A 57077-nucleotide genomic window follows, 5' to 3' on the forward strand; every position below is an offset into this window, starting at 1 on the left:
TGAGCTGCCCATGGTTAAGCCAATGCTGGTATTGATCATGATGTCTTGATCGTTTATCAAGGCGGGTTGATTTAAAGCGTCGACAATATTACTTGCGCGTTTATAAGCGGTAATTTCATTACTGACTCGCGTTAAAATAATGACGAACTCATCACCGCCGAGTCTTGCTACGATATCGCTGTCGCGGGTTGCACTTTCTAACCTGCGTGCCACTATTTTTAAAACCTCATCGCCTACGCTATGGCCGTAATGATCATTAATGTATTTAAATTTATCTAAATCAATGAAGAGTAAGGCGCTGTCTTCGACTTTGTCTTTTTCGTGAAGAGCTTCCATTGCATCGAGTAATGAAGAGCGGTTTTTAAGTTGCGTGAGCGTATCGTGATGCGCAAGGTATTTTAAATAAGCGCTCTCGTTGTATTCGCTGGTGATGTCTTGGATCAGAATGTAGTAGCTAATTTGATGGCCACGTAAATCTAATTGCTCGTCAACGGCTAATGACAATGTGCGTTTGCGCCCAAGCGGCGTTACAATTTCGACGATAAGCCTAAAGTTATCATGGGTTTCATGTGGTGCCTTTTTTTGAGAAAAGTGCTCAAATATTTTATGTAAGCTTTGTTGGTCAAAGGCACTCAGCCATTGTTTGCCATGTAATTCGTCTTCACCTAGCCCAAGTAGATTAGGGCAATGCACGTTACAGTATTTTAGGTTCCATTCGTAATCGACTTTGAGTACCCCAACCGGAAAAGCATTGTAAAGCTCATTGACGCGTTTTTCTTCTGGAAAGCCGATTAAAAGTAAATGCATTTCATCTTTAAAATAGACTTCATTAAGCGAAATATTGTAACCATGCGCTTCGGAAGATAAGTGACGATGAGCGGGGGAATTAAAGGTGCGCTCAGATTTACTGCGTGCAAATAGTTTTTTTATATCGGTCGTGACTTCGGTGGGTAAATTAATGCTGTGCAGAAGGGCTTCGCCTTTTGCATCGTAGAGCACGTAAAAACCGCCTTGCTGATCTATGGTCGTCAGCAAAAAACTGGTTAAGTCTCCCCTTATTCTACTTTGTGTGCTGCTTAAATTAGCTGAAATTATGTGTTCCGTCATTTATCCTGACTCCAAACACTACAATCTGTATTTTAAATAGAGGTTTAAGTTTATTTAAAGCAAGGTGTTAATCTAACTAATTATAGATGAAATTTAAAAAATCACCTTAATCGATTACGGTTACGGTTTTTTTAAACACATGAAAAATAAGAACATAAAACAAGATAAACGCATCTTGAATTTATATAAACACAATAAATATAAGGGTATTACGCTATTCATCGCCATATTAGATGCGCTTAGATACGCAATGTATGTGAGATGATCAGAAAATAGCATTGACACAATTAGCCAGAAGACTACAATGCTCGGCGGAAAGTTGGCCGTGCAATCGCTGCTTTATCGTTGTGTTTGACCATTTCGGTGGTTAAGCAGACGGGTGAAGGGGAGGAAAGTCCGGGCTTCGATGGGTAGGGTGCCAGATAACGTCTGGGCGGCGTGAGCCGACGACAAGTGCAGCAGAGAGGAGACCGCCTATCGCGTTTACGTGATAGGTAAGGGTGAAAGGGTGCGGTAAGAGCGCACCGCACAGCTGGTAACAGTTTGTGGCAGGTAAACTCCACCCGAAGCAAGACCAAATAGGGTTCCATATGGCGTGACCCGCGTTGGAACCGGGTAGGTTGCTCGAGCCTTATAGCAATGTAAGGCCTAGACGAATGATTGCAGCTCGCAAGAGATACAGAACCCGGCTTATAGGCCAACTTTCCACCTTCTTTTTTACCCTTCTTACCCAAGTGACTTAGGGGGATTTAAACTGCTTGTTTTATTCACTCATCCATTTATTTATCTATCTATCCATTTATCTATCTAGTTCGTAATTTCGATAAAGGTTGTCGATAATGTCACGGGCTTCGTAGCTGTCTATTTGCTCTGGACGTACGCCGCGCCCCATTTTTATTTCTAAAATACTCTCTATTTCACGGTTACTATCACCAAAACTTAAACCGATCCCCATCTGTGTGCTGGGCTTCGATTGGGTTGTGCAGCCGAGTAAACCACAAGAGCGTGTTGTTGTATGGCCTGAACGAGCCGAAATAGAACTGCGTGGGCTGGCATTTTCTCGATCAATTAACGTATCGCGCGAAACCACAATAAACCAATCAAACCCTTGGCGGTGAGTGAGTTCTGCTGCGCGCAATAAAGCAAAGTCCATTGCTTTAATGCGATTATCGCCACGTGCTTTAAAGTGTACGCGGTAGCGTTCATCACTAATGGTCGTTTCTTGGTAACCATAACCTGAATGTGAAGCGGGTCTATACATAGATTGATTGGTACAACCGGTTAACATTAAAAAGAAAATGGCGCATATTGATGCCGCCATTGATGTTTTTATAGATGAAGTAATAGATAACGTAATAGATGACACATTGCATGGTTGGGTGGCTGCTAATCGAATATTCATATTACACCTCGATGCTAAATTGATTTTAGCGTTTAGATTAATGGTTATTTTACCGCTACCTTTTTATGTCTGCAGAGGTCTTTTTACGCTTGTTTTTCGGGCTTACTTTTCAGTCGCTCTTTTTTTGCCATTGTTGGCTAATGGCTTGGGCTTCTGCTTTTTGGTTATATAATTGACCCGCGGTCATTTATTCAATTGCATTACGCATTAAGCCGGAAGCCGAGGCGGTTTGATATTCACCTTGGTTATTGGCTTTGTCTTGATAAACCGTCGCACTTAATTGCCAGGCATTATTAACGCGACAGGCAATACTTTGTTGAATGTTTTGCGAGGTTTTAATATCAAATTGACGGCAATATTGGCCTTGCTGATTAGTAAATGTCAGCTTGGGGTTAATAATATCGCCATTGCTTAAGACTTGACCTGAACCACTGGTTTTATGATTAAGCACGTTGGCTATTTGTGACCATTGATTAGTCTCGGCTTGAGGTAAAACATTCGCCACGGTAAATCCGACGAGTAACGCGACACTGGCGGCTAAAGCGACATGTTCTTTGGCTGCGTGTTGTGTGCGCTGCCACCAATTGAGTGACACGACATTTACCGACGTATTAGTTGTATTGCCTGTGCTGTTGGCCGTATTCATGTTTATCACGTTGGATTCATCGGGTATCGATGCCAATAAATCGGTTATACCTTGTGGTAACGGTTGGGTATTTATTTTTTCATATTGTGCGGCGATCACTTCATCAACCATGGCTAATTCAGCTAAGCGATTGGCCAGTGCCTCATTTTCAATTAGCTGTGCGCGAATAGCTTCCATTTGTGGTTCGAGTAATTCAGCATCTAAAAAAGCGGATAGCATTTCATCATTTATGTTCATGCTGACGTTCCTCCCAAATCATGGTTTAAAAACTGACTTAAACTGGCTCTAGCGCGCTAATCTACTCATAACCGTACCGATGGGTACGCTCATCGTTTCGGCTACTTCTTTATAAGACATGCCTTGTATCGCTACAAGAGACAGTATTGAGCGTTGGTCGTCGGGTAAAATGTCCATCGCGGTGTTTATTTCGGCCAACCTCGCTTGGCTTGCGTGTTCTTTTTCAGTGCTTTCAATTGTTTCTTCAGCGAGTTCAGGAGCTGTTGTTGCCGTTTGACGCACTTTGCGTGAACGGTATTCATCAATCCATAAATTACGACAAATTTTAAAAAACCATTTGTTTAAATCAACATCTGCAGGTACGCCTTTGCTGAGCACTCGCTCGATGGTATTTTGTAATAAATCATCGGCATCATGTTGATTACCCGTTAACGAAAAGGCAAAACGCCTGATCATGGGAATTAATGTGGTTAGTTGTTTTTTCATGTATTTATCTCCTCTACACTAAGAAGACGAGCCAGCTTTTATTTTATTCCCTATTTTTTTAAAAAAAGGGAATTTAATATGAGTTGATACGTTTTATAGTTATATCTGTTTAATATGTGAGAGTGTTGGATGCGTTATTGTAGATTATTTTGTTTACTTTTGAGTTGCGCGACGTTTTTTTTGCAAGCGAATGTATTGGATGCTCCGGTATTAAATGATGGCTTGCCGTCGTTAACTGAGCCCTTAACCGATAAAATTAATAATATAAGCCAAACCATACAAAGTGCCGAGCGTGCAATGGTGCTTGAGCGCATTGCAGAGCAAAGTAAGCAGTTTTCGGCTGCTAGTTTAGGTTCGTTAGCTGATTTACCGAGGCGTGTTAATATTCCGAGTGTGCAAGGCGAGCCGCTTGTTGAAGTTGAGGTAGAGCACGGTTGGCGAGCGATTGAACAAGAATGGTTGGTGATGGTAACCGATCAAGAGCTAAATCAGATCACGTTATTAACCCAAGAAAATATGATTAGCTTGGTGACTCTGTCGCGTTTTGAGCAACTTGCGTTAACGTTAATTAAATTTAAAGCCGCAAAAGATTATGATTCATTTAACCAATTAAGTTTGGTGTTGCCGGTGAGTGTGCTTGAAAAATTGGGGCGTAATCATGTGTACAGTGCTCAAGCTAATCATCATGAAACTAAAAAAAGCACGGCACAAATAAAGGATCATACGGCTCGTTTGCGGGTTAATGCGGTATTCCAAGCGCCTATATCAATTGGTATGATTGATACCGCAATTGATTTAACTCACCCCGCTTTTAAAAAAGGCCAAGTTACGAGTCAGCACTTTTTAGCCGACGAGCATGTGGCCCCTAAGGCGCATGGCACGGCAGTTGCTGCTTTATTGATCGGTCACAACACCGAACAGCCAGCGTTATTGCCGAATGCAAAATTGTTTGCCGCTTCGGTATTTCATTCACAAACTGCTTATGCGCAGGGCGCGACCTTGTTTAATTTATTAAATGGTTTGGAATGGTTATTAGCCAATCAAGTGAGTGTTATTAACATGAGCTTGGCAGGCCCACCTAATCCGATACTTGCCCAAGTGGTTACTCAAGTTCAAAACAAAAATATCACTATTATTGCGGCCGCTGGTAATGAAGGCCCCGCTGCGCCGCCGTTATACCCTGCGGTTTATCAAAAAGTGATAACAGCTACCGCGGTTGACGAGCTGCGACAAAGCTATCGTTGGTCTAATCGCGGAGAGCACATTGATTACGCCGCTTTTGGTGTCTCAGTGTTAACCGCGAGAGTGGGCAACAAATGGGGACGTGAAAGCGGCACCTCTATCGCAACGCCAATTGTGAGTGCGTTTGTTGCTTGTGCTAAACATCAATCGCCTCATGATTTTTTGCCTGTATTGCACAGCTAGGTGGTTGATCTGCGGAGTGCAGGGCATGACCCTATTTTTGGCTTTGGTTTGCTCTCGCCTTAATTTTTATGCGGCTTTACTGTTTTAATGCCTTGACCGGTTGCTGCCCAATATATACCGCCATATATATGATTTAAAAAGTCAGGGTTTTCGTAAACGGCGGGTAAATGCCCAAGTGCTGTGTAAAAGCTGCGGCCACCCGCAAAATATTGATACCACGCAATAGGATGAAATTCGCCCATACCCTTACCTTTTTTATCACCCCAATCGGCCTGTGTGTTGTAACTGTTTTCATCGACGGTGAGTAAATAATATAAATTTTGACTCTTGGGCTGACTAAATTCATACCATTCATCGGTGAACAATGATGATGTCGGAAAATGCATACCCGGAAATGTCGGATCAATCACATTCAATTGTGCCGTTTGAATAGTGGGGTGAATAATAAAAGAATGCCCAATTAATTGCTGATACCAGGGCCAATCGGCTTCGGTGTCGGATGCGCTATGAATACCAACAAAGCCTTTACCCATTTGCATATAAGCTTGCAAGGCCTGTTGCTGCTTGTTGTTTAAAATATCGCCCGACGTTGACAAAAAAACAATGACATCAACATTCGCTAAAAAATCTGCGTTAAAGTAGCGACTTTCTTCGTGCCAAATTAAGTTGAAGTGATGTTTGTCACTTAATGTTTGTAGGGCTTTTACTCCAGTTGGTATTGCTTTGTGATGCCAACCTTGCGTTTTAGTAAAGAGTAAAACGTTAAATTGTTTGCTTGGCAATTGCGTAAAATCAGTTGCGGCATGTGCATGTAAATTAAGCAAAAAGATGATTGAGAAAAATACACGATAGCTGATACTTTTTAATGATAGTAAATATTGATAAAACATATTTTAAATTACCCTTTTCTCTTTTTGTAGTCTATATGACTATTATGGGCGTAGCCGTGAGTTTTGACCATCAATTTATGTGATTATTATTTGCTGTTTAAAAGCTAAAACTTGAATCTCTATCTGAAATGACTGATTTATCGTGGATGGTTTTATACTGATATTCGTTAATAAGTGATCACCTTTGTTGCTTAAAAAGTGCGATAACGGCGTTTAACATTAACGAATATAGTCAAAGCGATCGGGTTTTAGGGGCAGGCTTCTCGTTCCAGACGAAACCGAAGTACTTACATCCATGTAAGCAAAGCCGTCAAAGCTACCGCGTTCTGCTCTCGCCCCTTACCTGCATCCATGCAGGCAAGCTTCGAGACGCCATGAGCATATGCTCGGGCGAGTAAGCGCTGACAATGAACCCTAAAACCTGAGCGAGAAGACTATAGAATCATGATTGGTTTTTTTGCCAATAAAAACAGCCCGTTATTTACATAGGGCTGTATTTCGAATTTTTACTGAATTATTTATGTTGCTCTAAAACTGCGCTTTTAAGCCAATAGACGACACCGTTTCGTTGTAGTTAGCGGCAGCTAGGTTTGAATCATGTTGACCTACATCGATTTTACTCACAACGCTGATCATGTCGTTAAAATGTAATGTCCATTCGGCCGTTGTATTGCGGCGAGTATCGTTACGCTCGGTGTTAAGGCTTGGATCAAGGTTGTCGTATTGGCGATCTAGCCAGCGCCAACCAACTTGCACTTGATGATCTAAATTTAACCAGGCAAATTTATGTGATACGCCTGTTTTTAAACCTATCGCCCCATAATCATAAAAAGCGGTATCGGCACTTTCTGCTTCTGTACTTATACCAAACGTAATAAATGTGTTTGCGCTATTATAAAACACATAACTATCGGCACTTAAGCCGATATTATTGGCATTACGATCGGCTAAATTTTCAAATTTTTTATCTTTGTATAACGTCGCGACTCTAAAATAGTATTGATGTTTGATCAACGTGGCGTAGTGCAAGCTAGTTTGTTGTAAGGTTAAAAAGTCATTGCTCGCTAATTCGGCGTCGGCAAAGTGGTAGCTTGCCCCTAAACTAAAGCGGTTAAAATCATACTCGGCGTCAACAGATACTTGTTGAATGAGTAGGTCAAAAGCGTCGTATCGGTTATATTTTTTTGAGTTGTAGTTGTAGCTACTTTTTAAGGTTAATGCATCGGTTGCTTGCCAGTTTATGTTGGCTTTTGCGTTTAAGGTTAATGCGGTGTCGGCTACTTCGCTTGTTTGGTCTAATTCAACAATATTAAGCTTAGAGTCATGCTCGATCCCTGTTTTGAACTCTGCATTGGCTTGTGGTGCTTTGGCAAGCGCAACTGGATTAAAGCTTAATAAGCTCAGTAGGCTTAATGTGCCAAGTGTATTAGTCAGTTTAGTGTTCATTATAAGGTACTCCGCAGGTGTTGAGGATTCGTTGTGCGTGACGAGGGCTATGTATAAAATTAACCGTTTGAAAAGCGACGCCTTATGAGGCATAAGGCGTCTGATAACCTTAGAAGTCTAGCGCGCTGCTTTCTTCAATTGAGTTATCTACTGAGTTGGCAAGCGTTAATTCAATTGCGCTTTCAACTTCGCTGGTAACCGATGATTGCACTTGTTCACTTACGCTTTCGTTAGTGTTTTGCTCGGTAGTCATTGTGATACTTTGCTCAACCGCTTGTTGTGTATTAGCACTAATGCTATCCAGTATTTGCGTGTTGGCAGCGCCTTCAATCGCGCCTTCTACTGCACCATTTACGACACCATTCACGACACTTTCAACCGTTGCATTAACGGATGTTTGCACTGTGTCATTTAACTCAAGGCTAGTGCTCATCGCGCTATCGACTTGCGTTTGTAGTTCAGTTTGCACCGTGTTTGTTATATCAGTGGCCGCATCTGTGCTGAGTGCGATGGCATGTGTTGTTGCTGTTTGCATTTGTTCTGATGTGGCTTGTACTACATTTCGCCCCTGTGCTTGTTGCGATTGGGTATCCATTTGGGCCGCCAAGTTGAGTGTTCCCGACGCTGACTCTTTGGTTGTTTCTTGTTGTGGCTTGTCGTTAGTCGTTGGTGATTCACTTGATTCATATTTGGGTTGGTCTTCCGTTTCTGGTTTACCTAAGGCGAACCAATTGCTGAGCATTGAGCGGCCTTTGGTCTCTGTGGTGTTTTCGTTACGACTTAATAAACCGTTTGATGTGGTTTCATCGCTGGGTTTGTCTTGCTCTTCCGTTGGCGTTGTTTCGTCTGTTGGTGTTTCTTTTTTATCTTCTGGTTTTTTGTTTAAGCTAAACCAGTTACTAAACATTGAGCGGCCTTGGGTATTCGTTTCTGTATTTGAGTCTGTGTTTGTTTCAGTATTCGCCCCGTCATTATTCGCTGTGCTATCGTTACTGTCATTGGAGTTGTCATCGTTTTCATTTGATGTTTCATCTAGCGTTTCTGCGTCGGCTAATGCATTTTCAGTTTGAGGGTCTTCTACATTGCCTGAATTTTCAGGCGCGGTTTCAGTTGTCTCTGCAGGTGTATTCATCATTAACTGGTTGTTATTTGATGATGCCGTATGGGCATCAGAGCGGGTATTTAGATTGTTGTCTATTTGGCTTGTTGACTGAGTTGATGATGTTTGTTCACCTTCAATTGTCACGTTTGCCGTTGCTGCATTAGCGGTTAATGTGCACGTTACAAATAAAGCAATTTTAGTTAAGTTCATCATGGTCGTTACCTTTTAGTTTTATTTAAATGTCACTTAGATAACGAAGCAGCAGACTTATTTATTCCCTATTTTTTTACAAAAATTGTCATTTAAAAAAATAATGTGATGCAGTTCTCACTTACTTTTGGGGGGTTATTAAAGAAAAACATCCTTGAACGCAAGTGTTTATACGCCATGGCCTGTTTTTTGGGGTGAGTTGAATAATGTTGTGATTTTTAAATATTGATTTTGCATAACCATGATACAGCTTGTAAAATCGACGCTCTCTTTATTATTAACTTATTAAACTCATGCCTGTAAATTTACCCGCAATCGAAACACAAACATTACATCCTATTAAAGGTATTCGTCTTGGTTGGACAGAAGCCAACATTAAAAAACCTAATCGCAAAGATTTGTTGGTTATAGAAATCGCTAATGGGAGTTCGGTTTCTGGTGTGTTTACGCAAAATCGGTTTTGTGCCGCGCCTGTTACTCTGTGTAAGCAGCGTTTAGCGACGGGCTTACCGATTAAAGCTTTGGTTATTAATACGGGTAATGCGAATGCGGGTACTGGTGAGGTAGGTATGCAAGATGCAGTGGCTACTTGTGAGCAGGTGGCAGACGTCATGTCTATTTTACCCGAACAAGTCTTACCGTTTTCAACCGGTGTTATTTTAGAGCATTTACCGATGCCTAAGTTGCTAGCCGGTATTCCCCACGCGGTAGCCAACTTAAAAGCGGATCACTGGGCTGATTCTGCTGCCGCGATCATGACTACCGATGTGGCGCCTAAAGCTTATAGTAAAATAGTGGAATATGGCGATAACAAAGTCACCATTACAGGGATCTCTAAAGGCGCCGGTATGATCCACCCTAATATGGCGACAATGTTAGGTTACTTGGCAACGGATGCGAATATTAGTCAGTCTTTTTTGAATGAAATCACGAAAGAAATTACGGACGTATCCTTTAACTGTATTTCGGTAGATGGTGATACATCAACTAATGATTCGTTTATTATTGTCGCGACTGGTCAAGGCGAAAGTAAGCCGATTACGAGTCGAGATGATGAGGGTTTTGCTGACGTTTATGCCGCGTTGGTTGAAACGGCGCAATACTTAGCTCAAGCGATTGTACGTGACGGTGAAGGCGCGACTAAATTTATGACGGTATCAGTAAAAGGTGCGCGCAATGTGGAAGAAGCCAAAACGATTGGTTTTTCCATCGGTAAAAGCCCACTGGTTAAAACCGCCATGTTTGCATCTGATCCTAATTTAGGTCGTGTATTGGCCGCTATTGGTTATGCATCACGTGAATGCGCTTCACTTAATGATTTAGATACATCGGCTTTATCTCTTTATTTTGGTGACGTTTTAGTGGCAGAGAAGGGCGGACGAGCAGCCAGCTATAAAGAAGAAATGGGCCAAGCCATTATGAACGAACAAGAAATTGATATTACCGTTGAATTAAATCGCGGTGATGAGCAAGCAACCATTTGGACTTGTGATTTTAGTTATGATTATGTGCGCATTAATGCGGAATACCGAACTTAATTTAACCTGTTGAATTAAATTAATAAAAAAGCGACGTTAACGTCGCTTTTTTGATCTTATATCAAAATATATCCAAGTGACTTCAAGATGCTGAACTCGCATCTTGAGGTGACTTGGGTATAAGTTGTTAATGACGATGGGTCTTCTTTTTTCAACGTTAACGCTTAATGGCGCTACCCACTTCAAGTTGCTCAAACCAATCTAAAAACTTTCCGACGTTTTCACCGGTAAATATTCGACCGTGCTGTGGCGCTAAATAATCAATGTCTAATTGTCTAACACGACGAACCCAATCATTTTTGGCGGCGTTTGACGGCATCCAACGTCGATGAAAACCTTCCATTTTTGGGATGTGTGATTCAAAATCATCAACATAAAGGGGGGCATTGGGATCCTCTAATGCGGCACCAATATCACCGCTCATCAAAAATTTAGTTTGCGGGTCATATATATTAAAGTTGCCTGATGAATGTAAATAGTGAGCGGGGATGATTTGCACGCTATAACCGTCTAAATCTATCGTGCCACCCTCATCTTTAATGGGTTGAAAACTAATATTTTGCATCCCAAAATGTCGAATAAAACCTTCCCATAACCATGAGCAATGTAACTTTGCATGAGGTAAAGCCTGATCCCATAAGCCGAGTGATGAGATGATGTCTGGATCTTGATGAGATGCAAACACATCCGTTAACTGTTCAATGGAGGTATGACGCAAAACAGAAGCGAGCATGGGGGCAAAAAGCTCAATACCACCTGGATCAAGCAATAAAGCGCGTTTGTTGGTCACGAGCATATATTGGTTGGTGTCGATTATTTTTTCGGGTTTGTCAGCATCTCGGCCAAACATGAGCCATTTTGCATTGTTATTACTGACGACTTCTATGTTTTTCATTCTGGGTATTTATCCTTATATACGCGCATTGCGAAGTAAAACTTCAGCACATTTTAATTCATGCCTGATGGCATGTGCGGCCTGAAAAATATTATCGGAGATGACTTCTAATTGAGGTTTATATAACCCTGAATTAGAGGATTCGACTTTTGACATCGTTGAAATAACGGCGGCAGAGCGTATCTGCCGATGCGTGTCTTCAACGAGTTGGTTTAGTTTATGAAGTAATTCAGAAAACTCGGCTTGCAGTTCGGCTATCGTTTGTTGTGTTTGCTGCATGTAAGGTTTTATATCACCGATGTAGCGTGCATCTTCGCCCAAAATACAGGCTTTTTTAAACCGTGAATCGGCCAGCCTAACGCGTTCTAACCGGGTTGCACGCATGGATATTTTAATCGCAATTTTATTTACGGCTTGCGCTAATGAAATCGTATTGCTGGCGAGCTCTTGAATGAAGTCAGTGAGTGCAGAAAAACCAGCCGCTTGTTCACCTGCTCTTACGGTGACTGCTTTTGCATTTTTTGCCGTCAGCGATAGGTTTTCAGCCACTTTAGTCGCGTTATATAAATGCGACGCAATGCAAGCTGCAATAACAAACATGGGTTGACTCATTTCCTTTTAGCCTTGTGTGATATAAACCCAAGTCACTTGAGTTAGATGTATTAATATATTGAGATATAACTATAGTGTAGGGTTTTGGCATGTTCCATGTAATTTACAATTTGCTACGCACAACCGCTTGTTTTATTGATACAGGATATGATTTAGGTCAAAATAGAGGCGTGCAGAGAGATCACTTATTAATATGAATTGGTATTACTTTATTGTGGAATCGAGGGCGTATAAAAGATAAAGAATTAATAATGCCGAATACCCGCCAATCAAATTAAATTTAATTGGCGGGTATTCGGCATTATTTTATTGATGTGGGCTTTGCGCTGACGGCATTTTTATTTTTAGCGTTTATTTAGCTTATTTAATAAAGGCAAAAGCGTCGCCAAATATATTGTCACGGTTTAAGCCTTGAGCGGTAAATACCTCACGGGCTTTGCCAACCATTTCGAAACGACCTGCGCAATAAACATCGTAATCAGCCAGAGAAGCAAAGTCATTTAAGACCGCATCGAGTAAATTTCCATTCGTGCCTTGCCAAGCGTCGTCGTTATTTTCAACCACTGGCACAAAGGTAAAGTGAGTCAATTCGCTGGCTTTTTGCTGCCAATATTCAAGATCATATAAAGCGTCTTGTGAACGTACACCCCAATAAAAATAAACAGGCTGGGTTGTGTTAGTTGCAAATAATTGTTCTGCAATCGATTTAGTATACGTATAGCCTGTACCGCCTGCGACCAAAATAATTGGGCGATCGTTTTGTGTTTGTAAATAAGCATTACCGGCGGGGGCTTCTATTGTTACGCTGGTGTTGTTAGCTAAAGCCTCTTGAAAGTGGGTAACGGCACCCATGGCATAGGCATCTTCAGCGCCTGCACCAATATGCAATTCGATAAAGGCGTTATCACTTGGGCTATTTGCTATCGAAAATGCGCGTTTGTCTTTTTCTGCTAGCACTAACATGAGATATTGACCCGCTTTAAAATCAAGCGGTTGTGGTATATTAAGGCGGATTTGATAAATGTAAGGTGTTAAATTATTGATAGATTCAACAGTACATTGAATAGCTTGCATTTGATAACTCGAATTAGTTTTTTTTCGTAAATTGCTGACATCATATCATTCTAATGTCACTCTTTATATAGTCTTCTCGCTCAGGTTTTATGGTTCATTGTCAGCGCTTACTCGCCCCAATCACATAGTAGAACATATGCTCATGGGGTCTCGAAGCTTGACGGCTTCCCCTAAAACCCGATCGCTTTGACTATAGCTAAGTGACTTCAAGACGTATAATTCTGTGATTTCAATGCGTATCTTGCTGCCGCTTGCGAATAATAATCAACCCCTTTTAAACAAACGAGACGGCGGATTAGCCTATTTGTTTTAGATTGTTGTTTTCAATTGTTGTATTTAATATTTATTAAGGTGCTGTTTTTCATGCAACTCATTAAGATCGATAAAGCGCGTTACCGCAAACATTTAAACCACGTGATCATCGCTTGTATTGTCACATTGGCGAGTTTATCTTTAGGGATTTCTACCGTACTCATTCATTTTTTATCGACTGGTGAAGGTTCTAATTTTTGGTTGAATTTTTCAGGTGTCGCTATTGCGTGCGTGATAATAGGTTGGGTACTTAATAACGTTAAAAATCATCCCTATTTACTTGAAGTTAAGTATGTGTGGGATCTTAAGCAGGTTTTAAATTTAATCTCGCGTTATAACGGTAAAATCGATCAAGGCGTAAGCAACAATGAACCCGATGCACTCTATATTCGTCGCTTTAGTTTAGCGGCTTCAAAGCAAGTGTATTTATTAGATGATAATACAATTACTATTGTTGAATTAAACGCTAAGTTGGCGACGGTTGAACGCCAAATAGAAGAATTGAATTTGAGCATTGATTTTGACGATTTTGATATCAAGTTGCTTAATGCTTATAAATAAGTTTACTGTATCATCTGCGTGGTCTTGTAGTGATATTTTCATCATAACGACAATTTGATTATCAATAATGCTTTATGTAATTGATTTAGTTGATTTTAAAAGCCGATTTTAGTTTTCTGGACGACCTCAAATGAACTATCAGGCGTGAGCATGAAACTATACCCAAGTGACTTGGGTGTATGTATTAGACCAATTCATATAAATAAGTGATCTCTCAGAATGCATCCAGCGGTTTTTGAACAAGGCGTCGGTGTACAGGAATGGTTGTTCCCTTTCAAATACCGATAACGCAGGTCAAAAGCCGCTGGGGCACTCCTTTCAGGCGAGTTTTAAACGCTCGCTGAGTGGGCACTTATTATTACGGATTGGTATTAGGTGGCATTTAAAAATGCACCACCCATTGCGCCACTAATACTGAAGCAGACGATAAAAAGCAGTAAACTTGTTATGGCTTTTATGGCTATTTTCCACTGTTTTGTTATCAGCCAATATACGTTGCTTAACAAAACACCTGCACTCAAGAATAACCCCAATATCGCAATCGGTATTTCACGCCAAAGCATACTTTGCACATCAATCATTTCATGGTGAAATTGATATAAATCGATTTTAGTTGTTATTAATAAAATCAGGCCTAAAATGGCGGGTGATCCTATTATTAGGTTTAATTTTTTCATCATTTATCATGTTTTATACGATAATTATTATTAATTAAAACCGGTTTAAAAAGCAGATAAAAGATAATGTAACGTAAATTCCCATTTTTTTGTATTTATGTGAATTGTTTTTAGCTGCTGTCATATTTTTAGCCTAAACTTTTATTCATAACTCTCCCTAAATAAGTCGATTATGCTTTATAAAAAATTAAGTGCAGCGTGTCTGCTATTTTCGCTGCCGTTTTCATTGATGGCGCAATCTGCGTCAGATACCAATACAGAATGGCAATGGTTTGAAACCGCGGCTCGAGGTCAGCAATCGATTCTACATGTACGGGACGAACTGCTTAATCCTGATTACTTTAAAACCGATTTAACGGTTATTACTGAACAATTAACGGAATTAGCACAAAGCGAAAGCGATGCTACGTTAACGGTGAAATTACCCTATGGTGATGATCAATTTGTCGATTATGTTCTGCGTTTTGATCCTATTTATGCGCCTGATTTTCAACATCATAATCCAACGTTATTTACTTTTTCGGGGCATATGCTCGATGATGAATACAGTGTCGGTCGTTTTGATATAGGGCCTTTAGGCTTTAATGGCGTTTATGTGGTTAATGGCGAAAGTTACTATCTTGATGCATTACTCGGTGCGACTAACCAATATGCGTTATATCAAACCGCGATTAAAAAACCACATTTTGCGGACAATATTTTAAGTTTACCGCCAACGGCAGAAGCCTTACCCGTTGCTCACCGAGGATCGTTTGGAACCGCAAACGGCGAGACATTAACCACTTATCGTATTGCTATTGCGACCACAGGTGAATATACCGATTTCTTTGGTGGCAAAGCCGCTGCTGCCAATGCGATCACAACGACAATTAACCGAGTCAATCAGGTTTATCAGCGTGACTTTTCGATTATGTTACAAATTGTAGGTAACAATAATGATTTGATTAGCGAAAATGCGGCAACTGATGCGTTTTCAAATAGTCCTGACGAAGATGATTTAAGTGCCAATCAAACCTTTATTGACGACACGATAGGCAGTGCCAGTTACGACCTGGGGCATGTATTTATGACCGGCGATGGTGGTTTAGCGACCATTGGTAGTGTGTGTAATAATTCTGGGTTTAAAGCACAGGGTGGCACGGGCTTATCTAATCCGGTTGGTGATTTATTTGCGGTTGAATATGTTGCGCATGAAGTGGGTCATCAGTTCAGTGCTGAGCACACTTATAATGGGCTAGAAGAAGGTTGTGAGGGGCAGCGCAGTGACTTAGTTCCTTATGAGCCAGGGAGTGGGTCGACTATTATGTCTTATGCGGGAATTTGTGCTTCGCAGAATTTACAAAACACGTCAGATGCTTATTTTCATATTGCATCGATTGAACAAGTTAATGCGTTTGTAACGCAAGGTGCGGGTAGCACGTGTGGTACCGAAACGAGTTTAAGTAATAATGTGCCCATTGTTTCAGCTGGTAATGATAAAAGTATTCCGGCTAATACGCCTTTTGTTTTAACTGGTACCTCTAATGATGCAAATAGTGATGCTTTAACGTTTGTTTGGGAGCAGTTTGATAAAGGTGCCGCAACAGATAGTGCGGCGGCGATGGTTGATGATGGTTCGCGTCCGTTATTTAGGTCATTAGCCCCAACATCTTCATCAACGCGATATTTTCCGCGTTTGGCAGATGTGATCAGCGGAACTTTAACTTTAGGCGAGACCTATGCGACGACAACGCGAGCGCTTAATTTTAAATTTACGGCACGTGATGGACAAGGTGGTGTTGATACTGACGACGTTAAGCTTTCTGTGATTGATACTGGGGCTGCTTTTAAAGTAACAAGCCCGGCGACAACACAAACGGTTAATGGTAATGAGCCGCTTGATGTGAATTGGGATTTAGCGAGTACACATTTAAGTCCGATTAATTGTAGCCTCGTCGATATTTGGTTTTCAAATAATAATGGCCTTTCGTTTGATTCTGTTATTTTGAGTAACACCGAAAACGATGGTTTTGCTACGGTTCCCTTTATGCCAAACGAAGCCGTAACAGCCGGGCGTTTAATGGTTAAATGCGCAGACAATGTGTTTTTTAATATTGCGCCTGCGGTTATTCGCATCAATCAAGTCGCTAATTCCGTTACCCCACAAATAACGAATACGACGAGTAAAACGATTAATCAAAATAATACGATTGATTTAAGCTTATCTGATTTAACGATTGTTGATAGCGACAGTGATGTATTTGTTTTGACTCTATTACCCGGAACAAATTACACCGTGCAAGGTTTAACTGTCACCCCGACAACAGATTTTAGTGGTGAATTATCGGTTAATTTAAGAGTCTCTGACGGTGAAAATACCAGTGCTAACGCCATTTTAAACATAACCGTGAATCGAATTAATCAAGCGCCTATTGGTGTTAATGATACTGCAAGTGCTGATACCAGTAGCACAATCCTGATCGATGTATTGGCTAACGACAGCGATGATGTCAGCACTTCGCTTACGTTAAGTGGAGTGACTTATGCGGGTATTCATCAAGTTTCGATTGTTAATAACCAATTGCAAATCGTCACGACGGCACAAGATAGTATTGAAACAATGACATATGAACTGATGGATGGTGATGGTGCTAAAGCTAATGCAACGTTGACGTTAACGGTTTCGGTGCCTGTGGTTGCTAATACCGCACCGGTGCTAACGAGCGCTCAATCTCAGTTAATACAAGAAGACAGCAACCGTACTTTTACCTTGGCTGATTTTGCAATTGAGAATACCGAAAATGATCCTTTAACGTTAAGTTTGATGGCGGGTAATAATTATACGTTATCGGGCAATACGCTTGCGCCTAATGCTAACTTTAATGGCACATTAAATGTGAGTGCTAAAGTTAATGATGGCGAACTTGATAGTAACACGCTGGTGTTTAATGTAACGGTGAGTGCCGTTAATGATGCGCCTCGGGCGTTTAACGATAGCTTTTCGGTTACGCCTAACGTTAAAACTGTTTTAGATGTTATTCAAAATGATGAAGATGACGATGGTGATGCGTTAGAACTGGTTTCAGCTGCTTATACAGGAAATGGAACGGTGACCGTATTTTTAGATGCGATTGAATATACGGCTGCGAGTAATTTTACAGGATCCGAAACCCTTTCTTATACGTTAAAAGATGCATCGGGCAGCACGTCGACTGCAACGGTTACCTTAACCAGTACGGCTGAACCCTCTACGCCAACTAACCCAACAACACCGAGTTCATCATCGGGTGGTGGTGCTTTTGGTTATTGGTTGTTTATATCGTTAATCGGTGGTGTATTTATGCGTATTGCTCGTAAAACATCAACACAAGGTGTTCATTAGCGTGCTAGGATTCAAAAAAATTAGTTTATGGCGAGCATGTTTAAGTTTGGTTTTAAGTTGGGGTTTATTGGCTTGCCAAACGCTGCCGCCTGCTCATTCGGTTAATTGGATGCTAACGACGGAGGTTGATGAGGCTATCAACCTTGCGGTTGCAGAAAGTGATTACCGATTATATGCTTTTTCGCGCCGTGCGATTGTTGTGCCTAATGCTGAACCTCACAGTGTAGCGGACGTTAAATTGCGTTGTGGTTATCGTTTGGTGGTTGAATTGGGCGATACATTAGTTATTCCACAAACGCCAGACGATGTTAAAGCGATCGAACAGCGTAAAAAATTAACTACTTTTATTAAAGCCTACAATCATAAAATGCTGCAGCTGTGCATGCCTTAATGTTGCTTGCGGTTGCTTGATGCGTCTTTGTGAGTTTGCGCTTAATTTTTTATATTAACTTTGTTGTTAAGCTAAAAAATAGGCGCAACTTGGCCTAGACGTTATTCCTAGACGCTATTTTTATCCCCTCTCATTTAGCTGTATTCATCTGTTTCACCTATTTCAGGATTTATTTATACTCTGCTTACTTGAGTAAACATGCTATCAAATTGTTTATTGCTTTATTATTTAGGGATATTAAATGAAACCATTTTTAACTGCACTGAGTTCTGCTTGTTTTGTTATCGCACTGGGTGCTTGTAGTGATCGAGCTGATCCACAAGATGTACCCAAACCGATTAAAAAAATCGAATTACAATCGGGCATTGATTTAGCCAATATTGATAAACGCATTCGCCCGCAAGATGATTTCTACCGGCATGTAAATGGCAAATGGTTAGAAAAAACGCAAATTCCGGCTGATAAATCTAACTACGGTGCGTTTACTGAGCTGTATGAACAGTCACAACAAGCCATGAAAACGATTATTGAAAAAGCCGCTGCGAATACACAAGCCGTAAAAGGGTCAGATGAGCAAAAATTAGGTGACTTTTATAATGCTTATATGAACCTTTCACTGACCGAAGCCAAAGGTTTACAACCTTTAGAACAAGAATTTGCTTTAGTTGAAAAAATTGGTAATAAACAAGCGTTAATCACGGCGTTAGCCGAATTAGATAAACGTGCAACGGCAACTCCAATTGGGTGGTATGTTAATAATGATGCTAAAAATTCAACAACTAATGCGCTGTATATTTTGCAGTCAGGTATTGGTTTGCCTGATCGTGATTATTATTTAAAGGCCGATGAAAAATTTGTTAATTTTAGGCGTGAATATAAAACCTATATTGCCGACTTATTACGGTTGATTCAACATCCATCACCTGAAACAGCGGCGGCGAATATTCTCGCGTTTGAAACTCAAATAGCGCAAGCACAATGGACGCGAGTGGATAGTCGAGATGCCAATAAACGTTATAACAAAATGACGCCGGTTGAACTTAACCAATTAATGGGCGCAGATTTTGATTGGTCGCAATTTGCGAGTCATATTGGTTTTGATCATGCCGACTATATTATTGTTTCTCAGCCCTCTTTTTTTAAAGCGCTAGGTGAGTTAGTGAGCTCGCAGCCGCTTGCGGTTTGGCAAGATTATTTACGGTTTCATATTATTGATAGCAAAGCCCATTTACTGAATAAAACCGTTGTTGACCGATCTTTTGCTTTTCACAGTACGGTGTTAAGTGGTGTAACCGAGCAAAAACCGCGTTGGAAAAAGGCCGTTGATAATGCCAATGATATTATTGGTGAAATAGTCGGGCGCTTATACGTAAAAGATTATTTTAAGCCAGAAGCTAAAATCAGAATGATTGAGTTAGTTGATAACTTGATTAATGCATTTGAATTGTCAATTGAGCAATTAGACTGGATGAGTGCAGAAACCAAAGCCGCGGCCAAAATAAAGTTAGCCCAGTTTACCCCTAAAATTGGCTACCCCGATAAATGGAAAGATTACTCGGCACTCGAAATTGAAGCGGATGATTTAGTTGGCAATTTTGTGCGTTACAACTTATGGCTAACACAAGAATATGCAGGGCGGATAGGCAAGCCGGTTGATCGTGATGAATGGTTTATGACGCCACAAACTGTCAATGCGTATTTTAACCCGGTTAACAATGAAATTGTTTTTCCTGCCGCGATTTTGCAACCGCCATTTTTTAATTTAGACGCTGAAGATGCGGTTAATTATGGTGGCATCGGTGCCGTTATTGGCCATGAAATTGGCCATGGTTTTGATGATCAAGGCGCTAAGTATGATGGCCATGGCAATTTAGTTAATTGGTGGAGCGATACTGATTTAGCTGAATTTGAAACGCGGGGTTCACAACTGGTTAAGCAGTATGCGGCATATAAACCGTTTGCGGATGCAAACGTTAATGGTGAACTCACATTAGGCGAAAACATAGGTGATTTAGGTGGCTTAACGGTGGCTTTAAAAGCGTATCAACTGTCGCTAGCGGGTAAAGAAGGCCCATTGTTAGACGGATATACATCGACCCAACGTTTCTTTTTGAGTTGGGGACAAATTTGGCGGCGTTTATACCGCGATGAAGAATTGCGTCGCCGTTTACTGACCGATTCACATTCGCCCAGTGAGTATCGTGTTATTGGCATTGTGAGTAATATGCCAGCGTTTTATCAAGCTTTTGATGTGAAACAAGGCGATGGTATGTATATCGCACCCGCAGAGCGCGTCAAAATTTGGTAACGATATGCGTTAACATAAAATGCGATAAAAACCGGCAGCTCTGTTTTTTTATTCAGAGTGTCGGTTTTATCTTTACTTTGATTTTGCTTTAGCCTGTTGAACATATCACCAGATAGACGTGTCTTGAGCATATATCGACTTTAAACCATTATTTAATTGGTATTTAGCTTAATTAGAGGTTGGTTAGTTTGCATGCAATCCTTATAATTCATAACTTGTTTGTTTTTGCTTTTAATATTTTGATACGTTAATGAATTCAGTTGACTGGCATAGAGCCGTAATTAAAGTGGGTAGTGCGCTTATATCACCCGAAGGTGATGGTTGTAGTGGGCAGTTTTTATTGCCAATGGCGCGTTATATTTCAGAGTGCCGTCAGCAAGGTAAAGAAGTTATTCTGGTTTCGAGTGGCAGTGTGGCTGCTGGCCGTAGTTTAATTGCGCATGGCGAGTTGCCTTTGTTAGCTGAAAAGCAGGCGATGGCGGCGGTCGGTCAAACGATGATGATGGCTAATTGGCAACGCTTTTTTGATTTTCCGTGTGCGCAAATTTTAGTGACTCACGGTGATTTGTCTGATCGTGAACGCTACATTAATATTCAAAATACGATTCGTACACTTTTAGATAATGGCATTTTACCCATTGTTAATGAAAATGATTCAGTCACCACTAAAGAACTTAAAGTGGGTGATAATGATAACTTAGGTGCTTTAGTTGCTTTGGTCTCGTCGGCTGATTTATTAATGATTTGTAGTGATGTTGATGGGCTTTTTAATAAAGACCCACGATCAAACCCTGATGCGGTTTTATTGCCAGACGTAGCCAAAATAGATGATAGTATTTACGCCTTAGCCGGTGGCACCACCAACAAAATAGCGACTGGCGGCATGCGAACCAAAATTGAAGCCGCAGAAAAAGCAACGGTGCAAGGCATTAACACCTTGATCGTGAATGGCACGAATAGCCGCGTGTTTGATGAGTTATTAATCGGTAATAATGCCGGTACGTTATTTAAGCGCCAAGCATCGCCTAAAAAAGCGCGTAAGCATTGGTTGCAACATGGCCTTAAAAGTAAAGGCAGTATTAAAGTTGATGCGGGCGCTCAGTCGGCATTATTAAAAAAAGGTGCATCCTTGTTGAGTATCGGTATTACTGATGTTTCAGGCGACTTTAACAAAGGTGATGCGCTTGATATTCAAAATACGCAAGGTGAACTAATCGCTAAAGGTATTAGCCAGTATCACAGCATGGAACTGTCGCAAATAAAGGGGCAGCAAAGCAAAAAAATTATCGAAATTTTGGGATATTGCCCAAGTGATGTTGTATTACATCGAGATGATATTGTGGTATTGGCATAAAATTAAGGAAAGGTATTTATGAGTTTTTCAATTGCCGCCATGGCAAAAGCCGCACGCAAGGCATCATTTAGCGTGGCAAATTTAGATCAACAACAAAAAAATGATGCATTAGAAGCGATGGCGCGCAAACTTATTGAGCGCACCGATCTTATTTTATCGGAAAATGAGCGTGACTTAGTTGCAGGTAAAGAAAACGGTTTAACAGATGCGATGGTTGACCGTTTACGTTTAACGCCAAGCCGCGTCGAAGATTTAGCAGCTGCTTTACGTGAGGTGGCACAACTACCTGATCCTGTGGGCGGCATGGCAAATCAAACTATTCGTCCTAATGGTATTCGTGTAGGTAAGATGCGTATCCCATTAGGTGTTATCGCGATGATTTATGAGGCGCGCCCTAATGTGACGGCAGAAGCGGCCGCGCTTTGTTTAAAATCGGGTAATGCGGTCATTTTACGTGGCGGTAAAGAAGCGTTATATTCTAATTTAGTTATTGCTAAATGCTTGCATGAAGCCTTAGTTGAACAAAATATTAACCCTGATGCCATCTGTGTTGTGCCTGACCCTGATCGGACTGTGATGAATGAATTAATGACCTTGTCTGACGATATAGATTTAATTATTCCACGCGGCGGCGAAGGGTTGATTCGTTTTGTTACTGAAAACAGCCGTATTCCGGTTATTCAACATTTTAAAGGGGTGTGCCATTTATATGTTGATGCCGCGGCTGAATTTGATATGGCTATTAATTTGTTACTTAATGGTAAAACGCAGCGCACGGGTGTGTGTAATGCACTCGAAACCTTATTAATTGATGCGGTGATTGCTGAGCAATTTTTACCTTTAGCTGCGCAAGAACTTGAAGCCAAAGGCGTAAAAATTCATGCGTGTGAAAAAAGCTTACCGTTTTTTAAAGATGCGACTCCTGCAACAACAGAAGACTGGGATGCAGAATATTTAGCGCTTGAAATTGCGGTACGAGTGGTTGACGATTTTGACGGTGCTATTGCGCATTTAGAGCAATATAGTTCGGGCCATACTGAAGTTATTTGTACACAAAATTATTCGCGTGCTAATGAATTTACACGCCGTGTTAATTCGGCTGTGGTGATGGTTAATGCGTCGAGCCGTTTTTCAGACGGTGGTCAATTAGGACTCGGGGCTGAAATCGGTATCTCGACGTCTAAATTGCATGCATATGGTCCGATGGGCTTAGAGAGTTTAACAACTGAAAAATTTGTTGTTTTAGGTGATGGTCAAATTCGCGATTAACAATATAAGTTTTTAGTTTTTTGAATTAGCACGTTATTTTAATTAATGGCTAATCATTGAAAAGGTCGCGCAAGCGACCTTTTTTATACCTATTGGTTATAGTAATCAAGAAATTCGAGTTAAAAAAATGTTAATAATGACTAAATAACACTTTTAATCAGGCCGCTTTTAGACTTTAATTAAACGATGCTAAATAATAATTTAAAAGTGGAGAGCATATGAGTTTAATGACGGTTAGCGAAGTTGCTGAATTCTTAGGTATACAAAATATTAGGGTTGAAAGGCTTCAACGTGAAAGCTTGCTTGTGTCGGCAGACAAAGACGGCGAAGGCAACCCACTTTTCAAAAAAGAAGATGTTGAGCGTTATAAGGTTTTTGCTGAACGCATTGGTGGTATTTAATTTTTAGTAATTACGAATTTACATTATTGAGCGTTCAATAATGTAAATTGGGTTGTTTATTGTATTACGGGTTTCAACAGCTGCAAGTCTAAGGTTTTACAACAGATGTTTTGATTAGGCATTTTAGACTTGCAGCGTTTTTCTTTTCTTCGCTATTACTCTATAGTCTTCTCGCTCAGGTTTTATGGTTCATTGTCAGCGCTTACTCGCCCCAATCACATAGTAGAGCATATGCTCATGGGGTCTCGAAGCTTGCCTGCATGGATACAGGTAAGGGGCGAGAGCAGGACGCGGTAGCTTTGACTGCTTTGCTTATCATGGATGTCAGTACTTAGGTTTCGTCTTGAACTAGAAACCTGCCCCTAAAACCCGATCGCTATTACTCTATATCGAGCGCATCTTTTATTTTTTGTAACTCTGCACTTAACTGATCAACTCGCGCTTCTAGTTCTGCGATCCTTTCATCTTTTGCATTACCGTCTGAACTTAAATGACTGACATTAGGTTGAGAACTGATTTCGACTTCACCTGAAAATAAATGCGCATAGCGTGATTCTCTTTTACCGGCTTCGCGTGGCAGCTTTACAACGTAAGCGGTATTTTCATCACTTGCGAGTTCGTCTAATGCACTTTCGACCGCGTTTACATCTTTAAAAGGATATAAGCGTTGAGTTCGTGTTCTTAATTCACCTGGTGTTTGTGGGCCGCGTAAAAATAAAATAGCGATGATTGCGGTTTGCTGCGGGTTAAAGCTAAATGCGGCAAATTGACTGCCCGAAAAGCGATGGCGATATTTAGCCACGCGACCTGTGATATCGGTTGCTTGGGCGATTAAGCGTAATTCAATTAACTCATCAACGGTATTTTGTACCTCTATTTCACTAAAGCTAACTACGGGTTCTCTGTTCGACTTTTGGTTGCAAGCGGTGGTAATGCCATTTACCGAAAGTGGGTATTGATCGGGAGTGGTTTTTTCTTTCTCTAAACAGACACCGAGTACACGTGTTTGTGCAAAACTAAGTTCAGTTTTCATATTTATTCATTACCTATGTTAGCTAAATAAAAGCGAAGTCTTTTTATATCATAGACTTATTGATGAGCACATGGAAAAGTCTTTCTTTTTTCTTGGTAAATATACGCTGATTTTTGTGCTTTAAAGTTGGGCTTTTTAATAAATATAGCTAGGCTTAAATCAGTTAGCTTTTCTCTTCGTAATCTCTTTCTCGTTCAGGTGCAGACTATATATGAATAAACTTTTTACCGCATTTGGCGTTGTGATCATTTTTTTCTCTTTTAGTGCGTGTAGTTTTAAACCTGAATTAACCATTACCCCTACATTGGCAGTGCAAAATAATTGGCATGAGACTTACGAACAGCAATCTTCTTTGGCGTTACAAACGGAAAATCAAGCGGCTTTAGCTTGGATTAAACCTTTGCTTGATGACAACTCTTACCAGCTTGTATTGCAAGCTATTCGACAAAATTTAAATTTGCGACAGTCGGCTGCCAGCTTAGTGCAAGCCAAACTGAACATCGATATTGAAGAATCGCAATATCTGCCTAATTTGGATGGCCGCTTTTTTGCGTCTCGTAATGACAGTGGAGATAACAATTACGGTTTAGCGTTATCGAGTGGTGTTTCGTTAGATGTATGGGGGCAATTATCAGAACGTGTTCAGCAAAAAATCATTCAATTTGAGCAACAAAGTATTCGCTATTATCAACAGCAGTTTGAATTTTCAGTTTCGTTGGTCACTCACTACCTTAAATTAAAAAAAACCGAGCAAATTATCGCTTTATTAGAACAGCGTTTGATTAATGTTAAAAGCCAGCTAAGCAGTGCTGAAGAACAATATAAAGCCGGGTTAGTTAATTTAGCGAATGTTTATCAGGCACGAAATAACGTGCAAGGTGTAAAAGGCCAATTGTTGCGTGAAAAAAACAGTTTGAAACGGTTATCGCATGAACTGCCTTTATTGTTTGGCTTACCCCCAATGGCTATCTCTCATCGCGTTAAAGCATTTACGTTACCGGATGAATTGCCTGTTTTACCTCGAATACTACCGGCTGATTTATTAACGTTAAGGGCTGATATTCGTTTAGCTTGGCTTGATGTGTTAAAGCAACAGAGTGAGGTGGCTATTGCTTATGCTAATCGCTTTCCGCGTTTTAGTCTTTCCGCTAATGCCAGTTCTTCAAGTGATAGCTTGTCTGATTTAGTTAAATTGGGCGACATTGGCTGGAATTTAGGTGCCAATATAGCGGGGCCTATTTTTAATGCCGGGCGTCTAAAGAATAAAGCCAAACAAGCTCAAATTGATTTAGATAAAACAGAGTATCGTTATAAAAATACGGCTTATAACGCTTTTAAACAAGTCGAAAATTTATTTAGTCAGCGTGAGTTAACTCAGTTAGAGAATATGCTTAATGAGCAAACTTATCAAAATGTAGAGCAAGCTTTAACGTTAGCACAACGGCAATATCAACAAGGCTTAATTGAATACAAAGATTATTTAGCGAATCAGCGTAATTTTTTTTCAGCCCAAATTAGTCAACTTAATTTGCAGTATCAACAAATATTTGATCATTTAAATTTATTGGTTGCATTAGGCGGAGGTTGGGCTGTGGAGTTAAATGTAGAGGCGAATAATGAAAGATAGTTTTCCGTTAGTTCTCATCACCTTATTTAGTTTATTTATTGCTATGTATTGGCTTACTGATAGTCAAGGCGATGAATTAGTCGTGCCTAAAACACCACAAATTAACGTGATTGCCTCACCTATAAAATTACAAGATTACACGCCTGTTATTGAGTCTTATGGTCGTGTTCAAGCGCGTTCTCAAGGTAATGTGGTTAGTCAAGTGGGCGGTGAAGTTACTTTTGTGAGTGCCAATTTACGCGCCGGTGGTTTTTTTGCTAAAGGTGAGTTACTTATCGCAATTGATAAACGTGATTATTTAGCGGATGTGAGTGCTGCGCAGGCTGGTTATCTTGATGCGAAGCAAAAATATTTACAAGAAAAAGCGAAAGCTAAACAAGCCACGTCAGATTGGTTTATTGATAATACAGAGCAACCCAATGAGTTAGTTACACGTGGGCCTCAGCTTGCCTCTGCCGAAGCTAAATTACGCTCTGCTGAAGCGGGCTTAAAAAAAGCGGAATTGAATTTAGCTCGAACCGATATTTTAGCGCCTTATGACGGACACACTTTACAAAAAGGCGTTTCTATTGGTCAAGTTGTCGGCAAAAATGCGGTTTTAGGTCAAATTTACGCGATTGATGCCTTGGAGATCCGTTTGCCGCTAAAAAATGAAGACCTCAATTTTATTGATTTACCTGATGCTAATAAGCGCAATGAAGCACAGACCAATTATGCACCGGTGAGTATTGTATCTACATTAGGAAAAGATGAAAAATGGCAAGCTGATTTGTTAAGAACCGAAGGGGCGATTGATCAAGCCAGTCAACAGTTACATGTGATCGTACAAATTCCCGAACCATTTGGTGTTAAAAACAAAGGTAAAAGGTCATTAAAAATAGGCCAATATGTCACGGCTAAATTTAAGGGTATTGAATTAAAAAACGTGGCGGTTGTGCCTAATAAAGTGATTTATCAAGATGCTTATGTATACGTAATTGAAAATCGATTGTTGGTCCGTAAACCGATTAACATTGGCTGGCGAAATCAAGAGTATGCCGTTGTGGTATCTGGTTTAATAAATAACGACATGCTGGTAACAACATCACTCGGTGATATTGAAGAAGGTGTTGAGGTTAATATATTTAATGCGGATATTACGCAAGCTAAGGCGGCAAAAGGAACGGCCTTATGATCGCTTGGTTTGCTAGAAATGATATTGCGGCAAATTTATTAATGATCACACTGTTACTCGCCGGTGCTTGGTCGTTAGCTTTTAATTTGCCCCAGCAAGTGTTCCCCAATTTAGAACCTGATCAAATCGAAATAAAAATAGTTTACCCCGCCGCGAGTGCACAGGATGTTGAGTTTAAAGTCACACGTCATGTTGAAGAGGCTTTGCGCGATATTGTTGGTTTAGCCAATATTCGTAGTGAATCAAGAAAAGGTCATTCGATGACATCGGTTGTGGTGGCTGATGGTTATGATAAAACGCACTTATTAACTAAAGTAAAAAATAGAGTTGACGCGATCAATACTTTTCCCGTGAATATTGACCGCCCGCTAGTGCAATTGAGTCATGAGTTTTCGTCGGTCATTAGTGTTGCAATATATGGTGAGCAAGATGACCTGTCTATATTAACTGCAGCTGAACATATTCGTGACGAATTAGCACTGCAACCTGGAATGCATAAATTGGTTATGCGTAATATTGCTGAACATGAAATTGCGATTGAAATTTCGAATGAAGCATTACAGCAATATCAATTAAGTTTGACTGAGGTGGCTAAAGCCATACGGCTGAATGCACAGGATATTTCAGCGGGCTCCTTATTTTCTTCAGGTGGGCAAATATCAATTCGCTCTAAAGGCCAAGCTTATAATGCGCAGCAGTTGTCTGATGTCGTCATTAAATATCAAGCAAACGGCAGTACCATTAAATTAAGTCAAGTGGCTAAAATTAGCGATACACTCGCCGATAGTCACATTAAAACACGCTTTAATGGTTATTCCGCTGTGTTTATCGATGTCATGCAAGGTGAGCGTCAAAAAGCGACTAAATTAGCTAAAACGGTAAAAAATTATGTTGAGGCAAAACAGGGACAAATGCCTGAAGGTTTATCGGTAGCGTATTGGCGTGATCATGCTGAAATCTTGCAAAATAGATTAGAAGGTTTAGCGTTGAGTGCCATTTATGGTGGCATATTAGTTTTATTAATTTTGACTTTGTTTTTACGACCCGCAGTTGCTTTTTGGGTTTTTATTGGCGTGCCGATTAGCTTTATTGGGGCGTTTTCAATTATACCGCTTTTTGGCGTGAGCATTAATATCGTCAGCTTGTTTGGCTTTATTTTAGTGTTGGGCATGGTCGTTGATGATGCCATTGTGACCGGTGAAAATGTTTATACTCATTTGGAACATTCTGAAACGGGCTTGCATGCGGCTATTTCAGGTACAAAAGAAGTTGCGCAGCCTGTTACATTAGGTGTTTTAACGAGTATTGTGGCCTTTACACCTTTGTTTTTTATTGACGGTAGCCAAGGTGTTATTTTATCGCAGATCCCCGCGGTTGTTATTCCTGTGTTGATATTGAGCTTAATGGAATCAAAGTGGGTGCTGCCTTCTCGCTTAAAATTTGTCAAATTAAACCCGCCGACTAAAAAGAATTCTTTGCTGGCTTGGCAGCAGCGATTTGCAGCCGGGTTTGAGCAAGCTATTGTGCGCTACTATAAACCCGTTTTAAATTGGTGTATGAAGCAAAAGGCGAGTTGTTTAATTATCTTTTTTGGTTTCTTTTTAGTTGTCTTGTCTGCTGTTTTTACGGGGTCGAATAAATTTGTTTTTTTTCCAAAAATAACCAGTGATAAAGTGATTGCGACTATTGTATTGCCTTCAGGAACGGAGTTTTTCACACTTGATCAACATGTTGACTATATTAGTGAGCAAGCTCGAAAATTACAAAAGCGCCATGTGAATCCAGAAACAAACCAAAGTATTATCAAAAATATAATGTCTGTTACCGGCGGAACCATCGAAAGTGATGTTCAAGGTCAGTTAGGGCAGGTTAGTTTTGATTTGATACCTGAGGAATTGCATTCACTTGATATTAATAGCTTGGCTTTAGAGCAAGCTTGGCGGCGTATGGTGGGTGAATTACCGGGTGTTGCCAGCTTAGTTTTTGAATCGCAAGCCGCTCAGCGACATAAGTTAATTGATATCAGGATCAGTGGTGATAATTTAGATGAACTTGAAAAGATAGCACAAAAAATAAAAACGCAATTTTCAAAGTTTAAGTATGTAGAAGATATTGCTAATAATTTTGAAGGTGGCAATCAAGAGCTCTTTTTAGAATTAACGCCTTTAGCTAAAACGTTAGGTTTAACGCGTGTTGAGTTAGCTAATCAAGTACAAGCCGCTTTTTATGGTATTGAGGTGCAACGCTTATTAAGAGGCGATCAACAAGTTAAAGTTATGGTTCGTTTGCCTATTCGTGAACGTCAATCGCTAGCTGATTTACAAAAGTTTTTTATTCACCTGCCGGATAATAAACGGATCCCACTTTCACAGTTGGCTGATTTTACGATTAACGTAGGCCCCGCCGTTATTCATCGTTCTGATCGACGCCGTAGTATTGATATCACCGCTGATCTTTCTAATTCGCAAATTAATATTTATAAATTGCACGCAGAGTTGCAAAAGTATATCGATGAGCTGCGTGAGTTGCACCCCGAGATTAATATTGCATTAGTAGGTGAAAGCAGCGAGTTATTGGAAACCCTTAATTCGCTCAAATGGGGCTTGTTGACCGTTGTTTTAGTTATCTACGGCATTATTGCTATCTCTTTTAAATCATACAGTCAGCCATTAATTGTAATGTCTGTTATTCCCTTTAGTTTAATCGGCTCAATGGGCGGGCATTGGCTGATGTCGATAAACTTAACCATGATGAGCTTTGTTGGTTTAATGGCTTTGGTTGGGGTTGTGGTTAATGATGCTGTTGTACTGGTTGATTTTATTAATAATCAATTAAAACGAGGACAAAAATTAGAGCAGGCTATTCTTCAAGTGCCTTCTACCCGTTTTAGACCCGTTATATTGACGTCGTTAACGACGTTTTTAGGCTTATTACCTATTATTCTTGATCAATCAAGCCAGGCTCAGTTTTTGGTTCCGATGGCTGTGTCACTTGGTTTTGGTATTTTATTGGCGCCTTTTATTACACTTATCTTAGTGCCTGTAAATTATATGCTACTTCATGCATTGAAGAATAAATCACATGAACTGATTGCTTTGCATCAAGCGAGAAAGTTTCAGCGGAAATAGTTGATTACGGTGTTAGTACGCCGAAATACACCAGTATTAATTCGTTTTCACCTATATTGATGACTTCGTGTAATTCATTAGGCTCGATAGTTACGCAACTACCAGTTTCTAAGATATGGGGTTGCTGATTAACAATAAATTTAGCGCGACCTGATTCAATATAAAAAACTTCGGTCATATCGGTGTGTTTATGTGGTTCAACGGTTTCACCAACTGGAAACATTGCACGTGAAAAGTAAACGATATTTTTTATATCACCGCTGGTTAATAATGGTTGTTTAGTGATCGCGCTATTATGCGATACATTTTGTATATCATTATTCGTGCTGCTGTGGTTTATTATCATTGATTATTCCTAGGGCGTGTTTATCTTTTTCTAGCATAAAAAAGCGTTACTCAAAGGTCAACTAGCGCTAGTATTAGCTTGCATGAATATGTATTCATTATGTTTTTTATATAGCTCAACAAAATATACGGGTTTATTCGATGGAAAAACAAAACCTTAAAAATTTCGCATCACTCAATGTATTGATCATAGATGAGCAAACGTTGGTGCATCATACCTTAAAAAACGCGTTGCTGGATTTAGGGATCACGCATATCAAATGCGCAGAAAATGCATTTTATGGGTTGAGGTTATGTGAAGAAGAGCTGTTTCATGTGGTTATTTGTTCGTTTAATGTAAAAAGTGATCGAGATGGTTTTCATTTACTTGAAGAAATGAAATTCAAAGGTTTTGTGACTAAATGTACTGTACTTATTTTTTTAAGTGCAGACACAGAAGAATCACTGGTTAATAGTATTGCTGAGCTTCAGCCTGATGATTTTTGGGTTAAACCGTTAACTTTACAAAGGATCACCACGCGGCTAGTACAGACAATTGATATTAAACAAACCTTGTATAATGTTTATTATGCGATGGATATTAAAGAATACAGTAAAGCCATTTACTTTATTGAGCGTCATTTTCTTAACCCTAAATTAAAGCGATACTTCCTCAATTTACAACGTTTGAAAGGTGAATGTTTATTAAAATTGCGAGAATTCGTAGAAGCTGAAAACTATTATCGTGAGTTGCTCGTTGAATGTAAGCAATCGTGGGTACACTTGGGTTTTGTTACCGCCCTGATTAAACAAAATAAGATTGAAGAAATACATCAATTATTAGATACGTTGCGCGATCGGGTTGATACTCGGTTTGCGACATTTGATTTACTTGCTCAATATCATATTGATCGAGAAGAGTATGTTTTAGCCTATGAGCAAATGCAAAATGCGGTACGGTTGTCGCCTCGTAATATTGAACGAAATAAAAAATACTGGGATTTAGCGCGCTTAAATCAAGATCATGAAGGGCAATATAAAGCGACACGGGCAATGGCTCAAAACGCTAAAAATTCCATTCATGATTCGCCTGAGCATTTACTTAATGTTGTTCGTTCAGGTATTGATTTTGCTTCGACCTTATCGTCAGAGTTGTCTAAAAAAGTGATTCGCCAAGTTGAAGTTTCATTTAGTGAGCTTGAAAAAAGTACTTTTGATTTAAATATGTTGAAAGAGCAAATGTTAGTGGTTAAAGCGCGTATTCATAATGTTAAAGATGAACGTGAGTATGCTGAACGTATTGTTGAAAATCATGTTAATTTAAAAGCTAAATCTTCAATAGAAGATAACTTAGATAAAGTAAAAGTATTTCATGAATTAGGGCTCAGAGAAGAAGCATTGTTATTGCTCGACGCGGTTAAAAATCAAATAAATGGTGAAAATTTAGCGGGGCAGGTGGTCACCCGTTATATTGAACAAGAATCGGAACAGCGTGGCGAAATCCACTTTACGGCTAAGCAACTCAATAATATGGCATTTGAGTTTTTCAAACGAAATCGATACGATTCTGCGGTTCAAGCGTTAACACAAGCGTTGCAACTCACCCCTCGAAGTGCTCGAACAATGCTGAGTTTGCTTAAAGTCTTAGTTGCCGTTAAACGTAAAGATGGTCTGGCATTAGATCAGAGGTCACTGGCCAGTGATACGTTGGAAACGTTGAAAGTGGCAACGTTAACGCCCAAACAAAGCCAAGTTTTTGATGCTCTACTGCATGAGCTGGATGTAGAACCGAGTTAATGGCTTATTTTTAATATAGTCAAAGCGATCGGGTTTTAGGGGCAGGTTTCTAGTTCCAGACGAAACCTAAGTACTGACATCCATGTAAGCAAAGCCGTCAAAGCTACCGCGTCCTGCTCTCGCCCCTTACCTGCATCCATGCAGGCAAGCTTCGAGACCCCATGAGCATATGCTCTATTATGTGATTGGGGCGAGTAAGCGCTGACAATGAACCATAAAACCTGAGCGAGAAGACTATACCTTACTGGTTCAGTTATTAGATTAATATACCGAAGTGACTTGGCTATCTAATAAGCGATAGGGCGTTTAGCGCGTTTAACTATTTTAGCAGGCATTTTTTCACTTAATTTAGCTAATGCTATTTGGGCTGCCTGGTGTTGTTTAGTGTCTTGGATTACGGCATTATGCAGCCAATGGTAGGCGCTTTCGTAGTCTAGTGGGCTACCGTAGCCTTGGTTGAATAAATCAACTAACCGAAGTTGTGCTTTTAAATTGCCTTGAACGGCGCTTTCTCTTAGGTACTCTAACGCTCGTTTCATATCGGGTTGTACTAAAATACCTTTATGATAATAGCGCCCTAACTGCTCGAGAGCTGGGGGTAAACCTTGCATTGCTGCAGACTGAATAAAGTGTAAACCCAGCTCTGCATCTCTCTCTATACAAACTCCCCACGCTAGCATATCTCCCCATAGGAACTGATATGCCGGATTCGCGACAACTTCTGCACGAGCTTGTATATCTTGCACGAGTTGGCAGCGGTCTTCTACGACTCGGTTAAGGTGTTCGTTATTGTTAATCCACTTTATTAATTCTTCTTGTTGATATATTTGAACAACTTTTAATTCAGCCATGGCATGGCTTGTAAGTATGTATAAGCCTAATGTGATGTATTTAAGTTTATTCATAAATTTGACGCGAAAAATGGATTTATAGATAAATAAAGATTAAGCAATTAGCTTGCCATAATGGGCAAGCTAATCATGAGCTTTAATATGCTTGGTAACTTAGTGCGCGTTGATTTTCATTTTGTGATATTCGTTGTGGTTCGCTCGCGGCTGAAACTGGACAAGTACCCGTTTCAAGGTAATTGATCGCGGCATTTAAATTAACATCATTTTCTCCCCAGTCGCCTTTTACGGTTTGGTTGTTAACTTGGCAGGTGGGGGTTATGCCATTAAAGTAATCAGCTTCACCGTTTGCATTGGTGGTTGAAAAATTAATTGATAACATGGTTTCACCACATAAATCTGCAGGGATCATGCCGACCGGTTTACCACAGGTTGCTGAGCCAATTGTATGAACATCGACAAAGGGTTTTAAACTATTGATAACGAGTTCACTTGCTGAGCATGTTTCTGCAGTTGTGAGCACGACAACTCGGTTTAAATTAAGGGCGTTATTGCGCATTTGTGTATAAGGGATCGCATTGGGTAAATTGCCTTGATCGAGTGAGCTATTGAGTTTGAACGTTAAGTGTTCAGCACTACCATCGGCGATAATTTGATTCGTGACAATATCGTTATAAACGTAATTTACAAATGTTTTATCATGACTTTCGTCACCGGCAATATAAGCCACTAACCGAGCCGCGACATCAACTCGGCCGCCACTGTTGTAGCGTAAATCTAAAACTAACTCATCAACTCCTTGTTCGGTAAATAAAGCAAATGCGGTATCTAATTCTGCACCTGATGGTTCAATAAAACCGCTTTGGAAGGATAGGTAGCCCGTTTTACCCACATTAGTGGTGAGCACTTGATTAGCCATTACGGTATTGGTGCTAAGCGTTCCTTTAACTAAAGTGCCTGTTTGCTCGGTATCATCTGGCGTTAACCATGTGATAGGTATTTGGTAGCCTTGAATATCGGGACCTAATGTTTCGCTATATCGGCTATCGCCTGATATTGCCCATTGCTTCAATTGCGCTGCGCTAACTCCGTTTATTTCAGTAAGACGAGAACCGCGTGTTAGCCCAGCATTAGCTGCTCCTGAATTTTTAAATACGTAAACAATACGGACATAATCGTCTGATTCATTTAAATCTAGACGCATGCCATAGCCAAATGCGAAACCAGAAGAAATGTTATTCCATTGGGCGGTATCAATAACAAAACTAAAACGATCTTGAGGTGATTTTAAGTCGGCGAGTAAAGCGGATGTTGATGCATATGCATTGGCATCTATTGTTGCGGGTAAATCTTCATTCCATAAGTAGTTTTTTTGTAAAAATTCAAACCAAGCTTGGTTGCGATCGGGTTGCAAACATTGATTACCATCAATTTGAGGATCATCAATAACGGCATTTGAGTTGCTACCACCGCATGAGGCAAGACTAAAGCCTAAAAGTGCGGTTATTATTCCTTTATTCATCGCATTTACATTGTTAAATTTTAAGTAAAGTAAGCTTAACAAGTTTTTAGCAAATTAGTTAGAATAATAAGGTAATTAGTTGTGAATTTTGTAAACAATGTGAAGAGATTTGGAGCGGCTAACGAGACTCGAACTCGTGACCCCGACCTTGGCAAGGTCGTGCTCTACCAACTGAGCTACAGCCGCATAGTAGATGTTTTGAATCAGCACTTGAATTGTTGCCTCAAGTGCTGGCGCATTGTATAGATATTTATAACCAATGCAAGCGTTTTTTATAAATTAAAGAATTTTTCTTTGTAACGTGATAATTCTTCAATTGATTCATAAATATCATCTAAAGCGAGGTGAATCCCTTTTTTGCGATAATCATCGACTAATTCAGGACGCCAGCGTCGTGCGAGTTCTTTTATTGTACTGACATCAAGGTTTCGATAATGGAAAAACTCTTCGAGTACTGGCATATGTACAAACATAAACCGGCGATCTTGACCAATACTATTGCCGCACATGGGGGACTTACCGGCGGGCACATACTGTTTTAAAAATTCAATTGTTTTTAGAGAAGCTTCTTCTTCGGTAACGGTACTCTTTTTACAGCGCTCAGTTAAACCCGATTTTCCGTGTTGGGTGACACACCATTCGTCCATATTATCTAATATGTCGTCAGGCTGATGAATAGCAAAAACTGGACCCTCGGCAATGATATTTAAATCACTGTCGGTCACAATGGTTGCTACTTCAAGTACTTTATCCTCGTCGGGATATAATCCGGTCATTTCCAGATCTAGCCAAACAAGATTATTTTCGCTAAATGACATATATAAGACCTTTTACAGCAATTCATCTTTAACGTTACCGTTTATTGCGGTAAGTCGCTATCGTGAATAAGCTATTTTTTGCGATTACTCGATTGCAGAATATGATTTAAAGATATTTTAGTTCTAATTATCATTAATTACCCATTAGGGTGGTATGATTGTTTTAGAGATAAAAATAACATCTTTAAAAATCAGCAATCATTAAATTTTATTGCCTTAGTTAGATATTTTAGACGTAGAGTTGCAATACCTGCAAATATCCAACTGATTTAAACGCGTTATACCCACATATTTATGCACAACAAAACTGAGTGGGTATAATATTTAATTATCATCTTAAATTATTTATTAAAAATCGTATAGTGGCAAAAACAAAAAAGCTCAGTAAACAACAATTAAGACGTCTAAAAGTTAATCATAGTCGAAAATTAGCAAAAGGTGGAAATGCACCTGAGCAAAACGACTCGAATTTAGGTGCAAGTGAAAAAGCAATTGTGATCAGTCGCTTTGGTCAGCAAGCGGACATTCAAAATTCGACTGGCGAAATTAAACGCTGCGATATTCGGCGCACGATCAAATCGCTTGTTGCCGGTGACCGTGTTGTTTGGCGCAGCAGTGAAGAGGCGCAATCGTCTAATGATGGTGTAATAGAAGCGGTTGAAGAAAGAGAAACCGTTTTAAGTCGACCTGATTTTTATGATGGGTTAAAACCCGTTGCGGCAAATATAGAACAGGTGATTATTTTATCGTCTATTAAACCTGATTTGTCACTTTCCATTATCGATCGTTATTTAATTGCTGTTGAGCAAATGGGCGCTTTGCCTATTATCGCGATTAATAAAATTGAGCTGCTATCGGTCGATGAGCTTGTTAAGCTAAAACAAACCATGGCCTATTACGAAAAATTAGGTTATCCGGTTTATTTATTCAGTGTTAAAGAAGAAACTGGCCTTAAAGAATTAATAACACATTTTGATGATAAGGTTTCTATTGTAGTGGGGCAATCGGGGGTGGGTAAATCATCTTTGGTGAATTATTTATTACCCGGTTTGAATACGATTGTTAATGACATTTCTGAAAATTCAGGTTTAGGCCAACACACCACAACGGTTTCTCGTTTATATAATTTAAAACCAAGTGGTCATTTAATTGATTCACCGGGGATCCGGGAGTTTTCTTTATGGCATTTAACTGAAGACGAAGTGTTTTCTGGTTTTGTTGAATTTATCGATTATAAAACCTGTAAATATCGTGATTGTTCACATATAAATACGCCTAACTGCGGTATTATCGATGCAGCTAATCGAGGCGATATCATGCGTTCTCGATTAGATAACTATTACCGTATTATTGAATCAATCCAAGAAGATAAACCTAATCGTTTTAATGATATTTAACTTTCATTAAATATTTTTCGATTATAAGATTGCAATACACAGACTGTATATTTCTACTGCGTGTTGGAATGTTATTGGTTAAAAAAAGACAAAGGAAGATTTTGTGTCATCTGAAAAATTTAAAGTAGCTTTACAATATTGTTTTCCACAACATGGCTTATCTCGTCTTGTGGGTTGGTTCGCCGCGTCGAAAAATAAACTGATTAGCCAAACGTTCATTCGCACTTTTGCTAATGCATTTGGTATTACGCTTGAAGAAGCAGAACGGGCTGATTTTTCTCAATATAAAAGTTTTAATGACTTTTTTACTCGAACGTTAAAAGCGGATGCTCGGCCTATTGACCTTGATCCGGTTGCTTATGTTAGCCCTGTGGATGGTGCGGTCAGTCAAGTCGGTCCGGTAAGTAATGATCTTATTGTGCAAGCTAAGGGCCATAATTACAGCGTAACCGCTTTGCTCGGTGGTGATGCTGATGCCGCTCGTGCTTATGAAGGCGGCCTTTTTACAACGATTTATTTATCTCCTAAAGATTATCATCGTATTCATATGCCAGTGACGGGAACATTGAAAAAAATGACTTATGTGCCGGGTAAGTTATTTTCAGTTAACCCTGCAACGACACGTAATGTGCCTGGTTTATTTGCACGTAATGAGCGTGTTGTTTGTTATTTTGATACCGCTTTTGGTGAAATGGCGATGGTTTTAGTGGGAGCGACTATCGTTGCGAGTATTGAAACTATTTGGTCTGGTACGATCACGCCACCGGGTGGTAAAAATACATTTACTTGGCACTACAAAGGTGAAGACGCGATCACGCTTGATAAAGGCCAAGAAATGGGCTTGTTTAAATTAGGCTCTACGGTTATCTGCTTAATGCCGGAAAACGCCATGACATTTAATGAAGATTACCAACCCGAATCCGTTGTTCGTTTAGGGCAGCGTATTGGTCAGTGTTTATAAATTTAGTTTCACTTTAATTTTTGTTAATTAGTGAATAATCAAAATGCGCACACTCGTGCGCTTTTACAAACCCATGTGTCCATTCTGTTGCTTGCCGGAACTGCGCTTTTTTCTAAGATCATTCCATTAAATGCGGCGGCTATTTCTACTGGTCGTGCGGTTATTGCTTGCTTATTGTTAGCTTGTATTGTGCAAATCACTGAATCTTCACTTCGGCTTAAATCAAAAAAAGATTATGTAATTGGCTGCATATTGGGCGTTTTAATGGCTCTGCATTGGGTGACTTATTTTTATGCTATGCAATATTCAACCGTCGCGATAGGTATGATTGCTTTATATACTTTTCCGGTATTGACCGTGTTTATTGAGCCTTTATTTAATAAAAAAATGCCTCGAATTAATGACATTATGCTTGCGGTCATTGTTTTTTCGGGGGTTGCGCTAATGGTGCCTGAGTTGTCTTTTGCTAGTGATTATACGGTGGGGATTGCTCTTGGGGTTATTTCCGCTCTATTTTTTGCGTTACGCAATATTTTAAATAAACGTCATTTTACGCAGTATAGTGGCATGAAGAACATGATGTTTCAGGCTTTTATTATTGCCATTTGTTTATTGCCATTTGAATTTGATACATTAGTTGATATTAATTCAGATACATTTTTTCTTTTATTATTACTGGGGTCTTTGTTTACTGCTTTGCCTCATGTGCTATTAGTTAATGGCTTGAAGTTTTTACAAGCTAAAAGTATGAGTCTTATTGCTTGTTTGTCTCCTGTGTATGGTGCTTTATTGGCGTATATATTATTGAGCGAAACTCTTAATTGGCAAACCATGCTAGGTGGCGGTGTCGTTTTAAGTACCGCTATCTTTGAAACGGTTTCGTTAAGCCGAAGAAAGGTTTAATTTATGTGGGTTTTTGCACATAGAGGTGCGAGTGGGCATGCGCCTGAAAATACATTAAAAGCGATTGCATTGGCGATTGAAATGCAGTGCGATGGAATTGAAATAGACATACATGAAATCGATGGTGAGCTTATTGTGATCCATGACACGTGGTTACAAAAAACAACTAATGGTCAGGGGCATATTCGCTCTCTTTCTTTTGCTCAAATTCGCGCTTTGGATGCCGGGCAGGGCGAAGTTATACCGACTTTACGTGAAGTTTTGGCGCTGGTGAATGGTCAATGTAAGGTCAATATTGAAGTCAAATCATGGGCGACAGAGCGTCGTGTTTTAACAGAAATTGATTATGCTATTGCGCATTTAGGGTTTCACAATGAACAGCTCATTCTTTCGTCGTTCAACCACCACATATTACGAGCCGCTAAAAAACAACGCCCACAAACGCTTATTGGCGCGTTAACGGCCTCTGTGCCAATTAACTATTGTGCTTTTGCGCAAGAGCTCGATGCTTATTCCGTTCATTGCGATATTGATTTTATTCCGCTTGAAATGGTTGAAGATGCTCATGCTAGAGGATTAAAAGTTTTTGTTTATACCGCCAATGAAATATCGGATATTGAAGATATGTTGTTACTTGGCATTGACGCTGTATTTACTAATTATCCAACTCGAGCCATGAGCAAGACCGCACATCAATAGTGTTTTGGTTAAGTATCTATACCTTCTAAATTATATAATGAAGACGGATTATTAAAATTCAGTTTGCTATCGATAAATTAAAAATTGATAATGCTCAACAATTAAGATTAGCTTTTGCTTAATCGTTGAAATTTGTAATTTAATAATGTTAAGCCGAAAACAGTGGAGTTGTCGAATTGAGTGATATAAATCATCTATTAAACAAAAATAAACGTTGGGCGTCAGAAATAGAGCAACAAAACCCAGGTTTTTTTGAAAAGCTGTCTAAGCAACAAAAACCAGAATATCTATGGATTGGCTGCTCAGATAGTCGTGTACCGGCCAATCAGATTGTGGGGCTTTTACCCGGTGAAATTTTTGTACATCGAAATATTGCGAACCAAGTGATCCATACTGATTTAAATGCGTTGTCAGTGATCCAGTTTGCTGTTGATGTATTACAGGTTAAACACATTATCGTTTGCGGGCATTATAATTGCGGCGGCGTTAAAGCGGCAATGGAACGTCAGCCTTTAGGTTTAATTGATAACTGGTTACGTCATATTCAAGACACCCAGCATCAATTTAGGCATGAACTGGGTAAAATTGAATCAATCAAACAAGTTGATCGTATGTGTGAGCTTAATGTGGTTCAGCAAGTCTTAAATGTGGCTAGAACAACTGTATTATTGGGTGCATGGGCAAGAAAGCAAGATGTTACTGTGCACGGTTGGATTTATGGTTTAACCGATGGTTTGGTGAAAGATCAAAAAGTGTCTATTTCATCAGCGGAACAAGCTGAAGAGCTCGTTACGCATTACGCTGAAAAATCACTGTAACAATCTAAGTGTAACCACTTCATTCCTATTTGAAGTGGTTACTTTAACCGTAGGGTTATTTTGCGTTGAACTGAAGTTCGATTAATGATCCGATGACGTTATCTTTTGTAATTGCACAAAATCCGTTTGCCCCAGTAAAACTTTATAAATGCCATCTTGGACTAAAGTCCGCATGCCTTCTTCTATCCCTAATTTTTTTATATCGGTCGCGGTTCCACCCGTATTAACAATATGGCGTAATGGGCTAGACATCATGAGTAATTCATGTAATCCCGTTCGTCCTTTATAACCTGAGTCACCACATGTTGCGCAGCCATTCGCTTTATATAGCGTTAAATTAGCGATATCGACTCTTAACTCTTTAAATTGATCTTTGCCATATTGACGAATTAAGAACGCTTTTTCGTCATCACTCGGAGTATAAGGTGCTTTGCATTTTGAGCATAAAGTCCGGATTAAGCGTTGTGCTAAGATACCGACACAAGCATCAGAGAAGTTCACCGGATCTAAACCTAAATCAATTAAACGAGTCACGGTTTCAGGTGCTGAGTTTGTATGTAGAGTTGATAAAACTAAGTGACCGGTTAATGAAGCTTCAACCCCTGCATGGGCTGTTTCTCTATCACGCATTTCACCAATTAAAATAATATCGGGGTCGGCTCGTAAAAAGGCTCTTAAAGCGGTTTTAAAATCAAAACCTATTTTATTGTTCATTTGTACTTGCTGTAGACCAGGTTGTGTTATTTCTACCGGATCTTCAGCTGTCCATATTTTTTTATCGGGCGTATTAAGCTTACCTAACACAGCATGAAGCGTAGTTGTTTTTCCTGAACCCGTCGGACCAACAACTAAAATAATGCCGTGTGGTTGAACTATCATTTTATTGAGTCGTTCTGCATTTCGAGGTGATAAATTTAAGCTGTCAAAGGGCATAGCGCCGCCGGATGCGAGAATACGCATGACTACACCTTCGCCAAAAACGGTTGGGATGGTTGCGATCCTGACTTCGACTAAGTTGCTATTGATTTTGACTGCAAATTTACCATCTTGGGGTAAACGTTTTTCAGCAATGTCGAGCTTTGACATTATTTTTATACGAGCGATTGTTGCAGCGTGATGTGATGCCGGTATTTGTAGAATTTCTTGGCAAACGCCATCGACTCGCATTCTCACTTTGGTTGGCGAGTTACCTTTATTAGGGTCAATATGTATATCTGATGCATCAAATTGTTTAGCATCATGCAATATTTTATTAACGAGGCGGACTACCGCGGGAGCTTCCTCGGTTAATATTTCATCTTGGCCTATTTCTTCATCATCTGAGTCATCTTCTATTTCCCCCAGAATATCGCCAATTTCACCGAGCTGATCATCTCCGCCCGATGTTGAACCCAAATATTTTAGAATATTACTCGGTAAGCCAACATGAATATCATAAGCAGAGAGACCGGTTGCGCTTTCAATTTCTAATAAAAGTGCCGCGTTATTTGGTTCTGCCATGAGTACAATAGGCGATTCATTTACGTTAGCTAAAATACAAACCGTATTGCGTTTTAAATATTGGGTGTTTAGTTTGCTGTTTGCTGCGTGCAAATGATAATTGTCAGGGTCGTAACCTAAATGTTTAGTTTGATGGAAAATTTCAAGCGATAAAGCAACTTGTTCAGGCATCAGTTTTGCATCGTCAATTAAACGCCTAATGGCATCGGCATGATTGCGGCTATTGGCTTCAATACGCTTTAATTCACTTTCTGTGATCCATTTTTTATGGCGTAAATATTCAAAAGGGCCATTAGTGCCACCGAGCTCGTATTTGAATTTTTGACCGATAAAATTGGCAAGTTCTTGAGCCTGTGTTTGATCTTCTAGCGTGAAATCAGCTTTATTATTTTTATTAATGAGCTGTAAAACACCTAATAAAATATGGTTAGCGATGATAGGCACAACAATCATATTGTGCGTTCGGAACTGTGATTTATGGTCAAAGCGTGCTGCAAATTTTAATTTTGGATGGATAGCATGCAATGCATCGGCATCGTGTACATCTTCAACAACTAAGCCTTGTTTTGAAAATGCAACATAACCCGCTAGTGACTGAGGGCCGATAGGCACCCTAATTTCGCGTAATTCATCACCTGACTTATACCGACTAACAATATCAAAGCTATGTTTATTACGTTGATATACCGTTATCCGTTCGCAATCAAATAACTCTAGTACTTTGGGCTCAAATTCAGGAAAGCTTTCAGAGAAGCTCGTCACGTTTTGTATTTCTTTCAGCAGTTCAGCTAATCGTTGATAAAAAATAGGTTCACTCATATATGATGACAACAAGACCAAAGTTACATGCAGATTTAATTTAATAGTATATACAGCCTAGAAAAGAGTACAGGTTAGATGCCGATAAATAAGCCAAAATCTATCAGTTACATTAATAGGTGTATAAAAAAGAAACTAATTAGATAAAACTATTGAGATAAGCTTATATATCTGTATAATTCGCGCCCACTGCATTTCGAATGTAGATACAACGGCTCCAATTGTGAGCCAATGAAATATGTTAGTATCCCCCTCAATTGATAGTGAGTGGTGGGTGCTTTGTTCTTTTTGTTCTTTTAATACTGGAGATTGGTCAATGTCAAATCAAAGAATTCGCATTCGTTTGAAAGCATTCGATCATCGTCTGATTGACCAGTCAACGATGGAAATCGTTGAAACTGCTAAACGCACTGGTGCTCAGATTCGTGGTCCTATCCCTTTACCTACGCGTAAAGAGCGTTTTACGGTTCTAACTTCACCACATGTTAATAAAGATGCACGTGATCAATATGAATTACGTACACACAAACGCATGTTAGACATTGTTGAGCCTACTGATAAAACAGTTGACGCTTTAATGAGATTAGATTTAGCTGCCGGCGTTGATGTTCAAATCAGCTTAGGCTAAATGGCATACAAACAATCGTAAGGTTAAGAGGTTATTAACATGGCTATTGGTTTGGTCGGACGTAAAGTCGGAATGACACGCATCTTCACTGAAGATGGTGTATCGATTCCTGTTACGGTTATCGAGGTTGAAGCCAACCGTATCACTCAAGTGAAAACTGTTGATACAGATGGCTACAGCGCAATTCAAGTTACAACGGGTGCTAAAAAAGCAAATCGTGTAAATAAACCTCAAGCAGGTATATTTGCAAAAGCTGGCGTAGAAGCTGGCCGTGGTTTGTGGGAATTCCGCACGGGTAACGATGAAAGCTTCGAAGTCGGTTCAGAAATCAAAGTAGACATCTTTGCAGATGTTGCAAAAGTAGATGTTACAGGTACGTCTAAAGGTAAGGGTTTCCAAGGTGGCGTTAAGCGCTGGAATTTCCGAACTCAAGATATGACTCATGGTAACTCACTTTCTCACCGTGCCCCTGGTTCAATTGGTCAAAACCAAACACCAGGTCGTGTATTTAAAGGTAAGAAAATGGCTGGCCACATGGGTGCTGAACGTGTAACAACTCAAAACTTAGAAGTTGTACGTGTAGATGCAGAACGTAACTTATTGTTAGTTAAAGGTGCCGTACCAGGCGCAACTAACGGTAGCGTTATCGTTAAACCAGCTGTTAAAGCGTAACTGGAGGTAGATGATGGAATTAACTTTAAAAGACGCTTCTGGCGCAGTAGAAGTTTCTGAAGCTACTTTCGGTCGTGAATTTAATGAATCACTTGTACACCAAGTAGTAACTGCATATGCAGCTGCTGGTCGTCAAGGTTCACGCGCGCAAAAAACTCGCTCAGAAGTACGTGGTGGCGGTAAGAAGCCATGGCGTCAAAAAGGTACTGGCCGTGCACGTGCTGGTACAATCCGCAGCCCAATCTGGCGCAGCGGTGGTGTAACGTTTGCTGCTAAGCCGCAAGATTTTAGCCAAAAAGTAAACCGTAAAATGTATCGTGGCGCAATTCAGAGCATTCTGTCTGAATTAGTACGTCAAGAGCGTTTAATCGTTGTTGAAAATTTTGCTATTGAAGCACCAAAAACTAAAGAATTAGCTGCAAAATTAAACGAGCTTGAATTAAAAGACGTTTTAATTGTTACAGAAGAAGTTAATGAAAACTTATTCTTAGCTGCACGTAATTTAATTAAAGTTGATACTCGTGATGTTCAAGGTATCGACCCAGTTAGCCTAATTGCATACGACAAAGTATTAATTACTGCTGGTGCAGTTAAACAACTTGAGGAGACGTTAGCATGATCAGTGAAGAACGTTTACTAAAAGTATTAAAAGCACCTCATGTATCAGAAAAAGCAACTCAAACTGCTGAAGGTAACAACACTTTAGTATTTAAAATTGCAACTGATGCGACTAAAGCAGAAGTTAAAGCTGCTGTTGAAAAGCTGTTCGAAGTAAGTGTGACAGGTGTTCGCACTACGAATGTTAAAGGTAAATCTAAGCGTTTCGGCGCACGTTTTGGTAAACGTGCTGACTGGAAAAAAGCTTACGTTACTTTAGCTGAAGGCAGCGAAGTAGATTTCATCGGCGCTGAATAGCAGTAGGAGATTAATAATGGCAGTAGTTAAGTGTAAGCCTACGTCAGCAGGTCGTCGCCACTTGGTAAAAGTGGTAAACCCTGATCTGCATAAAGGCGCACCATACGCCCCACTTTTAGAGAAAAACTCTAAATCTGGTGGCCGTAATAACAAAGGTCGTATCACAGTACGTCACATCGGTGGTGGTCATAAACATCATTACCGTGTTGTCGATTTCAAACGCAACAAAGACGGTATCCCGGCTAAAGTTGAACGTTTAGAATATGATCCTAACAGAAGTGCAAACATTGCATTAGTATTATACGCAGATGGTGAACGTCGTTACATCTTGGCTCCTAAAGGTGTTCAAGCTGGCGATGCAATCCAATCAGGTGTTGATGCAGCAATTAAAGCAGGTAATACATTACCGATGCGTAATATCCCAGTAGGTACAACTGTACATGCTGTTGAATTACGTCCAGGTAAAGGCGCGCAATTAGCTCGCTCTGCTGGTACTTATGTTCAAATAGTCGCTCGCGATGGTGCATACGTAACTTTACGTTTGCGTTCTGGCGAAATGCGCAAAGTTTTAGCTGATTGTCGTGCGACAATTGGTGAAGTGGGTAATGCTGAACACATGCTACGCCAATTAGGTAAAGCAGGTGCTAAGCGCTGGCGCGGCGTACGTCCTACAGTACGTGGTGTTGCAATGAACCCAGTTGATCATCCACACGGTGGTGGTGAAGGTCGTACTTCGGGCGGTCGTCATCCTGTATCACCATGGGGTATGCCAACTAAAGGTTTCAAAACCCGTAAAAACAAGCGTACTGATAAATATATCGTACGTCGTCGTAATAAGTAATATAGAGGAATCACCATGCCACGTTCTCTCAAGAAGGGTCCATTTATAGACCTACACTTGCTGAAGAAGGTCGAAACAGCGGTGGAAAGCGGTACCAAGAAGCCTATTAAAACTTGGTCTCGTCGTTCAGTGATCATTCCAGACATGATCGGACTGACCATTGCTGTCCATAATGGTCGCCAGCACGTACCAGTATTCGTAACTGACGAAATGGTCGGTCATAAACTGGGTGAATTCGCACCTACACGCACTTACCGCGGCCACGCTGCGGATAAGAAAGCGAAGAAACGCTAAGGGGTAAATAGATGGAAGTTATAGCTAAACATAAATTTGCCCGTATTTCTCCACAGAAAGCTCGTTTGGTCGCTGACCAAATTCGTGGTTTACATGTAGAGAAAGCATTAGACGTTCTTAAATACAGCCCGAAAAAAGGCGCTGATTTAGTCCAGAAAGTTTTAGAATCAGCTATTGCCAATGCAGAACACAACGAAGGTGCTGACATTGATGAGCTTTTTGTTGGTCGCATCTTTATTGATGTTGGTCCAACAATGAAGCGTATCAAGACACGTGCTAAAGGTCGTGCAGATCGCATTATTAAGCGCACAAGTCACATTTCTGTGGTTGTATCGGATAGCTAGGAGAATAAAAAATGGGTCAAAAAGTACATCCTAATGGTATTCGCCTAGGTATTACCAAACCATGGAGAGCTACCTGGTACGCGAACTCTAACGAGTTCTCTGATACTTTGTTTAGTGATCACCAAGTACGTAAGTACTTAACGAAAGAACTTGCTAAAGCTTCAGTATCTCAAATTATTATTGAGCGTCCAGCTAAGAGTATTCGTGTCACTATTCACACAGCCCGTCCAGGTGTTGTGATTGGTAAAAAAGGCGAAGATGTTGAGAAGTTACGTCAAAAAATAGCAGTATTAGCTGGCGTACCTGCACAAATCAACATTTCTGAAATTCGTAAACCTGAGCTAGATGCAAAATTAGTTGCTGAAGGTATCGCAAGTCAATTAGAGCGTCGTGTAATGTTCCGTCGTGCTATGAAACGTGCAGTACAAAATGCAATGCGCATCGGTGCTAAAGGTATTAAAGTACAAGTTAGTGGTCGTTTAGGCGGTGCAGAAATTGCACGTGCTGAATGGTATCGTGAAGGTCGTGTTCCATTACACACTTTACGTGCTGATATCGACTACTCAACGGCTGAAGCACTTACTACATACGGTATTATCGGTATTAAAGTGTGGATCTTTAAAGGTGAAGTTTTAGGTCATTTACCTCTTCAAGCTCAGCAAGAAGAGCCGAAGCAACGTAAAGCTAAACCACGTAAGCCTAGAGGAGAGCGTTCATAATGTTGCAGCCAAAAAGAACTAAATTCCGTAAGCAGTTTAAACTACGTAACCGTGGTTTAGCGCAAACCGGTAACAAAGTTAGCTTTGGTTCGTTTGGTCTTAAAGCTACTGAACGTGGCCGCATGACTGCGCGTCAAATCGAAGCTGCACGTCGTGCAATGACACGTGCCGTTAAGCGTCAAGGTAAAATCTGGATCCGTGTATTCCCGGATAAGCCAATTACTAAAAAGCCGCTTGAAGTACGTATGGGTAAAGGTAAAGGTGCTGTAGAGTATTGGGTAGCTCAAATCCAACCAGGTCGTGTTTTATACGAAATGGAAGGTGTATCTGAAGAACTCGCACGCGAAGCTTTTGGCTTAGCAGCAGCTAAATTACCATTTAAAACAACCTTTGTAACTCGGACGGTAATGTAATGAAAGCTAGCGAATTAAAAGACAAGTCTGTAGAAGAGCTTAATGCTCAACTGCTTGAATTGTTGCGTGAACAATTCAATTTACGCATGCAAGCGAGTACTGGCCAATTAGCGCAAACGCACTTATTGAAAAACGTACGTCGCAGCATCGCAAGAGTGAAGACCATTTTAACTGAAAAGGCAGGTGCGTAATGAGCGAAGCTACTATTCGTACAGTACAAGGTCGCGTGATCAGTGACAAAATGGATAAATCTATCACTGTTTTGATCGAGCGTCGTGTTAAACATCCTCTATACGGTAAGTTCGTTATCCGCTCTACTAAAATTAGTGCGCATGATGAGACTAACCAGTGTGGCGAAGGTGATTTAGTATCGATCCGCGAATGTCGTCCTATTTCTAAGAATAAATCTTGGACATTAGTTGACGTATTAGAAAAAGCTTAATTTTTCTAAATCGAACGAATAAAAACGGTCCTTTATAGGACCGTTTTTTTATGGCTTGAATAAATAATCTTTTGAGATTGTATTTTACGCTTTACTTGATTGATAAGTGAGCAGCTTGAAAGCCGTTAAAACGCGATGAAAGCACGGAATATAGCAATAAACTTATTAAAATTCGGTCAGTTATCTTATATAAACGCAAATAAAGTTCCCATTTTTGTGATTGTGGTGTTATACTCTCGCGCCCATCCTAAATAGGACGGGAATTTAAGGCAGTGAAGGGTTAGTTGTTAACCCTGAATTTAGACAGCGGAGCACATAAAATGATCCAAATGCAAACACAGTTAGACGTTGCTGATAACAGCGGCGCTCGACGCGTGCAATGTATTAAGGTCCTTGGTGGTTCGCACCGTCGCTACGCAGGCATCGGTGATATTATTAAAGTTGCAGTGAAGGAAGCAATTCCTCGCGGCAAAGTTAAGAAAGGTGATGTCCTAAACGCGGTAGTGGTGCGCACTAGAAAGGGCGTTCGTCGTCAGGATGGCTCAGCCATTCGTTTCGATGGAAACGCAGCTGTAATGTTAAATGCTAACTTACAGCCAATCGGCACTCGTATTTTCGGCCCTGTGACACGTGAACTTCGTAATGATAAGTTCATGAAAATTGTGTCTTTGGCTCCAGAAGTAATTTAAGGAGTATTGATAATGGCAGCGAAAATTCGCAGTAACGATGAAATCATTGTTATCGCAGGTAAAGACAAAGGTAAAACTGGTAAAGTAACCAAAGTCTTACAAAACGATAAAATGATTGTAGAAGGTATAAACCTTGTAAAGAAACATGTGAAACCTAATCCACAGCTTCAAGTTGAAGGTGGGATCAAGGAGCAAGAAGCAGCAATTCATGTTTCAAATGTAGCGATCTACAACGCGAAAGCGGGTAAAGCAGATCGTGTTGGTTTTCGAGTTGAAGACGGCAAAAAAGTTCGTTTCTTCAAATCGAGCAATGAATTGATCTAAGTAGTTGGAGATGTACGATGGCGAAACTGCATGATTTATACAAAGAGACTATTATAGCGCAGCTTACTAAAGAGTTTGGCTATAAGAGTGTCATGCAAGTCCCTCGGATTGAAAAAATCACTCTAAACATGGGTTTAGGTGAAGCAATCGCAGATAAGAAAGTTATTGAACACGCTGTTAGCGACATGACAGCAATTGCAGGTCAAAAGCCTGTTGTTACAGTAGCAAGAAAGTCTGTAGCTGGTTTTAAAATCCGTGAAGGCTACCCAATTGGTTGTAAAGTAACCCTGCGCGGCGAGCGTATGTGGGAATTCTTAGAGCGTTTAATCTCTATTGCAATTCCACGTATCCGTGACTTCCGTGGTGTTAGTGCTAAGTCTTTTGACGGCCGCGGTAACTATAGCATGGGTGTACGCGAGCAAATTATCTTTCCAGAAATCGATTATGACAAAGTAGATAAAGTACGTGGTATGGATATTACCATTACTACTTCTGCTGCGACTAACGATGAAGGACGTGCGTTGCTGGCTGCCTTTAACTTCCCGTTCAAGAAATAGGTGTAGGGTTATGGCTAAACAATCAATGAAAGCTCGCGACGTAAAACGCGCGAAATTAGTAGCAAAGTATGCTGAAAAGCGTGCGGCTCTTAAAGCTATCATCAGCGATGTTAACGCATCAGATGAAGACAAGTGGGACGCGGTTTTAAAACTTCAAACGTTACCACGTGATTCAAGTCCATCACGTCAACGTAATCGTTGTAACGTGACTGGTCGTCCGCATGGTTATGTACGTAAATTTGGCATGAGCCGAATCAAAGTACGTGAAGCCTGTATGCGTGGCGAAATCCCTGGCCTTAGAAAGGCTAGTTGGTAATTGGCTGCAGACTGGAGTAACGAATTATGAGCATGCAAGATCCTATCGCGGATATGTTCACCCGCGTCCGTAATGGACAGGCTGCACGAAAAGTTGCAGTAAAAATGCCTTCATCAAAAGTAAAAGTAGCAATTGCTGAATTACTTAAGAATGAAGGTTATATCACTGATTATGTAGTATCTGGTGATGTAAAAAAAGAGTTGGAAGTAACACTTAAGTATTTCCAAGATAAAGAAGTAATAGATTCTATTCAACGTGTAAGCCGCCCAGGTCTACGTGTCTATAAAGGCCGCGCAGATTTACCTAAAGTATTAGGTGGTTTAGGTGTTGCTATCGTTTCTACTTCAAAAGGCATCATGACTGACCGTGCAGCGCGTAAAGCGGGTATGGGCGGTGAGATCCTTGGTTACGTAGCATAAGGAGTATATAGAATGTCTCGTGTAGCAAAAGCTCCTGTCGCTATCCCTGCCGGTGTTGATGTTTCAATCAACGGTCAGGACGTAACGATTAAAGGTTCAGTTGGAACACTTTCAGTTCAGCTTAATGAAGCTGTAGAGTTAGTACAAAATGACAATGAGTTATTAGCACAACCTCGTGAAGGTTTTGCTGGTGCTTGGGCTCAAGCTGGTACTGCTCGTGCATTAGTAAACAATATGATTACTGGTGTAAGCAAAGGCTTCGAGCGTAAATTACAGTTAGTTGGTGTCGGTTACCGTGCAGCAGCTAAAGGTGAAACGTTGAATCTTTCATTAGGTTTCTCTCATCCAGTTGAATTCGCAGTACCTGCCGGTATTACGATTGAAACGCCAACTCAAACTGAGGTTTTAGTTAAAGGCGCAGACAAGCAATTGGTTGGTCAAGTAGCGGCAAACATTCGTGGCTATCGTCCACCTGAACCTTATAAAGGTAAAGGCGTTCGTTATGCTGATGAACATGTTCGTCGTAAAGAAGCTAAGAAGAAGTAGGGTAATACGATGGATAAAAAAGCATCTCGTTTACGTCGCGCTACTGCGTCACGTAAAAAAATTAGCGAGTTAGGTGCAAACCGTTTAGTTGTTCACCGTACTCCGCGTCATATTTATGCTCAGTTGATCGCTCCTAACGGAAGCGAAGTTATTGCATCTGCATCAACTGTAGAAAAATCAATCCGTGAAAGTATCTCTGGTACTGGTAACGTTGACGCAGCTAAATTAATTGGCAAAACAATTGCAGAACGAGCTATCGAAAAAGGCATCCAAGCTGTTGCCTTTGATCGTAGCGGTTTCAAGTATCACGGTCGTGTTCAAGCATTAGCTGACGCTGCTCGTGAAGCTGGACTTCAGTTCTAGGAGTGGATAATGGCTAATACAGAACAAAAGCAAGGCGAATTGTTTGAAAAAATGATCGCTGTCAACCGTGTATCGAAGGTTGTAAAAGGTGGCCGTATCTTCAGCTTCACAGCATTGACTGTAGTTGGTGATGGTAATGGTCGTGTAGGTTTTGGTTACGGTAAAGCTCGTGAAGTTCCAGCTGCTATTCAAAAAGCAATGGAAAAAGCTCGTCGTAACATGGTTACTGTTGAACTTAAAGGCAATACGTTGCAACACCCTATTAAAGGGCGTCATTCAGGTTCAAAAGTTTACATGCAACCCGCATCTGAAGGTACTGGTATCATTGCCGGTGGTGCAATGCGTGCAGTACTTGAAGTAGCTGGTGTACAGAACGTACTATCTAAGTGTTATGGTTCAACAAACCCAATCAACGTAGTTCGTGCAACTATTGGTGCTTTAGTAGATATGAAATCTCCTAAGCAAGTTGCTAACAAACGTGGTTTGGCTGTTGAAGAAATTCTGGGGTAAGACGACATGGCAACTTTAAAAGTAACTCAAGTTAAAAGTTCAATAGGTCGTTTGCCTAAGCATAAAGCATCGCTTAAAGGTTTAGGTTTACGTCGTATTAATCACACTGTTGAAGTAGAAGATACTCCTTCTGTTCGCGGTATGATTAATAAAGTTTATTACATGGTTAAGGTGGAGGGTTAATAATGTTCCTTAATACTCTTAGCCCCGCTGCTGGTTCAAAACCAGGTAAAAAGCGTGTAGGTCGTGGTATCGGTTCTGGTTTAGGTAAAACTGGTGGTCGTGGTCATAAAGGCCAAAAATCACGCTCAGGCGGCAAGGTTCGTGCAGGTTTTGAAGGCGGTCAAATGCCACTTCAACAACGTTTGCCTAAATTTGGTTTTACATCACGCAAATCTTTATTTGCTGCTGAAGTAACATTAAATGAAATCGCAAAAGTTGAAGGTGATGTTGTTGAATTAGCAACATTAAAAGCTGCCGGCTTAGTAAAGAAAAGTGTTAAAAGCGTAAAAGTTGTTAAATCGGGCGAAATTACCCGTGCAGTAACTATCAAAGGCATCGGCGCAACTAAAGGCGCGCGTGAAGCTGTTGAAGCTGCCGGCGGTAAAATCGAGGAATAATTGACCCATGGCTAAACCTGGACTGGAATTTAACAGTACTCAAGGTGGCACATCTGAATTAGTACAGCGATTAATGTTCTTATTTGGTGCATTGATCGTTTTTAGAGCTGGTTCATATGTCCCAATACCTGGTATTGATACTGTAGTATTAGCAGAGTTATTTGAGCAACAGAAAGGCACAATCATAGAGATGTTTAACATGTTCTCTGGTGGTGCTCTTGAGCGAGCTTCTGTAATGGCACTCGGCATAATGCCTTATATTTCTGCATCGATTATTGTGCAGTTAATGACTCATGTACATCCAACCTTATCTGAATTGAAAAAAGAAGGTGAGGCAGGTCGTCGCAAAATTAGTCAATACACGCGTTATGGCACATTATTATTAGCAATATTCCAGTCCTTCAGTATTGCAACAAGCTTACCTAATATGGTGAGTGGTTTAGTAATAAATCCAGGTTTTGGATTTTATTTTACAGCTGTTGTAAGTTTGGTTACTGGTACCATGTTTTTAATGTGGTTAGGTGAGCAAATAACTGAACGTGGGATAGGCAATGGTATATCAATGCTTATTTTCGCGGGTATTGTGGCAGGATTGCCAACTGCAATTGGTCAAACGGCTGAGCAAGCACGACAAGGTGAAATACACTTGTTATTGTTACTGCTTATTGCTGTTATCGTTGCAGCGGTAACGTACTTTGTTGTTTTTGTTGAACGTGGTCAACGACGTATCGTTGTTAATTACGCTAAACGACAACAAGGTCGTAAAGTATTTGCAGCGCAAAGCACACATTTACCCTTAAAAGTAAATATGGCAGGTGTTATACCACCTATCTTTGCATCGAGCATTATATTGTTTCCTGGTACATTAGCGAGCTGGTTTGGTCAAGGTGAAGGCGCTGTTGCAGAAGTTCTACAGCAAGTGTCATTAGTTTTATCACCTGGTCAACCGTTATACATGATGTTATATGCAGCAGCTATTATATTCTTTTGTTTCTTCTACACCGCGTTGGTATTTAACCCTCGCGAAACAGCAGAAAATTTAAAGAAATCTGGTGCATTTATTCCTGGTTATCGTCCGGGTGAGCAAACATCACGTTATATTGATAAAGTAATGACTCGTCTAACTTTAGCCGGCGCATTATATATAACGTTTATATGCTTAGTACCCGAATTCATGATGGTCGCGTGGAATGTGCAGTTTTACTTTGGTGGAACTTCACTATTGATCATTGTTGTTGTCATAATGGACTTTATGGCTCAAGTACAGACTCATTTGATGTCGAGTCAGTATGAGTCTGTCCTAAAAAAAGCTAACTTAAAAGGCGCTGGTCGCTAATACGTAGCTATATATAACGGAGACTTTAAAATGAAAGTTCGTGCATCTGTAAAGACTATTTGCCGTAACTGCAAAGTCATCAAAAGACACGGTGTTGTTCGTGTGATCTGTTCATCAGATCCAAAACATAAACAACGTCAAGGTTAATTTCGATATTTAAGTTGTAATTATTTAATGATAATTACAACTTATATTTGAAATTATGAATCGGTTCGAGTATCCTCACGGGCTTTTCGCGCCGAAGAAATTTAATTTTATTTATTTAGGAGTGGCATAGTGGCCCGTATCGCTGGCATTAACATTCCTCTACACAAGCACGCTGTTATTGGTTTAACAGCTATCTATGGTATCGGTAAGACTCGCTCACAAGCTATTTGTGCAGCAGCAGGTATCGCTGAGACAGTTAAGATCAAAGATCTTGATGAAGCTCAACTAGATTTGCTTCGTGAAGAGGTCGGCAAATTCACCGTTGAAGGTGATTTACGTCGTGAAATCTCAATGAACATTAAACGTCTGATGGATCTCGGTTGTTTCCGTGGAATTCGTCACCGTCGCAGCTTGCCTGTTCGCGGTCAACGTACGAAGACTAACGCTAGAACGCGTAAAGGTCCTCGTAAGCCTATTAAGAAGTAGGAGAAGTGAATAATGGCTAAAGCTCCAGTTCGTAGCACGCGTAAACGTGCCAAAAGACAAGTTGCAGATGGTATGGCTCATATCCATGCTTCTTTTAACAATACAATTGTAACAATTACAGACCGTCAAGGTAATGCATTATCTTGGGCTACCGCTGGTGGTTCAGGTTTCCGTGGTTCTCGTAAATCAACTCCATTCGCTGCGCAGGTTGCTGCTGAGCGTGCTGGTGTTGCTGCACAAGAGTACGGTTTGAAAAACCTTGAAGTTTTTGTTAATGGTCCAGGTCCAGGTCGCGAATCAGCGATCCGTGCATTAAATGCAACAGGCTTTAAGATCACTAACATTACGGATGTGACGCCGATACCTCATAATGGTTGTCGTCCTCCTAAGAAACGTCGCGTTTAATTTGTTCCTCTGATACTGGAGAAAGAAGATGGCAAGATATTTAGGGCCAAAGCTTAAGCTCAGTCGTCGTGAAGGAACAGATTTGTTCTTGAAAAGCGGCGTTCGAGCTATAGATTCAAAATGTAATTTAGAAACAGCACCTGGTCAACATGGTGCACGTCGTGGTCGTTTATCTGACTACGGTTTACAGTTACGTGAAAAGCAAAAAGTACGTCGTATATACGGTGTATTAGAAAAGCAATTCCGCAACTATTATAAAGAAGCAGCTCGTTTACAAGGTAATACAGGTGAAAACCTTCTTACTTTGTTAGAAACTCGTTTAGATAACGTTGTTTATCGTATGGGTTATGCTTCTACTCGTGCAGAAGCTCGTCAGCTAGTTAGTCATAAAGCAATTGTTGTTAATGGCCAAGTAGTAAACATTCCATCTTATGTCGTTAAGGCAGAAGATGCAGTTTCTATTCGTGAAAAAGCGAAGAAACAAGCACGTATCCAATCAGCTTTAGAAGTTGCAGCGCAACGTGAAAAGCCGACATGGGTTGAAGTTGATGCAGATAAGAAAGAAGGCTCATTTAAGCGTCTTCCTGAGCGTAGCGATTTATCTGCAGATATTAATGAACAGCTAATCGTAGAGCTATACTCTAAGTAAGCGTAAATTAACAGAGAGGAAACGATGCAGGGTTCTGTTACTGAGTTCCTTAAACCAAGAATGGTTGATATTGAATCTCTTGGTCCATATCGTGCAAAAGTTACACTTGAGCCGATGGAACGCGGCTTTGGTCATACGTTAGGAAATGCGCTTCGTCGTATATTACTTTCGTCTATGCCTGGTGTAGCTGTTACTGAAGTGGAAATTGACGGCGTTCTTCATGAATACAGTAGTAAAGAAGGTATTCAAGAAGACGTAATCGAAATTTTACTTAACTTAAAAGGTCTCGCCGTTGTTTTAGAAAACAAAGACGAAGCAATGCTAACGTTAAGTAAAAAAGGTGCTGGCCCTGTTACTGCAGCGGACATCACTCATGATGGTGATGTGGAAATTAAAAATCCAGAGCACGTTATTTGTACTTTAACTGCAGATGCTGAAATTAGCATGCGTATTAAAGTCGAACGAGGCCGCGGTTATGTTCCTGCTTCAGTTCGTCGTTCCTCTGAAGAAGATGATCGTCCTATTGGTCGTTTACTTGTAGATGCATCATTCAGCCCAGTTGAACGCATCTCGTATAATGTCGATTCTGCTCGAGTTGAGCAGCGCACTGATTTAGATAAATTAGTTATCGACATGGAAACAAATGGTACTATCGACCCTGAAGAAGCTATTCGTCGCTCTGCGACAATATTAGCCGAACAGTTAGATGCATTTGTTGAGTTACGTGATGTATCTGAACCGGAACAGAAAGAAGAAAAACCTGAGTTTGATCCAATTCTGTTACGCCCGGTTGATGATCTCGAACTGACTGTTCGTTCAGCAAACTGTTTGAAAGCAGAGCAAGTACAATACATTGGTGATTTAGTTCAACGTACTGAAGTTGAATTACTTAAAACACCAAATCTCGGTAAGAAATCACTTACTGAGATTAAAGATGTACTCGCTTCACGCGGTTTGTCATTAGGTATGCGATTAGAAAATTGGCCTCCAGCCAGCATCGCAGAAAAAGATTAATCTTCGTCCCTGAAATAGTGGTAGAAGGAAAGCAATATGCGTCATCGTAATAGTGGCCGTCAGCTCAATAGAAACAGTAGTCATCGTCAAGCAATGTTCCGCAACATGGCTAGCTCTTTAGTTAAGCATGAAGTGATTAAAACTACATTGCCAAAAGCGAAAGAACTACGTCGTGTTATCGAACCGTTGATTACATTGGCTAAAAGTGACAGCGTAGCAAATCGCCGTTTAGCATTTGCACGTACACAAGATAAAGAAGTTGTAGGTAAATTATTCTCAGACCTTGGTCCTCGTTACCAAGAACGTCCTGGTGGATATACTCGCATCTTAAAGTGCGGTTTCCGTGCTGGTGACAA

General features: G+C 40.3%; 63 protein-coding genes, 1 tRNA gene and 1 other RNA gene (2 of these 65 cut by a window edge). 47 read left to right on the top strand and 18 right to left on the bottom strand.

Features of this window, described 5'->3' with window-relative positions:
• Positions 1-1107, bottom strand: partial view of a sensor domain-containing protein gene (locus DPX34_RS12725; RefSeq protein WP_111978810.1) — the 5' portion only. Its footprint begins 18 nt before the window's first position; only the first 1107 of its 1125 coding nucleotides appear in the window; its start codon is at positions 1105-1107; its stop codon lies off the left edge, out of view.
• A 315-nt stretch (positions 1108-1422) separates the two neighbouring features.
• Here DPX34_RS12725 and rnpB point away from each other — a divergent pair.
• Positions 1423-1816, top strand: an RNA gene (rnpB, locus tag DPX34_RS12730) — RNase P RNA component class A.
• A gap of 90 nt (positions 1817-1906) precedes the next feature.
• On the opposite strand, the gene DPX34_RS12735 is transcribed toward rnpB, so the two are convergent.
• The 3 genes from DPX34_RS12735 to DPX34_RS12750 form a co-directional block, all read right to left on the bottom strand.
• Entirely contained in the window at positions 1907-2509 is a 603-nt protein-coding gene (locus DPX34_RS12735; RefSeq protein ID WP_157964718.1) for a CC0125/CC1285 family lipoprotein, read from the bottom strand.
• Between the two features lie 187 nt (positions 2510-2696).
• The gene (locus DPX34_RS12745) at positions 2697-3392 is read right to left on the bottom strand and encodes an anti-sigma factor family protein (RefSeq protein WP_111978813.1); all 696 of its coding nucleotides are present in this window, start codon (positions 3390-3392) and stop codon (positions 2697-2699) included.
• Positions 3393-3440: 48 nt separating this feature from the next.
• Positions 3441-3878, bottom strand: coding sequence for an RNA polymerase sigma factor (locus tag DPX34_RS12750; protein ID WP_111978814.1), 438 nt, complete (start codon positions 3876-3878; stop codon positions 3441-3443).
• A gap of 180 nt (positions 3879-4058) precedes the next feature.
• Here DPX34_RS12750 and DPX34_RS12755 point away from each other — a divergent pair, with 180 nt between their 5' ends.
• Positions 4059-5303, top strand: a complete 1245-nt coding sequence (locus tag DPX34_RS12755) for a S8 family serine peptidase (RefSeq protein WP_157964719.1) — start codon at positions 4059-4061, stop codon at positions 5301-5303.
• A 59-nt stretch (positions 5304-5362) separates the two neighbouring features.
• On the opposite strand, the gene DPX34_RS12760 is transcribed toward DPX34_RS12755, so the two are convergent.
• From DPX34_RS12760 to DPX34_RS12770, 3 genes are all read right to left on the bottom strand, one after another.
• Positions 5363-6193: a ThuA domain-containing protein gene (locus tag DPX34_RS12760; protein WP_111978816.1), complete on the bottom strand. Its 831-nt coding sequence runs from the start codon at positions 6191-6193 to the stop codon at positions 5363-5365.
• Positions 6194-6721: 528 nt separating this feature from the next.
• Entirely contained in the window at positions 6722-7639 is a 918-nt protein-coding gene (locus tag DPX34_RS12765) for a hypothetical protein (protein WP_111978817.1), read from the bottom strand.
• Between the two features lie 109 nt (positions 7640-7748).
• On the bottom strand, positions 7749-8954 hold the full coding sequence (locus DPX34_RS12770; RefSeq protein ID WP_111978818.1) for a hypothetical protein: 1206 nt from the start codon (positions 8952-8954) through the stop codon (positions 7749-7751).
• Positions 8955-9244: 290 nt separating this feature from the next.
• Between DPX34_RS12770 and argJ the strand changes: the two genes are divergently transcribed.
• Positions 9245-10489, top strand: coding sequence for a bifunctional glutamate N-acetyltransferase/amino-acid acetyltransferase ArgJ (gene argJ / locus DPX34_RS12775; protein ID WP_111978819.1), 1245 nt, complete (start codon positions 9245-9247; stop codon positions 10487-10489).
• Between the two features lie 157 nt (positions 10490-10646).
• Here the strand turns inward: argJ and DPX34_RS12780 are convergent, their stop codons facing one another.
• The 3 genes from DPX34_RS12780 to fre all read right to left on the bottom strand — a co-directional run bounded on the left by DPX34_RS12780 (position 10647) and on the right by fre (position 13070).
• Positions 10647-11384 (bottom strand): oxygen-binding di-iron domain-containing protein, encoded by a 738-nt coding sequence (locus tag DPX34_RS12780; protein WP_111978820.1) that lies wholly within the window; start codon positions 11382-11384, stop codon positions 10647-10649.
• Positions 11385-11399: 15 nt separating this feature from the next.
• A complete protein-coding gene (locus DPX34_RS12785; RefSeq protein ID WP_111978821.1) occupies positions 11400-11996 on the bottom strand; it encodes a hypothetical protein in 597 nt (198 codons plus the stop codon).
• Between the two features lie 360 nt (positions 11997-12356).
• A complete protein-coding gene (fre, locus tag DPX34_RS12790) occupies positions 12357-13070 on the bottom strand; it encodes an NAD(P)H-flavin reductase (protein ID WP_111978822.1) in 714 nt (237 codons plus the stop codon).
• Between the two features lie 363 nt (positions 13071-13433).
• Here fre and DPX34_RS12795 point away from each other — a divergent pair, with 363 nt between their 5' ends.
• Positions 13434-13943 carry a DUF3087 family protein gene (locus DPX34_RS12795; protein ID WP_111978823.1) on the top strand — a complete coding sequence of 170 codons (510 nt, stop codon included), beginning with the start codon at positions 13434-13436 and terminating at the stop codon, positions 13941-13943.
• Between the two features lie 371 nt (positions 13944-14314).
• On the opposite strand, the gene DPX34_RS12800 is transcribed toward DPX34_RS12795, so the two are convergent.
• Entirely contained in the window at positions 14315-14623 is a 309-nt protein-coding gene (locus DPX34_RS12800; protein WP_157964720.1) for a hypothetical protein, read from the bottom strand.
• A 169-nt stretch (positions 14624-14792) separates the two neighbouring features.
• Here DPX34_RS12800 and DPX34_RS12805 point away from each other — a divergent pair, with 169 nt between their 5' ends.
• The 6 genes from DPX34_RS12805 (at position 14793) to DPX34_RS12830 (ending at position 23704) form a co-directional block, all read left to right on the top strand.
• Positions 14793-17981: an Ig-like domain-containing protein gene (locus DPX34_RS12805; RefSeq protein ID WP_111978825.1), complete on the top strand. Its 3189-nt coding sequence runs from the start codon at positions 14793-14795 to the stop codon at positions 17979-17981.
• 1 nt (position 17982) lies between these two features.
• The gene (locus DPX34_RS12810) at positions 17983-18372 is read left to right on the top strand and encodes a hypothetical protein (RefSeq protein WP_111978826.1); all 390 of its coding nucleotides are present in this window, start codon (positions 17983-17985) and stop codon (positions 18370-18372) included.
• Positions 18373-18613: 241 nt separating this feature from the next.
• Entirely contained in the window at positions 18614-20680 is a 2067-nt protein-coding gene (locus DPX34_RS12815) for a M13 family metallopeptidase (RefSeq protein WP_111978827.1), read from the top strand.
• Between the two features lie 250 nt (positions 20681-20930).
• Positions 20931-22034: a glutamate 5-kinase gene (proB, locus tag DPX34_RS12820; protein ID WP_111978828.1), complete on the top strand. Its 1104-nt coding sequence runs from the start codon at positions 20931-20933 to the stop codon at positions 22032-22034.
• An 18-nt stretch (positions 22035-22052) separates the two neighbouring features.
• On the top strand, positions 22053-23303 hold the full coding sequence (locus DPX34_RS12825) for a glutamate-5-semialdehyde dehydrogenase (RefSeq protein WP_111978829.1): 1251 nt from the start codon (positions 22053-22055) through the stop codon (positions 23301-23303).
• Positions 23304-23521: 218 nt separating this feature from the next.
• Positions 23522-23704: a helix-turn-helix domain-containing protein gene (locus tag DPX34_RS12830; RefSeq protein WP_111978830.1), complete on the top strand. Its 183-nt coding sequence runs from the start codon at positions 23522-23524 to the stop codon at positions 23702-23704.
• Between the two features lie 379 nt (positions 23705-24083).
• Here the strand turns inward: DPX34_RS12830 and DPX34_RS12835 are convergent, their stop codons facing one another.
• Positions 24084-24737, bottom strand: a complete 654-nt coding sequence (locus DPX34_RS12835) for a YceH family protein (protein WP_111978831.1) — start codon at positions 24735-24737, stop codon at positions 24084-24086.
• A 211-nt stretch (positions 24738-24948) separates the two neighbouring features.
• Between DPX34_RS12835 and DPX34_RS12840 the strand changes: the two genes are divergently transcribed.
• Genes DPX34_RS12840 through DPX34_RS12850 form a run of 3 tightly spaced genes read left to right on the top strand, consistent with a single transcriptional unit; the run spans position 24949 to position 30666 of the window.
• Positions 24949-26364, top strand: a complete 1416-nt coding sequence (locus tag DPX34_RS12840; RefSeq protein WP_111978832.1) for an efflux transporter outer membrane subunit — start codon at positions 24949-24951, stop codon at positions 26362-26364.
• Entirely contained in the window at positions 26354-27538 is a 1185-nt protein-coding gene (locus DPX34_RS12845; protein ID WP_111978833.1) for an efflux RND transporter periplasmic adaptor subunit, read from the top strand. Before DPX34_RS12840 ends, DPX34_RS12845 begins: the two co-directional genes overlap by 11 nt.
• The gene (locus tag DPX34_RS12850) at positions 27535-30666 is read left to right on the top strand and encodes an efflux RND transporter permease subunit (protein ID WP_111978834.1); all 3132 of its coding nucleotides are present in this window, start codon (positions 27535-27537) and stop codon (positions 30664-30666) included. Before DPX34_RS12845 ends, DPX34_RS12850 begins: the two co-directional genes overlap by 4 nt.
• Positions 30667-30670: 4 nt before the next feature.
• Here DPX34_RS12850 and DPX34_RS12855 read toward each other — a convergent pair whose 3' ends face one another.
• The gene (locus DPX34_RS12855; protein WP_111978835.1) at positions 30671-31012 is read right to left on the bottom strand and encodes a cupin domain-containing protein; all 342 of its coding nucleotides are present in this window, start codon (positions 31010-31012) and stop codon (positions 30671-30673) included.
• 140 nt (positions 31013-31152) lie between these two features.
• On the opposite strand from DPX34_RS12855, the gene DPX34_RS12860 reads away from it, so the two are divergent.
• A complete protein-coding gene (locus tag DPX34_RS12860; RefSeq protein WP_111978836.1) occupies positions 31153-32787 on the top strand; it encodes a response regulator in 1635 nt (544 codons plus the stop codon).
• A gap of 287 nt (positions 32788-33074) precedes the next feature.
• Here the strand turns inward: DPX34_RS12860 and DPX34_RS12865 are convergent, their stop codons facing one another.
• The 4 genes from DPX34_RS12865 to orn form a co-directional block, all read right to left on the bottom strand.
• Positions 33075-33692, bottom strand: a complete 618-nt coding sequence (locus DPX34_RS12865; RefSeq protein ID WP_111978837.1) for a tetratricopeptide repeat protein — start codon at positions 33690-33692, stop codon at positions 33075-33077.
• A gap of 82 nt (positions 33693-33774) precedes the next feature.
• On the bottom strand, positions 33775-35157 hold the full coding sequence (locus DPX34_RS12870; RefSeq protein ID WP_111978838.1) for a S41 family peptidase: 1383 nt from the start codon (positions 35155-35157) through the stop codon (positions 33775-33777).
• A 110-nt stretch (positions 35158-35267) separates the two neighbouring features.
• Positions 35268-35343: transfer RNA gene (locus DPX34_RS12875), tRNA-Gly, on the bottom strand.
• Between the two features lie 86 nt (positions 35344-35429).
• Positions 35430-35975 (bottom strand): oligoribonuclease, encoded by a 546-nt coding sequence (orn, locus tag DPX34_RS12880; RefSeq protein ID WP_111978839.1) that lies wholly within the window; start codon positions 35973-35975, stop codon positions 35430-35432.
• A 362-nt stretch (positions 35976-36337) separates the two neighbouring features.
• Here orn and rsgA point away from each other — a divergent pair, with 362 nt between their 5' ends.
• The 5 genes from rsgA to can all read left to right on the top strand — a co-directional run bounded on the left by rsgA (position 36338) and on the right by can (position 40753).
• The gene (gene rsgA, locus DPX34_RS12885) at positions 36338-37372 is read left to right on the top strand and encodes a small ribosomal subunit biogenesis GTPase RsgA (protein WP_111978874.1); all 1035 of its coding nucleotides are present in this window, start codon (positions 36338-36340) and stop codon (positions 37370-37372) included.
• Positions 37373-37475: 103 nt separating this feature from the next.
• Positions 37476-38333, top strand: a complete 858-nt coding sequence (asd, locus tag DPX34_RS12890) for an archaetidylserine decarboxylase (RefSeq protein ID WP_111978840.1) — start codon at positions 37476-37478, stop codon at positions 38331-38333.
• Between the two features lie 30 nt (positions 38334-38363).
• Positions 38364-39236 (top strand): DMT family transporter, encoded by an 873-nt coding sequence (locus tag DPX34_RS12895; RefSeq protein WP_111978841.1) that lies wholly within the window; start codon positions 38364-38366, stop codon positions 39234-39236.
• Between the two features lie 3 nt (positions 39237-39239).
• Complete coding sequence (locus tag DPX34_RS12900; protein WP_111978842.1) at positions 39240-39935, top strand: glycerophosphodiester phosphodiesterase; 696 nt, start codon at positions 39240-39242, stop codon at positions 39933-39935.
• Between the two features lie 176 nt (positions 39936-40111).
• Positions 40112-40753, top strand: a complete 642-nt coding sequence (gene can / locus DPX34_RS12905; protein WP_111978843.1) for a carbonate dehydratase — start codon at positions 40112-40114, stop codon at positions 40751-40753.
• Between the two features lie 81 nt (positions 40754-40834).
• On the opposite strand, the gene DPX34_RS12910 is transcribed toward can, so the two are convergent.
• Positions 40835-43072: a GspE/PulE family protein gene (locus DPX34_RS12910; protein WP_111978844.1), complete on the bottom strand. Its 2238-nt coding sequence runs from the start codon at positions 43070-43072 to the stop codon at positions 40835-40837.
• Positions 43073-43388: 316 nt separating this feature from the next.
• Between DPX34_RS12910 and rpsJ the strand changes: the two genes are divergently transcribed.
• The 28 genes from rpsJ to rplQ form a co-directional block, all read left to right on the top strand.
• Positions 43389-43700 (top strand): 30S ribosomal protein S10, encoded by a 312-nt coding sequence (rpsJ, locus tag DPX34_RS12915; protein WP_111978845.1) that lies wholly within the window; start codon positions 43389-43391, stop codon positions 43698-43700.
• Positions 43701-43739: 39 nt separating this feature from the next.
• Positions 43740-44372 carry a 50S ribosomal protein L3 gene (gene rplC / locus DPX34_RS12920; protein ID WP_111978846.1) on the top strand — a complete coding sequence of 211 codons (633 nt, stop codon included), beginning with the start codon at positions 43740-43742 and terminating at the stop codon, positions 44370-44372.
• 13 nt (positions 44373-44385) lie between these two features.
• Complete coding sequence (rplD, locus tag DPX34_RS12925; protein WP_111978847.1) at positions 44386-44991, top strand: 50S ribosomal protein L4; 606 nt, start codon at positions 44386-44388, stop codon at positions 44989-44991.
• Positions 44988-45287 carry a 50S ribosomal protein L23 gene (gene rplW, locus DPX34_RS12930; protein ID WP_111978848.1) on the top strand — a complete coding sequence of 100 codons (300 nt, stop codon included), beginning with the start codon at positions 44988-44990 and terminating at the stop codon, positions 45285-45287. Before rplD ends, rplW begins: the two co-directional genes overlap by 4 nt.
• Before the next feature lie 16 nt (positions 45288-45303).
• The gene (gene rplB / locus DPX34_RS12935) at positions 45304-46128 is read left to right on the top strand and encodes a 50S ribosomal protein L2 (protein WP_111978849.1); all 825 of its coding nucleotides are present in this window, start codon (positions 45304-45306) and stop codon (positions 46126-46128) included.
• 15 nt (positions 46129-46143) lie between these two features.
• Positions 46144-46422, top strand: a complete 279-nt coding sequence (gene rpsS, locus DPX34_RS12940) for a 30S ribosomal protein S19 (RefSeq protein WP_111978850.1) — start codon at positions 46144-46146, stop codon at positions 46420-46422.
• 11 nt (positions 46423-46433) lie between these two features.
• Positions 46434-46766: a 50S ribosomal protein L22 gene (gene rplV / locus DPX34_RS12945; protein WP_111978851.1), complete on the top strand. Its 333-nt coding sequence runs from the start codon at positions 46434-46436 to the stop codon at positions 46764-46766.
• Positions 46767-46777: 11 nt separating this feature from the next.
• Positions 46778-47485 (top strand): 30S ribosomal protein S3, encoded by a 708-nt coding sequence (rpsC, locus tag DPX34_RS12950; protein WP_111978852.1) that lies wholly within the window; start codon positions 46778-46780, stop codon positions 47483-47485.
• On the top strand, positions 47485-47898 hold the full coding sequence (rplP, locus tag DPX34_RS12955; protein ID WP_111978853.1) for a 50S ribosomal protein L16: 414 nt from the start codon (positions 47485-47487) through the stop codon (positions 47896-47898). Before rpsC ends, rplP begins: the two co-directional genes overlap by 1 nt.
• Positions 47898-48089 carry a 50S ribosomal protein L29 gene (rpmC, locus tag DPX34_RS12960; RefSeq protein WP_111978854.1) on the top strand — a complete coding sequence of 64 codons (192 nt, stop codon included), beginning with the start codon at positions 47898-47900 and terminating at the stop codon, positions 48087-48089. Before rplP ends, rpmC begins: the two co-directional genes overlap by 1 nt.
• Entirely contained in the window at positions 48089-48340 is a 252-nt protein-coding gene (rpsQ, locus tag DPX34_RS12965; protein WP_111978855.1) for a 30S ribosomal protein S17, read from the top strand. Before rpmC ends, rpsQ begins: the two co-directional genes overlap by 1 nt.
• Before the next feature lie 320 nt (positions 48341-48660).
• Positions 48661-49029: a 50S ribosomal protein L14 gene (gene rplN, locus DPX34_RS12970; RefSeq protein WP_111978856.1), complete on the top strand. Its 369-nt coding sequence runs from the start codon at positions 48661-48663 to the stop codon at positions 49027-49029.
• A 12-nt stretch (positions 49030-49041) separates the two neighbouring features.
• Complete coding sequence (gene rplX / locus DPX34_RS12975) at positions 49042-49353, top strand: 50S ribosomal protein L24 (RefSeq protein WP_111978857.1); 312 nt, start codon at positions 49042-49044, stop codon at positions 49351-49353.
• 17 nt (positions 49354-49370) lie between these two features.
• Complete coding sequence (gene rplE, locus DPX34_RS12980; protein WP_111978858.1) at positions 49371-49910, top strand: 50S ribosomal protein L5; 540 nt, start codon at positions 49371-49373, stop codon at positions 49908-49910.
• Positions 49911-49920: 10 nt separating this feature from the next.
• The gene (gene rpsN / locus DPX34_RS12985; RefSeq protein ID WP_111978859.1) at positions 49921-50226 is read left to right on the top strand and encodes a 30S ribosomal protein S14; all 306 of its coding nucleotides are present in this window, start codon (positions 49921-49923) and stop codon (positions 50224-50226) included.
• 26 nt (positions 50227-50252) lie between these two features.
• The gene (gene rpsH, locus DPX34_RS12990) at positions 50253-50645 is read left to right on the top strand and encodes a 30S ribosomal protein S8 (RefSeq protein WP_111978860.1); all 393 of its coding nucleotides are present in this window, start codon (positions 50253-50255) and stop codon (positions 50643-50645) included.
• A 12-nt stretch (positions 50646-50657) separates the two neighbouring features.
• Complete coding sequence (rplF, locus tag DPX34_RS12995) at positions 50658-51191, top strand: 50S ribosomal protein L6 (protein WP_111978861.1); 534 nt, start codon at positions 50658-50660, stop codon at positions 51189-51191.
• A gap of 9 nt (positions 51192-51200) precedes the next feature.
• Positions 51201-51554, top strand: a complete 354-nt coding sequence (gene rplR, locus DPX34_RS13000) for a 50S ribosomal protein L18 (RefSeq protein WP_111978862.1) — start codon at positions 51201-51203, stop codon at positions 51552-51554.
• 9 nt (positions 51555-51563) lie between these two features.
• Positions 51564-52064, top strand: coding sequence for a 30S ribosomal protein S5 (gene rpsE / locus DPX34_RS13005; protein WP_111978863.1), 501 nt, complete (start codon positions 51564-51566; stop codon positions 52062-52064).
• Positions 52065-52070: 6 nt separating this feature from the next.
• The gene (gene rpmD, locus DPX34_RS13010) at positions 52071-52247 is read left to right on the top strand and encodes a 50S ribosomal protein L30 (protein WP_111978864.1); all 177 of its coding nucleotides are present in this window, start codon (positions 52071-52073) and stop codon (positions 52245-52247) included.
• Between the two features lie 2 nt (positions 52248-52249).
• A complete protein-coding gene (gene rplO, locus DPX34_RS13015; protein WP_111978865.1) occupies positions 52250-52684 on the top strand; it encodes a 50S ribosomal protein L15 in 435 nt (144 codons plus the stop codon).
• A 7-nt stretch (positions 52685-52691) separates the two neighbouring features.
• A complete protein-coding gene (secY, locus tag DPX34_RS13020; RefSeq protein WP_111978866.1) occupies positions 52692-54020 on the top strand; it encodes a preprotein translocase subunit SecY in 1329 nt (442 codons plus the stop codon).
• A gap of 30 nt (positions 54021-54050) precedes the next feature.
• Complete coding sequence (gene rpmJ, locus DPX34_RS13025; RefSeq protein ID WP_016955054.1) at positions 54051-54167, top strand: 50S ribosomal protein L36; 117 nt, start codon at positions 54051-54053, stop codon at positions 54165-54167.
• A 129-nt stretch (positions 54168-54296) separates the two neighbouring features.
• On the top strand, positions 54297-54653 hold the full coding sequence (rpsM, locus tag DPX34_RS13030; RefSeq protein WP_111978867.1) for a 30S ribosomal protein S13: 357 nt from the start codon (positions 54297-54299) through the stop codon (positions 54651-54653).
• 12 nt (positions 54654-54665) lie between these two features.
• Positions 54666-55058, top strand: a complete 393-nt coding sequence (gene rpsK, locus DPX34_RS13035; RefSeq protein WP_111978868.1) for a 30S ribosomal protein S11 — start codon at positions 54666-54668, stop codon at positions 55056-55058.
• 28 nt (positions 55059-55086) lie between these two features.
• Positions 55087-55707: a 30S ribosomal protein S4 gene (rpsD, locus tag DPX34_RS13040; protein ID WP_111978869.1), complete on the top strand. Its 621-nt coding sequence runs from the start codon at positions 55087-55089 to the stop codon at positions 55705-55707.
• Positions 55708-55731: 24 nt separating this feature from the next.
• On the top strand, positions 55732-56721 hold the full coding sequence (locus DPX34_RS13045) for a DNA-directed RNA polymerase subunit alpha (protein ID WP_111978870.1): 990 nt from the start codon (positions 55732-55734) through the stop codon (positions 56719-56721).
• Positions 56722-56757: 36 nt separating this feature from the next.
• Positions 56758-57077: the 5' portion of a 50S ribosomal protein L17 gene (gene rplQ / locus DPX34_RS13050; protein WP_111978871.1), read on the top strand. Its footprint extends 79 nt past the window's final position; 320 of the gene's 399 nt are visible here — the first part of the coding sequence; the start codon lies at positions 56758-56760; the stop codon falls past the right edge of the window.

It is taken from the genome of Algibacillus agarilyticus, assembly GCF_003286125.1.
Taxonomy (GTDB): domain Bacteria; phylum Pseudomonadota; class Gammaproteobacteria; order Enterobacterales; family Alteromonadaceae; genus Algibacillus; species Algibacillus agarilyticus.

Bases quoted from the DNA above. Each gene is read 5' to 3' on its own strand.
- rplW (WP_111978848.1), top strand. From the start codon at position 44,988: ATGATCAGTGAAGAACGTTTACTAAAAGTATTAAAAGCACCTCATGTA.
- rpsS (WP_111978850.1), top strand. From the start codon at position 46,144: ATGCCACGTTCTCTCAAGAAGGGTCCATTTATAGACCTACACTTGCTG.
- rplF (WP_111978861.1), top strand. From the start codon at position 50,658: ATGTCTCGTGTAGCAAAAGCTCCTGTCGCTATCCCTGCCGGTGTTGAT.
- rpsH (WP_111978860.1), top strand. From the start codon at position 50,253: ATGAGCATGCAAGATCCTATCGCGGATATGTTCACCCGCGTCCGTAAT.
- rplO (WP_111978865.1), top strand. From the start codon at position 52,250: ATGTTCCTTAATACTCTTAGCCCCGCTGCTGGTTCAAAACCAGGTAAA.
- DPX34_RS12865 (WP_111978837.1), bottom strand. From the start codon at position 33,692: ATGAATAAACTTAAATACATCACATTAGGCTTATACATACTTACAAGC.
- DPX34_RS12825 (WP_111978829.1), top strand. From the start codon at position 22,053: ATGAGTTTTTCAATTGCCGCCATGGCAAAAGCCGCACGCAAGGCATCA.
- rpsD (WP_111978869.1), top strand. From the start codon at position 55,087: ATGGCAAGATATTTAGGGCCAAAGCTTAAGCTCAGTCGTCGTGAAGGA.
- DPX34_RS12830 (WP_111978830.1), top strand. From the start codon at position 23,522: ATGAGTTTAATGACGGTTAGCGAAGTTGCTGAATTCTTAGGTATACAA.
- rpsK (WP_111978868.1), top strand. From the start codon at position 54,666: ATGGCTAAAGCTCCAGTTCGTAGCACGCGTAAACGTGCCAAAAGACAA.
- DPX34_RS13045 (WP_111978870.1), top strand. From the start codon at position 55,732: ATGCAGGGTTCTGTTACTGAGTTCCTTAAACCAAGAATGGTTGATATT.
- DPX34_RS12900 (WP_111978842.1), top strand. From the start codon at position 39,240: ATGTGGGTTTTTGCACATAGAGGTGCGAGTGGGCATGCGCCTGAAAAT.
- rplV (WP_111978851.1), top strand. From the start codon at position 46,434: ATGGAAGTTATAGCTAAACATAAATTTGCCCGTATTTCTCCACAGAAA.
- DPX34_RS12780 (WP_111978820.1), bottom strand. From the start codon at position 11,384: ATGAAAAACATAGAAGTCGTCAGTAATAACAATGCAAAATGGCTCATG.
- rplE (WP_111978858.1), top strand. From the start codon at position 49,371: ATGGCGAAACTGCATGATTTATACAAAGAGACTATTATAGCGCAGCTT.
- rplP (WP_111978853.1), top strand. From the start codon at position 47,485: ATGTTGCAGCCAAAAAGAACTAAATTCCGTAAGCAGTTTAAACTACGT.
- rpsE (WP_111978863.1), top strand. From the start codon at position 51,564: ATGGCTAATACAGAACAAAAGCAAGGCGAATTGTTTGAAAAAATGATC.
- rplR (WP_111978862.1), top strand. From the start codon at position 51,201: ATGGATAAAAAAGCATCTCGTTTACGTCGCGCTACTGCGTCACGTAAA.
- DPX34_RS12785 (WP_111978821.1), bottom strand. From the start codon at position 11,996: ATGAGTCAACCCATGTTTGTTATTGCAGCTTGCATTGCGTCGCATTTA.
- rpmJ (WP_016955054.1), top strand. From the start codon at position 54,051: ATGAAAGTTCGTGCATCTGTAAAGACTATTTGCCGTAACTGCAAAGTC.
- DPX34_RS12770 (WP_111978818.1), bottom strand. From the start codon at position 8,954: ATGATGAACTTAACTAAAATTGCTTTATTTGTAACGTGCACATTAACC.
- DPX34_RS12735 (WP_157964718.1), bottom strand. From the start codon at position 2,509: ATGAATATTCGATTAGCAGCCACCCAACCATGCAATGTGTCATCTATT.
- DPX34_RS12855 (WP_111978835.1), bottom strand. From the start codon at position 31,012: ATGATAATAAACCACAGCAGCACGAATAATGATATACAAAATGTATCG.
- DPX34_RS12800 (WP_157964720.1), bottom strand. From the start codon at position 14,623: ATGATGAAAAAATTAAACCTAATAATAGGATCACCCGCCATTTTAGGC.
- rpsQ (WP_111978855.1), top strand. From the start codon at position 48,089: ATGAGCGAAGCTACTATTCGTACAGTACAAGGTCGCGTGATCAGTGAC.
- rplX (WP_111978857.1), top strand. From the start codon at position 49,042: ATGGCAGCGAAAATTCGCAGTAACGATGAAATCATTGTTATCGCAGGT.
- argJ (WP_111978819.1), top strand. From the start codon at position 9,245: ATGCCTGTAAATTTACCCGCAATCGAAACACAAACATTACATCCTATT.
- secY (WP_111978866.1), top strand. From the start codon at position 52,692: ATGGCTAAACCTGGACTGGAATTTAACAGTACTCAAGGTGGCACATCT.
- DPX34_RS12750 (WP_111978814.1), bottom strand. From the start codon at position 3,878: ATGAAAAAACAACTAACCACATTAATTCCCATGATCAGGCGTTTTGCC.
- DPX34_RS12850 (WP_111978834.1), top strand. From the start codon at position 27,535: ATGATCGCTTGGTTTGCTAGAAATGATATTGCGGCAAATTTATTAATG.
- DPX34_RS12835 (WP_111978831.1), bottom strand. From the start codon at position 24,737: ATGAAAACTGAACTTAGTTTTGCACAAACACGTGTACTCGGTGTCTGT.
- DPX34_RS12860 (WP_111978836.1), top strand. From the start codon at position 31,153: ATGGAAAAACAAAACCTTAAAAATTTCGCATCACTCAATGTATTGATC.
- rpsN (WP_111978859.1), top strand. From the start codon at position 49,921: ATGGCTAAACAATCAATGAAAGCTCGCGACGTAAAACGCGCGAAATTA.
- DPX34_RS12765 (WP_111978817.1), bottom strand. From the start codon at position 7,639: ATGAACACTAAACTGACTAATACACTTGGCACATTAAGCCTACTGAGC.
- DPX34_RS12910 (WP_111978844.1), bottom strand. From the start codon at position 43,072: ATGAGTGAACCTATTTTTTATCAACGATTAGCTGAACTGCTGAAAGAA.
- DPX34_RS12760 (WP_111978816.1), bottom strand. From the start codon at position 6,193: ATGTTTTATCAATATTTACTATCATTAAAAAGTATCAGCTATCGTGTA.
- fre (WP_111978822.1), bottom strand. From the start codon at position 13,070: ATGCAAGCTATTCAATGTACTGTTGAATCTATCAATAATTTAACACCT.
- rplC (WP_111978846.1), top strand. From the start codon at position 43,740: ATGGCTATTGGTTTGGTCGGACGTAAAGTCGGAATGACACGCATCTTC.
- rplB (WP_111978849.1), top strand. From the start codon at position 45,304: ATGGCAGTAGTTAAGTGTAAGCCTACGTCAGCAGGTCGTCGCCACTTG.
- rpmD (WP_111978864.1), top strand. From the start codon at position 52,071: ATGGCAACTTTAAAAGTAACTCAAGTTAAAAGTTCAATAGGTCGTTTG.
- DPX34_RS12870 (WP_111978838.1), bottom strand. From the start codon at position 35,157: ATGAATAAAGGAATAATAACCGCACTTTTAGGCTTTAGTCTTGCCTCA.
- rplD (WP_111978847.1), top strand. From the start codon at position 44,386: ATGGAATTAACTTTAAAAGACGCTTCTGGCGCAGTAGAAGTTTCTGAA.
- proB (WP_111978828.1), top strand. From the start codon at position 20,931: ATGAATTCAGTTGACTGGCATAGAGCCGTAATTAAAGTGGGTAGTGCG.
- DPX34_RS12815 (WP_111978827.1), top strand. From the start codon at position 18,614: ATGAAACCATTTTTAACTGCACTGAGTTCTGCTTGTTTTGTTATCGCA.
- DPX34_RS12795 (WP_111978823.1), top strand. From the start codon at position 13,434: ATGCAACTCATTAAGATCGATAAAGCGCGTTACCGCAAACATTTAAAC.
- DPX34_RS12805 (WP_111978825.1), top strand. From the start codon at position 14,793: ATGCTTTATAAAAAATTAAGTGCAGCGTGTCTGCTATTTTCGCTGCCG.
- rplN (WP_111978856.1), top strand. From the start codon at position 48,661: ATGATCCAAATGCAAACACAGTTAGACGTTGCTGATAACAGCGGCGCT.
- DPX34_RS12745 (WP_111978813.1), bottom strand. From the start codon at position 3,392: ATGAACATAAATGATGAAATGCTATCCGCTTTTTTAGATGCTGAATTA.
- orn (WP_111978839.1), bottom strand. From the start codon at position 35,975: ATGTCATTTAGCGAAAATAATCTTGTTTGGCTAGATCTGGAAATGACC.
- rpsJ (WP_111978845.1), top strand. From the start codon at position 43,389: ATGTCAAATCAAAGAATTCGCATTCGTTTGAAAGCATTCGATCATCGT.
- DPX34_RS12840 (WP_111978832.1), top strand. From the start codon at position 24,949: ATGAATAAACTTTTTACCGCATTTGGCGTTGTGATCATTTTTTTCTCT.
- DPX34_RS12845 (WP_111978833.1), top strand. From the start codon at position 26,354: ATGAAAGATAGTTTTCCGTTAGTTCTCATCACCTTATTTAGTTTATTT.
- rpmC (WP_111978854.1), top strand. From the start codon at position 47,898: ATGAAAGCTAGCGAATTAAAAGACAAGTCTGTAGAAGAGCTTAATGCT.
- rpsC (WP_111978852.1), top strand. From the start codon at position 46,778: ATGGGTCAAAAAGTACATCCTAATGGTATTCGCCTAGGTATTACCAAA.